Source organism: Rhizobium sp. P2_G9 (assembly GCF_056403475.1).
On sequence record NZ_JBFUFK010000001.1, the window covers coordinates 1 to 57,671 of the forward strand.

At 57.6% G+C, this 57,671-nt stretch carries 48 protein-coding genes and 1 pseudogene (1 of these 49 running past the window's edge); 13 read left to right on the forward strand and 36 right to left on the reverse strand.

Annotation, left to right across the window (positions count from 1 at the left end; all coding sequences use genetic code 11):
- Positions 1-173: pseudogene (locus AC1DYF_RS00005) on the forward strand (IS630 family transposase); the annotation flags it as partial.
- Between the two features lie 405 nt (positions 174-578).
- On the opposite strand, the gene AC1DYF_RS00010 reads toward AC1DYF_RS00005, so the two are convergent.
- Entirely contained in the window at positions 579-1,946 is a 1,368-nt protein-coding gene (locus tag AC1DYF_RS00010; RefSeq protein WP_477873929.1) for a UDP-glucose dehydrogenase family protein, read from the reverse strand.
- Positions 1,947-2,040: 94 nt separating this feature from the next.
- A complete protein-coding gene (locus tag AC1DYF_RS00015) occupies positions 2,041-4,314 on the reverse strand; it encodes a polysaccharide biosynthesis tyrosine autokinase (protein WP_477873931.1) in 2,274 nt (757 codons plus the stop codon).
- A gap of 477 nt (positions 4,315-4,791) precedes the next feature.
- On the opposite strand from AC1DYF_RS00015, the gene AC1DYF_RS00020 reads away from it, so the two are divergent.
- The gene (locus tag AC1DYF_RS00020) at positions 4,792-5,805 is read left to right on the forward strand and encodes an NAD-dependent epimerase (RefSeq protein WP_477873933.1); all 1,014 of its coding nucleotides are present in this window, start codon (positions 4,792-4,794) and stop codon (positions 5,803-5,805) included.
- 1,642 nt (positions 5,806-7,447) lie between these two features.
- On the opposite strand, the gene AC1DYF_RS00025 is transcribed toward AC1DYF_RS00020, so the two are convergent.
- From AC1DYF_RS00025 to AC1DYF_RS00040, 4 genes are all read right to left on the reverse strand, one after another.
- Positions 7,448-12,115, reverse strand: coding sequence for an RHS repeat domain-containing protein (locus AC1DYF_RS00025; protein ID WP_477873935.1), 4,668 nt, complete (start codon positions 12,113-12,115; stop codon positions 7,448-7,450).
- A 584-nt stretch (positions 12,116-12,699) separates the two neighbouring features.
- Complete coding sequence (locus tag AC1DYF_RS00030; RefSeq protein WP_477873937.1) at positions 12,700-14,019, reverse strand: lipopolysaccharide biosynthesis protein; 1,320 nt, start codon at positions 14,017-14,019, stop codon at positions 12,700-12,702.
- Between the two features lie 57 nt (positions 14,020-14,076).
- On the reverse strand, positions 14,077-15,192 hold the full coding sequence (locus AC1DYF_RS00035; protein ID WP_477873939.1) for a glycosyltransferase family 4 protein: 1,116 nt from the start codon (positions 15,190-15,192) through the stop codon (positions 14,077-14,079).
- A complete protein-coding gene (locus AC1DYF_RS00040) occupies positions 15,185-16,351 on the reverse strand; it encodes an acyltransferase family protein (protein WP_477873941.1) in 1,167 nt (388 codons plus the stop codon). The genes AC1DYF_RS00035 and AC1DYF_RS00040 overlap by 8 nt, the downstream gene beginning before the upstream one ends.
- Before the next feature lie 190 nt (positions 16,352-16,541).
- On the opposite strand from AC1DYF_RS00040, the gene AC1DYF_RS00045 reads away from it, so the two are divergent.
- Genes AC1DYF_RS00045 through AC1DYF_RS00055 form a run of 3 tightly spaced genes read left to right on the forward strand, consistent with a single transcriptional unit; the run spans position 16,542 to position 19,104 of the window.
- Entirely contained in the window at positions 16,542-17,105 is a 564-nt protein-coding gene (locus AC1DYF_RS00045) for a serine O-acetyltransferase (protein WP_477873943.1), read from the forward strand.
- Positions 17,106-17,125: 20 nt separating this feature from the next.
- Complete coding sequence (locus AC1DYF_RS00050; protein ID WP_477873945.1) at positions 17,126-18,331, forward strand: glycosyltransferase family 4 protein; 1,206 nt, start codon at positions 17,126-17,128, stop codon at positions 18,329-18,331.
- Positions 18,332-18,384: 53 nt separating this feature from the next.
- Positions 18,385-19,104 carry a class I SAM-dependent methyltransferase gene (locus AC1DYF_RS00055; RefSeq protein ID WP_477873947.1) on the forward strand — a complete coding sequence of 240 codons (720 nt, stop codon included), beginning with the start codon at positions 18,385-18,387 and terminating at the stop codon, positions 19,102-19,104.
- Positions 19,105-19,289: 185 nt separating this feature from the next.
- Here AC1DYF_RS00055 and AC1DYF_RS00060 read toward each other — a convergent pair whose 3' ends face one another.
- Positions 19,290-20,369, reverse strand: coding sequence for an acyltransferase family protein (locus AC1DYF_RS00060; RefSeq protein ID WP_477873949.1), 1,080 nt, complete (start codon positions 20,367-20,369; stop codon positions 19,290-19,292).
- Positions 20,370-20,799: 430 nt separating this feature from the next.
- On the opposite strand from AC1DYF_RS00060, the gene AC1DYF_RS00065 reads away from it, so the two are divergent.
- Positions 20,800-21,405, forward strand: a complete 606-nt coding sequence (locus tag AC1DYF_RS00065; RefSeq protein WP_477873951.1) for a serine O-acetyltransferase — start codon at positions 20,800-20,802, stop codon at positions 21,403-21,405.
- A gap of 626 nt (positions 21,406-22,031) precedes the next feature.
- Here AC1DYF_RS00065 and AC1DYF_RS00070 read toward each other — a convergent pair.
- The 10 genes from AC1DYF_RS00070 to rfbC form a co-directional block, all read right to left on the reverse strand.
- Positions 22,032-23,384: a hypothetical protein gene (locus AC1DYF_RS00070; protein WP_477873953.1), complete on the reverse strand. Its 1,353-nt coding sequence runs from the start codon at positions 23,382-23,384 to the stop codon at positions 22,032-22,034.
- A gap of 231 nt (positions 23,385-23,615) precedes the next feature.
- Complete coding sequence (locus AC1DYF_RS00075) at positions 23,616-24,707, reverse strand: glycosyltransferase (RefSeq protein WP_477873955.1); 1,092 nt, start codon at positions 24,705-24,707, stop codon at positions 23,616-23,618.
- Positions 24,708-24,948: 241 nt separating this feature from the next.
- Positions 24,949-25,914, reverse strand: a complete 966-nt coding sequence (locus tag AC1DYF_RS00080; protein ID WP_477873957.1) for a glycosyltransferase family 2 protein — start codon at positions 25,912-25,914, stop codon at positions 24,949-24,951.
- Entirely contained in the window at positions 25,911-27,071 is a 1,161-nt protein-coding gene (locus tag AC1DYF_RS00085; RefSeq protein ID WP_477873959.1) for a glycosyltransferase family 4 protein, read from the reverse strand. Before AC1DYF_RS00085 ends, AC1DYF_RS00080 begins: the two co-directional genes overlap by 4 nt.
- 8 nt (positions 27,072-27,079) lie before the next feature.
- Positions 27,080-28,453 (reverse strand): glycoside hydrolase 5 family protein, encoded by a 1,374-nt coding sequence (locus AC1DYF_RS00090; protein WP_477873961.1) that lies wholly within the window; start codon positions 28,451-28,453, stop codon positions 27,080-27,082.
- Between the two features lie 58 nt (positions 28,454-28,511).
- Positions 28,512-29,738 (reverse strand): glycosyltransferase, encoded by a 1,227-nt coding sequence (locus AC1DYF_RS00095; RefSeq protein WP_477873963.1) that lies wholly within the window; start codon positions 29,736-29,738, stop codon positions 28,512-28,514.
- A gap of 48 nt (positions 29,739-29,786) precedes the next feature.
- Positions 29,787-30,671: a glucose-1-phosphate thymidylyltransferase RfbA gene (rfbA, locus tag AC1DYF_RS00100; protein WP_477873965.1), complete on the reverse strand. Its 885-nt coding sequence runs from the start codon at positions 30,669-30,671 to the stop codon at positions 29,787-29,789.
- Positions 30,671-31,570, reverse strand: coding sequence for a dTDP-4-dehydrorhamnose reductase (gene rfbD / locus AC1DYF_RS00105; protein ID WP_477874559.1), 900 nt, complete (start codon positions 31,568-31,570; stop codon positions 30,671-30,673). The genes rfbA and rfbD overlap by 1 nt, the downstream gene beginning before the upstream one ends.
- An 8-nt stretch (positions 31,571-31,578) precedes the next feature.
- On the reverse strand, positions 31,579-32,634 hold the full coding sequence (gene rfbB, locus AC1DYF_RS00110) for a dTDP-glucose 4,6-dehydratase (protein ID WP_477873967.1): 1,056 nt from the start codon (positions 32,632-32,634) through the stop codon (positions 31,579-31,581).
- Between the two features lies 1 nt (position 32,635).
- A complete protein-coding gene (gene rfbC / locus AC1DYF_RS00115) occupies positions 32,636-33,214 on the reverse strand; it encodes a dTDP-4-dehydrorhamnose 3,5-epimerase (RefSeq protein ID WP_477873969.1) in 579 nt (192 codons plus the stop codon).
- A gap of 524 nt (positions 33,215-33,738) precedes the next feature.
- Here rfbC and AC1DYF_RS00120 point away from each other — a divergent pair.
- Positions 33,739-33,972, forward strand: a complete 234-nt coding sequence (locus AC1DYF_RS00120) for a DUF6429 family protein (protein WP_477873971.1) — start codon at positions 33,739-33,741, stop codon at positions 33,970-33,972.
- 61 nt (positions 33,973-34,033) lie between these two features.
- Here the strand turns inward: AC1DYF_RS00120 and AC1DYF_RS00125 are convergent, their stop codons facing one another.
- The gene (locus tag AC1DYF_RS00125; protein WP_477873973.1) at positions 34,034-34,387 is read right to left on the reverse strand and encodes a hypothetical protein; all 354 of its coding nucleotides are present in this window, start codon (positions 34,385-34,387) and stop codon (positions 34,034-34,036) included.
- A 305-nt stretch (positions 34,388-34,692) separates the two neighbouring features.
- Here AC1DYF_RS00125 and AC1DYF_RS00130 point away from each other — a divergent pair, with 305 nt between their 5' ends.
- Positions 34,693-34,914: a hypothetical protein gene (locus AC1DYF_RS00130; RefSeq protein ID WP_477873975.1), complete on the forward strand. Its 222-nt coding sequence runs from the start codon at positions 34,693-34,695 to the stop codon at positions 34,912-34,914.
- Between the two features lie 95 nt (positions 34,915-35,009).
- Here AC1DYF_RS00130 and AC1DYF_RS00135 read toward each other — a convergent pair whose 3' ends face one another.
- From AC1DYF_RS00135 to AC1DYF_RS00160, 6 genes are all read right to left on the reverse strand, one after another.
- Positions 35,010-35,240, reverse strand: a complete 231-nt coding sequence (locus AC1DYF_RS00135) for a hypothetical protein (RefSeq protein WP_477873977.1) — start codon at positions 35,238-35,240, stop codon at positions 35,010-35,012.
- A 244-nt stretch (positions 35,241-35,484) separates the two neighbouring features.
- The gene (locus AC1DYF_RS00140; protein ID WP_477873979.1) at positions 35,485-35,829 is read right to left on the reverse strand and encodes a hypothetical protein; all 345 of its coding nucleotides are present in this window, start codon (positions 35,827-35,829) and stop codon (positions 35,485-35,487) included.
- A gap of 230 nt (positions 35,830-36,059) precedes the next feature.
- The gene (locus AC1DYF_RS00145) at positions 36,060-36,644 is read right to left on the reverse strand and encodes a WcaF family extracellular polysaccharide biosynthesis acetyltransferase (RefSeq protein WP_477873981.1); all 585 of its coding nucleotides are present in this window, start codon (positions 36,642-36,644) and stop codon (positions 36,060-36,062) included.
- A gap of 416 nt (positions 36,645-37,060) precedes the next feature.
- Entirely contained in the window at positions 37,061-38,071 is a 1,011-nt protein-coding gene (gene galE, locus AC1DYF_RS00150; protein WP_477873982.1) for a UDP-glucose 4-epimerase GalE, read from the reverse strand.
- Positions 38,068-39,189, reverse strand: a complete 1,122-nt coding sequence (locus AC1DYF_RS00155; protein ID WP_477873984.1) for a glycosyltransferase family 2 protein — start codon at positions 39,187-39,189, stop codon at positions 38,068-38,070. Before AC1DYF_RS00155 ends, galE begins: the two co-directional genes overlap by 4 nt.
- Positions 39,190-39,271: 82 nt before the next feature.
- Positions 39,272-39,628 carry a hypothetical protein gene (locus AC1DYF_RS00160; RefSeq protein ID WP_477873986.1) on the reverse strand — a complete coding sequence of 119 codons (357 nt, stop codon included), beginning with the start codon at positions 39,626-39,628 and terminating at the stop codon, positions 39,272-39,274.
- Positions 39,629-40,205: 577 nt separating this feature from the next.
- On the opposite strand from AC1DYF_RS00160, the gene AC1DYF_RS00165 reads away from it, so the two are divergent.
- Complete coding sequence (locus AC1DYF_RS00165; RefSeq protein ID WP_477873988.1) at positions 40,206-41,813, forward strand: glycosyltransferase; 1,608 nt, start codon at positions 40,206-40,208, stop codon at positions 41,811-41,813.
- Between the two features lie 242 nt (positions 41,814-42,055).
- A complete protein-coding gene (locus AC1DYF_RS00170; protein ID WP_477873990.1) occupies positions 42,056-42,790 on the forward strand; it encodes a class I SAM-dependent methyltransferase in 735 nt (244 codons plus the stop codon).
- 88 nt (positions 42,791-42,878) lie between these two features.
- On the opposite strand, the gene AC1DYF_RS00175 is transcribed toward AC1DYF_RS00170, so the two are convergent.
- The 4 genes from AC1DYF_RS00175 to AC1DYF_RS00190 are packed head-to-tail and all read right to left on the reverse strand — an operon-like array spanning position 42,879 to position 47,831.
- Positions 42,879-44,480, reverse strand: a complete 1,602-nt coding sequence (locus tag AC1DYF_RS00175) for a glycosyltransferase (RefSeq protein WP_477873992.1) — start codon at positions 44,478-44,480, stop codon at positions 42,879-42,881.
- Positions 44,477-45,691: a glycosyltransferase family 2 protein gene (locus AC1DYF_RS00180; protein ID WP_477873994.1), complete on the reverse strand. Its 1,215-nt coding sequence runs from the start codon at positions 45,689-45,691 to the stop codon at positions 44,477-44,479. Before AC1DYF_RS00180 ends, AC1DYF_RS00175 begins: the two co-directional genes overlap by 4 nt.
- 3 nt (positions 45,692-45,694) lie before the next feature.
- Positions 45,695-46,996 carry an ABC transporter ATP-binding protein gene (locus AC1DYF_RS00185; protein ID WP_477873996.1) on the reverse strand — a complete coding sequence of 434 codons (1,302 nt, stop codon included), beginning with the start codon at positions 46,994-46,996 and terminating at the stop codon, positions 45,695-45,697.
- The gene (locus AC1DYF_RS00190; protein ID WP_477873998.1) at positions 46,986-47,831 is read right to left on the reverse strand and encodes an ABC transporter permease; all 846 of its coding nucleotides are present in this window, start codon (positions 47,829-47,831) and stop codon (positions 46,986-46,988) included. Before AC1DYF_RS00190 ends, AC1DYF_RS00185 begins: the two co-directional genes overlap by 11 nt.
- A gap of 674 nt (positions 47,832-48,505) precedes the next feature.
- Between AC1DYF_RS00190 and AC1DYF_RS00195 the strand changes: the two genes are divergently transcribed.
- Both AC1DYF_RS00195 and AC1DYF_RS00200 read left to right on the forward strand, forming a co-directional pair.
- Positions 48,506-49,450: a glycosyltransferase family 2 protein gene (locus tag AC1DYF_RS00195; RefSeq protein WP_477874000.1), complete on the forward strand. Its 945-nt coding sequence runs from the start codon at positions 48,506-48,508 to the stop codon at positions 49,448-49,450.
- 81 nt (positions 49,451-49,531) lie between these two features.
- Positions 49,532-50,449 (forward strand): polysaccharide deacetylase family protein, encoded by a 918-nt coding sequence (locus AC1DYF_RS00200; RefSeq protein ID WP_477874002.1) that lies wholly within the window; start codon positions 49,532-49,534, stop codon positions 50,447-50,449.
- 261 nt (positions 50,450-50,710) lie between these two features.
- Here the strand turns inward: AC1DYF_RS00200 and AC1DYF_RS00205 are convergent, their stop codons facing one another.
- A complete protein-coding gene (locus AC1DYF_RS00205; protein WP_477874004.1) occupies positions 50,711-51,748 on the reverse strand; it encodes an acyltransferase family protein in 1,038 nt (345 codons plus the stop codon).
- 427 nt (positions 51,749-52,175) lie between these two features.
- Positions 52,176-52,604, reverse strand: a complete 429-nt coding sequence (locus AC1DYF_RS00210; protein WP_477874006.1) for a hypothetical protein — start codon at positions 52,602-52,604, stop codon at positions 52,176-52,178.
- A gap of 194 nt (positions 52,605-52,798) precedes the next feature.
- Here AC1DYF_RS00210 and AC1DYF_RS00215 point away from each other — a divergent pair, with 194 nt between their 5' ends.
- Complete coding sequence (locus AC1DYF_RS00215; protein ID WP_477874008.1) at positions 52,799-52,948, forward strand: hypothetical protein; 150 nt, start codon at positions 52,799-52,801, stop codon at positions 52,946-52,948.
- A 382-nt stretch (positions 52,949-53,330) separates the two neighbouring features.
- On the opposite strand, the gene AC1DYF_RS00220 is transcribed toward AC1DYF_RS00215, so the two are convergent.
- From AC1DYF_RS00220 to AC1DYF_RS00245, 6 genes are all read right to left on the reverse strand, one after another.
- Positions 53,331-53,633 (reverse strand): hypothetical protein, encoded by a 303-nt coding sequence (locus AC1DYF_RS00220; RefSeq protein WP_477874010.1) that lies wholly within the window; start codon positions 53,631-53,633, stop codon positions 53,331-53,333.
- Positions 53,634-53,730: 97 nt separating this feature from the next.
- The gene (locus tag AC1DYF_RS00225; RefSeq protein WP_477874012.1) at positions 53,731-53,952 is read right to left on the reverse strand and encodes a hypothetical protein; all 222 of its coding nucleotides are present in this window, start codon (positions 53,950-53,952) and stop codon (positions 53,731-53,733) included.
- A gap of 161 nt (positions 53,953-54,113) precedes the next feature.
- Positions 54,114-54,554, reverse strand: a complete 441-nt coding sequence (locus AC1DYF_RS00230; protein WP_477874014.1) for an NUDIX domain-containing protein — start codon at positions 54,552-54,554, stop codon at positions 54,114-54,116.
- A gap of 251 nt (positions 54,555-54,805) precedes the next feature.
- A complete protein-coding gene (locus AC1DYF_RS00235; RefSeq protein ID WP_477874016.1) occupies positions 54,806-55,396 on the reverse strand; it encodes a transglutaminase-like cysteine peptidase in 591 nt (196 codons plus the stop codon).
- A 147-nt stretch (positions 55,397-55,543) separates the two neighbouring features.
- Complete coding sequence (locus AC1DYF_RS00240) at positions 55,544-56,701, reverse strand: GNAT family N-acetyltransferase (protein WP_477874018.1); 1,158 nt, start codon at positions 56,699-56,701, stop codon at positions 55,544-55,546.
- Positions 56,698-57,671 carry the 3' portion of a sterol desaturase family protein gene (locus tag AC1DYF_RS00245; RefSeq protein WP_477874020.1) on the reverse strand. 34 nt of this gene lie beyond the right edge of the window, so only the last 974 of its 1,008 coding nucleotides appear in the window; its start codon lies off the right edge, out of view; it ends in the stop codon at positions 56,698-56,700. Before AC1DYF_RS00245 ends, AC1DYF_RS00240 begins: the two co-directional genes overlap by 4 nt.

Consider the following 57,671-nt stretch of genomic DNA (forward strand, 5'->3'; position numbering starts at 1 on the left):
GCCAATGTCTTAACCGCCGCATCGAAAGCCACGATCGCCTCATCGCCGAAGTCGCCGCTTGGGAACACCGTCGCAATCAAAGTGGAGCCCGCATCAAATGGATGTTCTCAACCGAGCAAGCCCGCGCCAAACTTGCCAAAGCATACCCAAACCCAATCGCCAAAGAGTCATAATCTCTGTGCAGAGGTACTAGCATGTCGCCTGAAAGTGGGAACCGGTTTCAGGATAACGACATGCGCAAAACAAACGGTTAGCGCTTTGTCTCTTGGTTTTTTCGCATGTCGTTATCCCGAAGCCGGCGGCCACTTCCGGACGACATGTTCCAATTAAAGCCTTCCCGATTACCCGGAAACTTTCTGTTGGCTCAAACGGAGTCGAATATGATGCCGTCAGGGCGCGTCGTAGCCAATCCCACGGCCGAGCCGGCCGGGCCAGACAGGCAGACGTTTCAGCCGATCGGCTCGCAGATGTGCAAAGCAAATCTGCGAGATTCTTGAATCGCCGAGCACATTTCGCCTGAAATGGAGCGACTGCTTCAGCCGCACGTTGAAGCGGCGGTATTCCGTCCAACTGACGGATTAAGCTTTCTTCACCTGCCGATTGAGATCGACAACGTTGTCACCCGAAGACTTCGCCGCACCGCTCTTTTTGCCGAGCGGAATGTAGGTGAAGCCCTCGCGTGCGATTTCCGCGGCGCTGTAGATGTTGCGAAGGTCGATGACGATCGGATTGCGCATGATCGTCTTCAGCTTACGCATGTCCAGCGCCCGGAACTCATCCCACTCGGTCACCAGCACCACGGCGTCGGCCTCGCTGGCGATTTCATAGGCATCCTTGCCATAGGTCACTGCGCGGAGCATGTCGCGCGCGGCTTCCATTCCCTGAGGATCGAAGGCGTGCACATCGGCGCCGGCGTCCTGCAGCGCCTGGATGATCGCGATCGATGGAGCGTCACGCATATCGTCGGTATTGGGCTTGAACGTCAGACCGAGGATAGCGATCTTCTTGCCGCGTACCGAGCCGCCGCATGACGCGATCACTTTCCGCCCCATCGCCCGCTTGCGGTTGTCGTTGATCGCCACCGTCGTCTCGATCAGCCTCATTGGGCTGTCATAATCCTGTGCGGTTTTGACCAATGCCAGCGTGTCTTTCGGAAAGCATGAGCCGCCATAGCCCGGACCTGCATGCAGGAACTTGTCGCCGATGCGCTTGTCCATGCCAATGCCCTTGGCCACCTTCTGCACATCTGCGCCGATCTGCTCGCAAAGATCGGCGATCTCGTTGATAAAGGTGATTTTCATGGCGAGGAAGGCGTTGGCGGCGTATTTGATCAATTCGGACGTCCGCCGCTCGCAAAAGAACAGTGGCGCTTCATTGAGATAGAGCGGTCTGTAGACCTCGCGCATGACCTCGACGCCGCGCGGGTCCTCCGTGCCGAGCACAATGCGATCCGGCCGTTTGAAATCGGTGATCGCTGCGCCCTCGCGGAGGAATTCCGGATTGGAGACGACGACGATATCCTTGCCGGGGAATTCTTCGCGGATGATTCTCTCGACTTCATCGCCCGTGCCGACGGGTACGGTGGACTTGGTGACGACGACCGTAAATCCGGTCGCCGCTGCAGCGATCTCGCGCGCTGCGGCATAGACGAAGGAGAGGTCCGCATGACCGTCGCCGCGCCGGGACGGCGTGCCGACGGCGATGAACACGACATCGGCCTCAGCGACCGAAGGCAGCAGGTCTTCGGAGAAATCGAGTCGGCCGGCATTGCGATTGCTCTCGACGATCGCGTCCAGCCCTGGTTCGTATATCGGCATACGGCCAGCCTTCAATGCTTCGATCTTGGCGGCCGACTTGTCGACACAGGTCACGTGATGGCCAAAATCCGCCAGGCAAGCGCCCGATACCAACCCGACATAGCCCGAGCCAATCATAACGATACGCATGTCAATCTCCTAAGTTTTTTGCATGCAAGTTTGCGACGCAAACTCAAGGCCTTTCATTGGTGCCCTGGTTCGCGGATCCGCGTCGGAACGAACTCTACTCGTTGTAATAGGTGGAATAGCGAGAGTAGTAGAACTCTGACGAACCGAAGGTGTGATAGAATTTCATTTTATCGGTATCGACCTTGTTGAGGATGACGCCGGCACATTTCGCTGCGATGGCCTGGTTCCCCAACAGGGTTTTCTTGACGGCATTGCGCGCCGTTCTCCCCCACTCGACAACAAGAAGGTAAGTGTCCAGGGTCGAACTGATCGCACGTGCGTCCACGACCGGCGCCAACGGAGGCAGGTCGAAAATGATGTAGTCGAACATGTCGGAGACCTCGCGGATCATCCTTTCCATCGCATCCGACGCCAATAGTTCGGAGGAGTAGGGCACCCGGCGCTTGATCACAGCCGGAAGGAAGGCGAGCTTGGTCTCAGGATTGATCATGACGAGATCGCGGATCGGCACGCCGCTTTGCAGCGCTTCGAGCACGCCACGCTCGGCTTGACGTCCGATCTGACGCGTTGCGCCGGGATTTCTGAGGTCGGCGTCGATCAGCAGGACGCGCGCGCCCTGGCTTGCGAGAAGTTCGGCGAAATTGATCGACAGCGTCGATTTGCCTTCACCCGGCAGGACCGACACCATGCCGATAAGCTTGGGCTTCTTGGGCCCGATAAGCAGGTCCACCGCGATCTTCGCACTCCGCAGGGTCTCGGCAAAGGCGGAAAGCGGATGATCGATCACGTGGTTGGCGATGAAGTTTTCTTTGCTGATGAGGCGCGGATCATCGTTGGATACATGCGTCCGCCCGACCTCTCCAGGCGCCAGCTTGACCTGCGGAATTGTACCCAGAGGTTCGAGGCCAAGCGTTTCCCGAAGCTGCTCGCCGGTCCGGAAGAAGCGATCGCGGTACTCTCGGAACGCACCGATACAGGCGCCGCACATCAGGCCGAAGAAGACGCCGAGCGCAACGATCAGAGGTTTTTTGGGGGACGACGGGTAATCCGGCACAACGGCCGAAGAAATCACGCGTGCCTCCGTCACGGGGAAGGATTGCTGTTGCACCGATTCCTGATAGCGCTGCAGGAAGGTCTCATAGAGCTTCTTGTAGGTATCGGCTTCGCGTTCGAGCTCGCGCAATTGCACCTGGGCGTCGTTGGCTGTCGCGCTTACCCCAGTTGCACTCGCCACCTGCTCCTCGAGGTTCTTTTCACGGCTGCGCGCCACTTCGACATTGCTGCGATAGCTCTGTGCAATGCGCCCGAGTTCCTCGAACATCAATCGCTGGTATTCGCTCATTTCGGTACGCAGACGCACGGCCTGGACATGCTTTGCGCCCAATCTGCTCTCGATGTCGGCGTCCTTGCGCGATGCCTCCAGATATTTGGTCCTGAGGTCATTGATCACGGTGCTGTCGAGAGATTCGGCCACGGCGGATTGCATGTCGCCCGAATTGATGATCGTCTCTATCCGCTGGTATTTGGCCTCGGCGGCCGAACGGTCGGATTTCGCCACGACCAACTGGCTGTTGATCTGCTGGAGCTGCTGCTCGCTGATCAACTGGCCATCAGTCGTGATCAGGCCCTTGTCGGCCCGGAACTTCTGCACGGCAAGATCGGATTGCAGCGACTTATCGCGGAGTTCGCTGATGCGATTCTGCAGCCAGTCGCCGGCGCGCCGGGTCGCCTCATATTTGGAATCGAGCTGGTCGGTGAGATAGGCGTCCGCAAATGCCTGGGCGACTTTCGCAGAGAGCTGCGGGTCGACGGACGCGTAGTCCAATTCCAGTACATATGTCCCGGTGATTCGCGTCACGGTCACATCTGCCTGCAACGCCCACACGATCTCCTCTTGAATGCGCTCAGGCGTTGGAACCTGATTATCCTTGAGCCAGCTCGAAATGCTGACAGCATTGCGAATCGCTTCGAATATCGCACGGAAGAGCCCTAGCTTCTCCGTCATGAAAACGGGATTGTCCTTGAGGTCGAGGCGTTCGCTGACGGCGCGGGCAATCCGGTCCGACTTCAGCAGTTCCACCTGGCTGAGAACCCAGGTCTCATCTTGCGACACGCCGGTAATGGTCGACAACTGATCGGCGATCTGCTGATTGCCGGTATCGATCAGCAGGCTGGCCGAGGCAGTGAACCTTGGCACGGCCGTCACAAGGTAGAGAATGGCGAATGCCACGCTTAGGACAACGGCGAGAAAGACCACGCGCCACTGGCGTCGCAGGACCGCGAGCACATACTCGAAGTCGAAGAATCCTTCTTCCACTGCGAGCGGCTGCTCTACCTTTGTGTCGATCTTGTCAAATCTGTAGTTCATCGACATTCCTCGCGGGCCATCGCTGAGAGAGTAGGCCGAAGCCGGTGGTCAAACTGTGACATGGTTCAAAGAATTTCGCAATCGCGAGAAGGAGTTCGCGCAGAGATACCCATGTCTTAAGCCAGGCACCCGATTCAACTAGATTTTTTTCGCGTGCATTGCAACAGAAACAAAATGACTTTTTTGCGATGCACAATTTTACCTCTTTTTACCGTCGTCCAACCGCGCTAGAACAGCCCCACATTAGAAATCGCCTTGCGTGAGACTTCGCAATGAAGAGATTGGCAAGCCAATGCAGCGTCCGACCTCGTTCGCCGCGGTCAAAGCGCTGTGAATTTGCGCATCTCGATTTCCACAGGATCGCTTGGTGCAGCGTGACACGTTTCTTATCTTACTACGCTGTCACGTCGCATTCGAGAGGCAAATACATTTGCGGTAAACGTGGTCAGTTGCTGACCCCAAACTGGAAAGAACAAGATGCGATATCTTATCACTGGAACGGCTGGCTTCATCGGATTTCACCTCGCCAAAAGGCTGCTTGACGACGGCCATTTCGTCGTCGGCTTTGACGGGATGACGAACTATTACGATATCAGCCTGAAGGAGAAGCGCCACGCGATTCTCGCCCGTTCCAACGGTTTTCGGCCATTCATCGGGATGTTGGAGGACAAGGCAGCCCTCCAAGCGGCTGCTACTGCCGCCGAGCCGGATGTCATCGTGCACCTCGCCGCTCAGGCCGGCGTTCGCTACAGCCTCGAGAACCCCAGATCCTATGTCGATTCGAACCTTGTCGGCTCGTTCAACATCATCGAGCTCGCCAAGGAAGTGCAGCCGAAACACCTGCTTCTGGCGTCGACGTCGTCGGTTTACGGCGCCAATGAAAAGATACCATTCGCCGAGAGCGACAAGGCCGACGAGCAGATGACGATCTACGCGGCGACCAAGAAATCCATGGAGTTGATCGCGCATAGCTACGCCCATCTCTTCGGCGTGCCGACCACCGCCTTTCGTTTCTTCACCGTCTACGGTCCCTGGGGCAGGCCGGACATGGCGCTGTTCAAATTCGTTCAGGCAATACGTGCCGGCCGGCCGATCGACATTTATGGCGAAGGCAGGATGAGCCGCGACTTCACCTATATCGACGACCTGATCGACGGCATCGTCAGGCTGATGGCAGTGCCTCCCGCGCAAGCCAATCGTGTCTCGGCGGAGACGGCGGCAGACACTCTTTCCCCACATGCGCCGTTCCGCATCGTCAATATCGGCGGTGGCCAGCCAGTCGAGCTGATGCGGTTCGTCGAGACCATCGAGACGATCCTGGGCAAGCCGGCAATTCGCAACATGCTGCCCATGCAGCCCGGCGACGTTCCCCGGACCTATGCGGCGCCTGATCTTCTGGTGGCCTTGACCGGTTTCAAGCCGGAAATCGAGATCGAAGAGGGCGTGCGCCGCTTCGTGGAATGGTATGAGGAGACCTATCCGGCACAGTAAGCAGATTCCGGAAAAGTGTTCCGCGGTTTTCCGGCAATAACCTGCGACAAAATAGACAGGTTCCGGAAAAGTGCTCCACGGTTTTCCGACAAGAACCTGCGCCAAAATAAAGCACTCTAAGCGGATGAATCGTTGGCTTGCCGACGAAAGTCCGCTTAGCCTTCGCACGCCGATAGGCCTGCAAAAAAGAGGAGGCGAAGATGCGATCCGTGCTTCTGTCGACGCTGTTCTTGGCGTCGCTCACCCTGTTGACCCAATGCAGCGACAGTGCATCGTCTGCAGAAACGAAGACACTGACCTTCGATCGGCAGTCGCCTGTCGCCCGTCCGGACAGGTTGATCGTCGGCGTCGGCGTGCATTTCGGCCTCGGCGCCGACTTCGGATATGATCCCGACAAGAGCGCCGCCCGCCTGAAGGAACTTGGTGTCGATTCTTATCGCGACGACCTGCCATGGATGGCATTCGTCGAATCGGATTTCGCGCATCGTGACTATCATCCGCAACCACTTTTCCATTTCCTGGAAATGGCAGGCCTGCGGCCGCTTATCATCCTGACTGCGCCGCGCAAGTTCGAAGGGTCGCCGCCGCTCGACGATGCCTCGCGCGCGGCATTTGCCGATTTTGCCGTCCAGGCGGCGCGCGCCACGCAGCGTTTCAATCCGATGTTCGAGGTTTGGAACGAATGGATCATGAATGCCAAACCGGCCACCACCCCCAGGAACTGGCTCGTTGGGCCGGGACAGGCGAGCGACCCGCGCGCTGCCGTCAATTACACCGCGCTCGCGAAGGCGACAGTTCCCGCGCTGACGGCGGCATTGCCGCAAAGTCCGATTCTCGTGGGCGCCGTCGGCATCGACAAGGATTGGCTGTGGACGAAAGCAATCGTGCAACAGGAGGCGCTTCGAGGCGGCACAGGGCTTTCCGTCCATCTCTATAATCACTGCGAAGCCAATCTGGATGACCGCACCGCGACGCAAGCGATCGGCCAGTTGGATGCATTGCACGACGTGCTCGGCAAGCTCGGAACAGGAGCCGAAATCCCCGTCTATGTAACGGAATTCGGCTGGCCCACGCCGGTTTCTGGCTGTGTCATCAGCAAGCAGGCAGCGGCGGACAATATCGCCCAATTCCTGTTATGGTCAGCGGCTACGCCCTGGGTCAAGGGCGCCTGGATCTACCAGCTCAAGGACCAAGGGCAGAATACCACTGAGCTGGAAGACAATTTCGGTCTCTATACCTATGACTACCGTCCCAAGCCGGCTGCCTGTGCCGTCCGCAATGTCATGAGCATGATCAAGGCGTCTCGCGGCTATCGCCGGGAACGACCGTTCCCGAATGTGTTCTTCGTCCAGTTGGCGACCGAGAAGGGTGTTCGTGTCGTCGCCTGGACGCGCAGTGGGAATTTCTCGGCGACCGTGTCGTCGCCAGGCGGGCGCATCTTGCATGCCTCCCGGCTATGCTCCGGCCCGCTTGAGGCCGGCCCTACGGTCGCCATTGGACCCGAGCCGGTGATTTTCGACATGCCCGATATCGACAGCATCGGCCTATCCGTGAAGGCCCCGCCCGGCGGCGCGGCCGGTTCCCTGGTCCTTGCTGTGCCCTGTCGGCATAGGTGCGGACATGTCTGCGTCATCGGCGCTGATCATCCGAAGATGAAATCGTCCGCAGTGACGCTGGCGAGCTGCGTCGCCTTGAGCGTGATGCTGTCGCTGCTGTCGAAAGTGATCACTACGTCCGACCCCACCTGTGCCATGTGCAGGCCGGAGAACTGGGTCGCAAATGCCGGGTGAATGTCAATGTGGCCGTGTGTCGACGATGTCAGGTCGAGATTATAGACCGTGTCGATGCCGCCCTGGTAGTCGAGCGTCGCACTTTTCATGCTGCGGAAATAGAACGTGTCGTTCAGCGTGCCGCCGCTCAGGGTTTGCGCATCCGCATAGTCATAGATGGTGTGGGTGCCGCTGGCCAGGAGGGTGTCGCTTGTCAGCGCGACGCCACTGCTGTTGAGCCGATCTTCCCTTATGGTCCCGGTGCCATCCTGCAGATAGTAATCGACCGTGCGGGAGCCGTCGCTGGCGATCGCCGAGTGGTTGAGCATCGATCCGGTGCTCGTATAGTTGTCGATGACCTTGCTGCCGTCTGTACCGCGTGTCTCGCGATAATCGTAAGTGCCGTCGGTGTGGAAGCGCTCGATCAGCCTGACATTGCCGCTGGCGTCGTTGCCCTGGTGGGTCGAGGTATAGGTCTGGCCGGTGATGTTGTAGGCATAATTGTCGGTCGAGTGATCGGCGTTGACAACGTTCTGCTTGACGAGCACGCCGGCACTATAGGTTTTCATGACCGCGCTGCCATCGCTATAGGCGGTATAGTCGGTCAGCATCTTGCCGGTCGTGGTGTCATAGGTGCTCGTCTCGGTCCAGCCAAGGTGGCTTGCCTGCACATAGCTTGACTTAATGCCAGTCGTGTAGAGCGTGGTCATCACGTCGCCATCGGTTTCCTTGACGACCTGCTGAGTCGCGTAGGACGTCGTGGTGTTATAGGTCGTCGTCGTGTTGGTGCCGTCACCGGAAACCTTGACATCGGTCGTCATCTTACCGGCGCTGTTGTAGTTGGCGATATCCCGGCTGCCGTCTGTACCGCGCGTCTCGCGATAATCGTAAGTGCCGTCGCTATGAAAGCGCTCGATCAGCGTGATGCTGCCGCTGGCATTATTGGCCTGATGGGTCGACGTATAGGTCTGGCCGGTAATGTTGTAGGCGTAGTTGTCGGTCGAGTGGTCGGCGTTGACGACATTCTGTTTGACGAGCACGCCGGCACTATAGGTCTTCATGACAGCGCTGCCGTCGCTATAGGCGGTATAGTCGGTCAGCATATTGCCGGTCGACGTGTCATAGGTGGTCGTCTCAGTCCAGCCGAGATGGCTTGCCTGCACGTAGCTGGACTTGATGCCGTTGCTGTAGAGCGTGGTCAGCACGTCACCATTGGTCTGCTTGACCACCTGCTGTGTCGCATAGCCCGTCGTGGTGTTATAGGTGATGGTGGTGTTGGTGCCGTCGCTGGCGGTTTGAACGTCGGTCGTCATTTTGCCGGCGCTGTTGTAGTTGGCGATATCCCGGCTGCCGTCTGTACCGCGTGTCTCGCGATAATCGTAAGTGCCGTTGCTATGGAAGCGCTCGATCAGCGTGATACTGCCGCTGGCATTATTGGCCTGGTGGGTCGAGGTATAGGTCTGGCCGGTGATGTTGTAGGCGTAGTTGTCGGTCGAGTGGTCGGCGTTGACAACGTTCTGCTTGACGAGCACGCCGGCACTATAGGTCTTCATGACAGCACTGCCGTCGCTATAGGCGGTATAGTCGGTCAGCATCTTGCCGGACGTGTCATAGGTGCTGGTTTCTGTCCAGCCGAGATGGCTCGCCTGCACGTAGCTCGACTTGATGCCGCTCGTGTAGACCGTGGTCAGAACGTCGCCATTGGTAGCTTTGACCACCTCGCGCGTCGCATAGCCGGTCGTGGTGTCATAGGTGATGGTGGTGTTGGTGCCGTCGCTGGCGGTTTGGACGTCGGTCGTCATCTTGCCGGCGCTGTTGTAGTTGGCGATGTCCCGGCTGCCATCAGTGCCGCGCGCCTCGCGGTAATCATAGGTGCCGTCGGCATGGAAGCGTTCGATCAGCGTAATACTGCCGCTGGCATTATTGGCCTGGTGGGTCGAGGTATAGGTCTGGCCGGTGATGTTGTAGGCGTAGTTGTCGGTCGAGTGGTCGGCGTTGACGACATTCTGTTTGACGAGCACGCCGGCACTATAGGTCTTCATGACAGCACTGCCGTCGCTATAGGCGGTATAGTCGGTCAGGATCTTGCCGGTCGCGGTGTCGTAGGCGGTTGTCTCGGTCCAGCCGAGATGATTCGCCTGCACATAGCTTGATTTGATGCCATTCGTGTAGACCGTGGTCAGCACGTCGCCATTGGTTGCCTTGACCACCTGGCGCGTCGCATAGCCGGTCGTGGTGTCATAGGTGATGGTGGTGTTGGTGCCATCGCTGGCGAGCTTGACGTCGGTCGTCATCTTGCCGGCGCTGTTGTAGTTGGCGATATCCCGGCTGCCGTCGGTGCCGCGTGTCTCGCGGTAATCGTAGGTGCTGTCGGCATGGAAGCGCTCGATCAGCGTGATACTGCCGCTGGCATTATTGGTCTGGTGAGTCGATGTATAGGTCTGGCCGGTGATGTTGTAGGCGTAGTTGTCACTTGAGCCGTCGGCATTACGCACATTCTGTTTGACAAGCACGCCGGCGCTATAGGTCTTCATGACAGCGCTGCCATCGCTGTAGGCGGTATAGTCGGTCAGCATCTTGCCGGTCGAGGTGTCGTAGGTGCTCGTCTCGGTCCAGCCGAGATGGCTCGCCTGCACATAGGTCGACTTGATGCCGCTCGTGTAGACCGTGGTCAGCACATCGCCGTCGGTCTCCTTGACCACCTGGCGCGTCGGGTTGCCCGTCGTGGTGTCGTAGTAGATGGTGGTGTTGGTGCCGTCGCTGGCGATCTGGACATCGGTCACCATCTTGCCGGCGCTGTTGTAGCAGGCGACATCCCGGCTGCCGTCGGTGCTGCGCACGTCTCGGTAATCATAGGTGCCGTCGGCATGGAAGCGCTCGATCAGCGTAATGTTGCCCTTGGCGTCAGTGGTCTGGTGTGTCGACGTATAGGCTTGGCCTGTAATGTTGTAGGCATAGTTGTCGGTCGTGCCGTCGGTGTGATAGACGGCCTTGCTCATGATCACGCCGTTGTTCAGGCCGTATTCGGTGTTAAGGGTCAGATTGCCCGCAGCATCGAAATTCTGCACTTTGGTCCAGGTGCTCTGGCCATAGGTCACGGAGAAATCATAGCCGCCGGAAATCTTGCCGAGCAGACTGCCGTAGTGCGCGACGAGGTACTTCATCGTCTCCACAGAGGAAACGGCGAGGGTATGAGTGTCGGAGAGCGTGACGGACTGTAGCCCGGACGCGTCGTTCAGATCGGTCATCTGCGCAACGAATTCTGCCGATGTCATCGTCAGGTTCGACGAAACCGTTTCGGTTTCTTCCTGCACGGCGCCGGTGGCGCCGAATTCCACGACGAGCGGATGGTCGCTCAACGGGATCTTGAAGGAGCTGACATTCGTATAGACGGCGATCGGCGTCAGACTGGACAGCGGATCGTAGACATAGACAACCGGCTCGACATGGTCGAGGGTCACGGTGACGTTGACGGTCGGGTTGGTGATGTCGGTGTCGGTGACATCGTTCCAGACCTGCTTGTCGGCCCAGACGACGAGGTCTTCCACCCCGCCCGACTTTGCCAGCAGCATCGAATGCGTCTGCGAAGGAGTGCCGCTCAGCGAATAGTTGAAGGTCGCGGCTGTCGACGTGCCGCTATCCCCGGAGGACAGGATCGTGGTCAGATTGTGAAGCGCGATGGCGGCGAGTTTGGGCGTGCCATCGGCATTGAAAAGGCCGAAATGGGCTTCGCTCTCGCCACGTGTCGCGGCCGCCGAAGGCGTGTCGAACAGCTCGTAGAGATAGGTCGACACCGACCCGTCTTCATAAGCGTCCAAAAGATTTGTGAGGATGAGTTTTGCCTGCGCCGTCTCGCTGGCGCCGACACCTGCCCAGCTTTCGAGCGTCGTGGAGCCGGTTTCGGTGATGACGAGAGGATCGCCCGAAGACGCGTTCTCCGCCAGGCCGATCGTATATTCCATCTGCGGATCGGCGGAGCCGCCGGCCACCGTATAGACGTGGGCGTTGGCATAGTCGGAATAGGCTCCGAGATCGCCGACGGTCGAGTAAGCCGAAGAACTGTTGTCACCAACCGACAGGTTGATAACACCAATGTGGCTCAACACCGGATCGGCCTTGATCGCCTGATAGAGATCCTTCTGAAACTCCGCACCGGCTGCCGCACCGGTGAGGCCTTTATAGCTCAGGCTGTCATCGAGATTGACTTCGTTGAGCCCTTCGATGGAGACGACAGAGCCCGGATGCTCCGCCACGAAAGCCTTCAGGTCGGCAATATATTGCGTCAGCGCCGCCGTACCGCCTATGGCAGTGGTCGATCTGACACGAAAGTCAAATGTGATCCCCGCGTCTGCCATGGCGTCAAGGACCGGGGAGGCCTGGCCGTAGGTCGAATATGCATCTCTTACCTTGGAGATGCCGATATATTTTAGCGATTCGATAATAAGACTGGAATTGTCGTAAGCGTCGAGATAGTCACCACCGTGTGTATTGACGCCAAGCGAAGAAAGAAAATCGGACGCAGTCGAGTTACTATTTGACATATAGACGGTTCCGGTTTGTTTGACTGGTGTGAAGCTTAAATGCGAGAAAGCAAAAACCATTTACGAGAACGGTTCAAATTTTATGGACTTTCACTTTAGTCCATGCGCTTTCTAATCATGCCCGCTGCTGTCTTTGTGACGGTGCAGCGACGCCCTTATGCCAATGGCAGTTGTGTCGAACATTGACGAAGATCAAAAACCGGATTTCTAAGCCTAGGTGTAGTTAACCAAGTTTGCTGCGTGAAAAAATGACTGTCCCAACTTGCGTCAGACTGAAGCAGTTACGCTTTGTGGGTTCTGAGATGCCGGTCTAGAGCGTGCCGCATCTATTCGCAGCCATTCTGCCGGGACGACTCTCGTCAGGGCCAAGGCGATGGCCGAACGGCGGTATGAGAGATGTACCCTCGAAGCCGTCGCCGCAGGAACTGGCGGAAAGATGCCCGGCCAACTGGACGCACCGCTTCGCTATGGCGAAGCTGGGAAAGCGGCCTGAGATTCAAGAGCCTGGCAAAGTTGCCTTGCAAATTTGCGGCAGCGTTGGCTGAAGCGGACCGCCTGTTGGGCCGGCCGGCTTGGCCGTGCGTTCAGGAGAGGATGGTCGGCTCGGGCAGTGCGGTATCCGACATCGGGGACGGTGCCGCGCCTGCCTGCTTCTCGGCCTTGACCTCGTTCGCTGCCTTGTAAAGGTAGTAGCTGCGGATCGCAGCAGTCACCAGCGACGTCGTCAATGCGGCAATGCCTGTACCGGCGAAGCCGAACAGCCAGATCATGACGATGGCATTGACGATCGAAAACACCACGCTTGTCAGATTGATCATGGCATAGTGGTTGTCGCGCCTCAGACTCGTCAGTCCGATGTTGAGCAAGTCGGAACAGCTGCGGGCGACAGCCGCCAGCAGCATGAGGATGAAGAGTCCCCGATGCTCCCGAAGCTGCGACATCGACATGAAATGGATCAGGATCTCGGCTGAGATATAGACGCCGACAGACATGACGGTGGCGATGATGGTGGTCTTGACGAACTGGGCGCGCAGAACGTGCCGCCAGTCGGCATAGGTGCCGTTCAGATAGGCTTTGACCAGCACCGGCAGCGCCAGTTGCACCACGGCGGTCTGTGTCAGCGTCTGGAGTGCGTTGGTGAGCGACCAGAAGAATGTGTAGATGCCGGTCAGTGTCAGGCCGAGCATGAAATTGACGATATAGCGGTCGGCATACATGAGCCCGACAATGCTGAGATCGCTGATATAGATCAGCCACGACTTGCTGAGCTTTTCTTTGAGCCAATCGTACTGGACCGGCTCCCTGGCCGTTTGCGCCAGCGGCCAGCCGCGGAGGAAATAGAAAAGCGCAGCTATGGCGACGACATAGCTGGAAATCCAGGCGAGGAAGATGGCGTCGATCGTTCGAAAGGCGGGGAAGACCAGGCCGAGCACGATGACGAACGGAACCCAGAGAGCGGAGCGGATGAAAACCAGGACATTGGCTTGAAACGCCATTTCCTGGCTGACCAGGGGCAGGTGGATGTCGAGCGCATAGGTTTCGAGCCAGACGATGGCGAGCACGAGCAACAGGATTCCGGTGATCGTATGGCCGGTTGCCAGCGCGCCGGCACCCAAGACCAGACTGGCGAGAAACAGCGAGATCGTGGTGACGAAAAGGCGGCTCTTGACGCGCGCGGCGGCAAAGGCGTGATCCTTGCCAACGATCTCGCGGGAGGTGAAGTAGTTCAGTCCCCAGCCGACCAGTGCAGGCACGATGCCAACCACGCCCAGAGCCAGTCCGTAAAGGCCGGTGGCGTCCAAACCGATATATTTGATGATGTAGAAGGACAGGACGAAGCGGAAGCCCAGCGTTGCTGCTCTCAGCATGAGATTGGTCAGGCTGGCGAGGCTTTTTTTCAGCATGCGAATTTCCTTCATATCGTCCTTAGACTGGCGGTGCGCCATGCCTATCTGACAGTGTCAGCGGGTGGCAAGAGCTTCCGCCTCGCGTGGTTCGGTCAAATGCCGCACCAGTTCAACGATCGCCAAGGCGCTTTGCCGCCAGGAAAACGCCTTGATTCGATCATGCGCCCGGCTGCGCAGGGTTTCGAAATCCGCACTCCGGTCGATCACCTTGCGCATCGCCTCCGTGATCGTCGCCGGCACCAGGGGATCAAAATAGAGCACGGCATCTCGGCAGACCTCACGCACGGAAGGTATGTCCGAAGCGATGACCGGCGCTCCGGCATTCATTGCCTCGAGCGGCGGAATTCCGAATCCCTCATACAGACTCGGAAAAACAAGGGCAGCGGTACTACGGAAAAGCGCCTGGTTTTCGGCATCCGACAGCCGTCCTGCGAAAATGACGCTCTCCGGCAGCGCCCCGAACTGTGTCGCCGCAAACGATCGCGCCAGGCCGCCGACAATGACAAAGGCGATATCCGTTCGGCCAAGCGCGAGAAAAGCCTCGATGGCGCGGCCCAGATTCTTGTTTGGCGCCGGCGAACCGATGAACAGAAGGAAAGGGCGCCCGACAAGCGACAGCCGATTGAGGACGGAAATGTCGGCCTCCGGCGCAGTCTCGGCAGCCACTGCATTCGGCACGATCGCAATATCGCCGGCAGGTACGTGGAGGACTTCTGAGAGTTCGCTGCGCGAGAATTCCGATACAGTCGCCAGCCGCGATCGCCTTGCCAGGGCGCGTCCCAGTGTCTGGTGAAGCGCGCGATAGGTCATCGAGAAATATTCTGGATGGCGATAAACGAGCGCGTCATGGATGACGGTCACCTGGCGCGGCTGCAGAACCGGGCCGGAATTGCAGAAATTGATCAAGACGCCATCGCGGCTGGCGCGCCAAAGGTCCCATTGCTCCCAAAGATGACCACCCGTCGAGCCGGTATTCGCAAACGGCAGGTGACGTAGAAAAGAGGGACACTCCACACTCTTGGGTGCCAGGACCTTCCACTGGAGAAGAGGATCGATTTTCGCCAGAGCATCGATCTCGCGCAGAATCATTCCCCCAAAGCGTTCGACGCCGGTAACGGGTCGTCCGAGAAAACGCCCGTTGACGTAGATTGGCGGTGCCGCTCTAGTCATGAAGTTCCACACTGCGTTCGATCGCCAAGGCCGGCGGTTGAATGCGGTTCGAAAGCCTGTTGAAGAAGGCGCGTCCCGGCTTTTCTATCCATTCATAGGTTACGGAAGCGATCGCAACGACCGTCGCCAGATAAGCGAGGGCGAGCAGATCGGTGGCGCCCGGAAATCCGAAATGGATCAATGGTTCAATGTCTCCTTGGATGGTCAGCGGAATGCCAAGTTTCGCTTGCAGCAGCCTGATCATCAGGAAAAGCGGGGCGAAGATAAGGAAATGCAGAAGATAGATGGAGTAGGAAAGACGCCCTAGAAAAACAAGCGGTCTCGTCTTGAGCCATCCGGAAACATTTCCGGTCTGGAAAGCGAAGACGATGACAACAACCGAGAAGGCGACGATGGAAATCGCTGTCTGGCTGGGATGGATATGAAAGGTGATCACCATCAACGCCGCCACTGCGATTTCCACCACCGTCGGTATGCGGACATCCTTCGCCCGCAGCCATCGGAACAATCGATAGGTCAGAACGCCCGCAGAAAAACCGACAAGGCATTGAACGAGGCCAAGACCGGACGTCTTTGTGATCCCGAACGGGAAACTCTCGAGGCATATGAGGGTCAGGCCGGACGCGAAAAGCACGATGGTCGCCGCATGCAAGCGATATTTGCCAAGCATGAACACGACTGCGAAGACGACATATGTATAATATTCGACGCTGATCGACCAGCTCGGCGCGTTCCAGGTCGGGTCGACGAACGGCACGACCGCCTGAAGCAACAGAATGTTGGCGACGAGAGACCCAATGTCATTGGTACCGGAGAACGCCGCCTCACTGCTTTGGAAGCCGTGGTGAACTGCTATTGCCTTCAGGCATTCGAGAGCGACGAAAAGCGAAAGAACGAAAATATGCAGCGGATAGAGGCGGCCGAAGCGACGCAGGAGAAACCGGCCGGCGCCCACAGCATCCGGCACTCTGTCGTAATAAGCGTGGGTGATAACGAAGCCGCTTAGAACAAAGAAGAAGGGAACTGCGAGATCCGCATTGCGAATCACCGAGATGCTGTACAGAAGCCCCGTCGCTTTGAAGTGGTACAGAGCGACGGCGATTGCTGCGAGCCCGCGCCAGGAGTCCAGCGCTTCGAACCGTTCTGCCTTTTTATCCATCAACAATCTCCGGGGCCGGGATTATCCACATATGGCGATAATCCCATTGACGAAAGCCGGATAATTCAGTTTGTTGCGTTGCACAATAATCATATTGTTAACAATTGGATCAGAGGAAAGCAATATAGCGATTGACGATCATTGCCGCGGTGAGCCACACCATGCGTCGAATCCGAATACGAGAAAGTCGATGAGCGCGGAAACCACATTTGAGAAGATAAGGGCTGATCTTCAGCGTCACGCCGACAGAGAGCGGCGGTCGGTGACGGTCCCTTTTGCATTGAGGATGTTCCTGCTAACCCCGGGCTTCCAGTTCGTATTTTCCTTCAGGGTGATGCAGGCCGTCAGGAAGGTTCCGATCGTCGGACGGCTCTTGCGCCGCGTCGTATGGTGGGCGAACGGTCGGATGTTCAGTTCCGAAATAGCGATCGTCACCGAAATTGCCGGTGGCCTCTACGTGCCGCATCCCTACGGCATCGTTGTCGGTAGCGCGACGATCGGCCACGGCGTGACCATTCTTCAGAATGTCACGATCGGCAAGCGCGGCGACGAGGAGAGCGATCCGCTGATCGAGGATGGTGTCGAACTGTTTGCCGGGGCGGTGGTGGTCGGCCCTGTCAGGCTTGGACGAAACGCCAAGATCGGCGCCAATTCGGTCGTCATCAGCGATGTACCGGAAGGCGCGACGGCAGTCGGTATCCCCGCTCGTATCGTCATGCCGAAGGAAAAGCCCCATGCCGTCAAAACGGCCTGATTTCCTGACATGAGGACGTAATGCGGATAGCGCTCTGCAACGCCATCTACGCGACGCCCGCTTACCCCAGAATCGTTGGCGGGGCGGAGATCTTCGTGCGGCAGTTCGCAGAAGCGCTCGCCGAGCAGGGCAATGAGGTGATCGCCATCCGTTTTTCGCCGAGCGGCGTCTACGAAACGGAGACCGTCAACGGCGTCACGGTGCATTTCGTGCCGGTCAGAAATCTCTTCCCGCCCTTCGAGGACAAGCGCAATGCGCTGCAGCGTACAGCCTGGCATGCGATCGACGATCGAGCTCCTGCCCATCCGCTTGTCGCCCGCATCTTGTCCGAATTCCGGCCGGACGTCCTGCATTCCAATACCTTGAACGGCTTGACGACGGGGGTCTGGAGCGCTGCCCGACATCTCGGGATCCCGATTCTCCACACGCTGCACGATTATTACCTCATCTGTCCGCGATGCTCCCGCTACAAGGGGGGGCATTCCTGCGAGACGACCTGCCGCTCTTGCAGCCTGCTGACGCCTGCCCGCCGTCGCCGCGCCGCCCTGGTTGATGGTGTCGTCGGTGTCAGTCGTCGCACGCTGGAGCTTCATACCGAGCACGGCGTATTCTCGGACGCGCGGTTCAAGCACGTGATCAGCAATGTCGCCAATCCGGCAATTACATTTTCGCCACAGCCGCTGCGCGAGGGACCGCTGACCATCGGCTATCTCGGGCGATTCTCGGAGGAGAAAGGGGTGCGGCTTCTGGCGCAGGCGGCCAGCCTCCTGGCGCCGGGCACGGTGCGTTTGCGATTGGCCGGCAATGTCTCCGCTGAGGAGAGGGCTCATATCCTGTCGCTGGCGCCTGATGTCGACATCGAATTCGTCGGCTTCGTCAGCCCCAATGCGTTCTATCCGACAGTCGAGGTCGTCGCCGTGCCTTCGCTCTGGGAGGAACCGAGCCCGCTTGCCCTCATCGATGCGCTGGCGGCCGGGCGACCGGTCATTGCCACGCCCTATGGCGGCTTGCCGGAAGTGGTCTCGGATGGGCTCACGGGCTGGATTGTCGCCGCCAATGCCGAGAAACTGGCCGGGGCGATGCAGGCGCTGCTCGACCATCCCGAAAAAATAGATCAAGCCCATCACGCACTCGTGCAAAGTTTTCACAGACGGACGCTGTCGGACATCATTGACGACTACCGGTCGGTTTATTTATCATTGCTTAACCAAAAGAATGGTGGCTGATTGCTGCTGTTGTCATAATCGCGACCTATCTTTTCGAGCAACGGAGTAGGACTGTGGCGATAATCGAAGGCAATGCGGACCGATATCTGAATGGCCAGTATTTCGAGGAGAACCCGGACTGGCACGAGGACGACGCCGAGTGGAAGGCCGGACATATCGAAGCGATGTTGAGGAAAGCCGGTATCCGAATCCGCAGCGTCTGCGAAGTGGGGTGCGGTACGGGCAAAATCGACGAACTGCTGGCTGCGACGCATCCGGATTGGCAGGTCTCAGGCTACGAAATTGCTCCTCAGGCCTACCAACGCTGCCTTTCACGTGTCGGCGAAAATCTGCAATTCGAGAATGGCAGTCCGTTCGACGGCGCGCGCCGCTTCGACCTCACCATGGCAATCGACGTGATAGAGCATGTCGAAAATCCGTTCGCCTTCATCCGCAGCATGGCGAACATCTCCGAATGGCAGCTGTTTCACATTCCTCTGGATATGAACGCGCTGGCCACCACGCGCGGCTGGGTGATCATGGATGCGCGCCGTAAGATCGGCCATCTGCATTACTTCACCCGCGATACCGCGCTGGCGCTGCTGGAAGAATGCGGATTGACCATCGTCGACAGCTTCTACACGCCCTGGGCGATCGACCAGTCGCACAAGAGCTGGAAGAAACGACTTGCCGCCATGCCGCGGCGCGTCGCCTTCGGCCTTGCACCTGATATCACGGTGCGCGCCGTGGGAGGCTGGTCGCTGATGGTGCTGGCGCGCTCTGCGGTGAATTGAACACGCAGCGCCAAGCAGACCTTCGTCGGCACGCCGGTGATTCATCCGCTTAGCGTTCGCTGTTTTGTCGCTGGTTCTTTCCGGAAACCCATGGAATACTTTTCCGGAACCTGCTTGGACCTTGCTACGCGCATAACCGAGATGCTTTCACCATCGCGCGTCGACCATTCGCGACGCGTAGCGCTTCATTCCGCAGGCGAGCGCGCCGATACCGGCTCCCCGATGCGCGACAGCCAGGCGCCGATAGGCTTTTCGACCACATAGTGGGTGGCGACCGCGCCGGCGATCGAGGCGATAATTGAAAGGCCGTAAACCAGTGGCAGGGGCAGACCTGCCTTTACGCCGACAACGGCGACGATCTTGGTTGCGAATGGATGAGTCAGATAGAGTGCATAAGAGGCGTTGCCGCCGATGGCGAGCAGCCGCATCACGCGATTCCTGATATTGGCGGCTGGAGTGAGCGTGACCGCGCCGGCGATCAATATCGCCGGTAGGCCGCCGGTGATCAGCCGCGGCAGGTAGTCGTAAGCATTGGTCTGAAAAAAGACGACCGCCAGCAGCAGGCCGGCGACAACCGAGGCTGAGGTCAGCGGCAGAGACATGCGCCGGCCGCTGAGGTGAACCGCAGCAAGCGCTATGCCAAGCAGGAACTCGCCGATCATCGAGCCGCCCCAGAACTTCAGCAGCCAGATCCTGTCCGGTGCCAGACCGGCGATGATCATCAGCACCACGAAAGAGCCCGTGAGCGCCGCGATCCCGATGCGTTTGGGCGCCAGGAGCGCCAGCGCGAAAGCGACGTAGAAGAACATCTCGTAGTTCAACGTCCAGCCGAGCGAGAGCAGGGGAAATGGAAATAGTTCCGGATCGTGAACGCGCAGCCATGGAATGAAGGCGTAGGATGCGGCAATATGTCCAACATCGAGAGCATTGTTTTTGACGAGGTTACCGGCAAACACGATCGAGACCAGGGTCAACGTCGTGCAGATCCAGTAGAGCGGCACGATGCGGATCAACCGCCGTCTGAGAAATCCGAGCGCAGCCCCTGGCTCGCCGAAGCGGTCATGCATCATATAATACATGATGAAACCACTGATGATGAAGAAGATATCGACGCCGAGGCCCCAATCGAAAGGCGAAGGAACCTCGAAGGTCCGTCCGATTCGCGCTGCAACCTCGCTGACCGCTACTCCGGCGTGGATGACGACGACGAGAGTGGCTGCAAAGAAGCGAAGTATCTGGACGTTGATCAGATATTTTCCGTGCATGTCGTTCCAAGAGTAGGTTGCAAACGCTCGCCGTTGAGCTGTTTTGCAGTGCGGTAGATTCGCAGGTTAGCCGCTTGCGGCGACATTGTCATCCCCATGTGACAGCAAGATGATTGCGTCATCCACACCGCCGTGCGTCCGCGACATCGTCTCTGACGGTCTTCTCACGAAAGCAATTTGACGATGATTATCTTTTGTCCATGGCTCGGTATTCGAACCAGCCCGACGATATCGACGACCGGTTGACGAAGCCTGTGCCGCGCCACAAGGGCGCGAATGGCGGCTGTTCAGATTTGCTTTTCCGGTGGAAGCCCGCCCGCCGACGCAAAATGCGGGCCGGGCATGCGGAGAAGACGTTGCCGTGACATGCGGGTTGAAATTCCGTGCGGAAAGGTTAGGGTCGCCATTGTGCACTGCAGGAGAAATGCCAATGAATGCTGTGGAGCAACAAAAAGCACTGGACGTTGGACGACTCGACTGCGAGGCCGAAACGATGGAAATAGGAAACCAAATGACGTTCTGGGACCTCGTGAAGACGGATTTACAGGCAAGCACGGGGTTTTCGAGCCGAGTGAGGGCGTTTTCAGCTTTCATCTTCAATCCTGGCTTTTCCACTGTTTTCCTGCATCGGTTGGCCGTAAAGCTGAAAACCGGCCCTTTCAGAAGGCTTGGGATCGTTATCTGGAGATGGAATGTCAGCCGCAGCGGTTGCCACATTCATCTCGACAGCAAGCTGGGGCCTGGCCTGATGCTTCCACACCCCGTCGGCATTGTGATCGGCGCCGGAGCCGAAATAGGAGCCAATGCGACGATCTTCCAGACAGTCACTGTGGGCAAAACCGGCAAATCGGAAACCTATCCCGTGATCGGCGACGATGTCACAATCTATCCGAATGCCGTGATCATTGGACCGATCCGTGTTGGAAACAGGGCTGTCATCGGTGCTGCTTCGGTCGTCGTGAAAGACGTTCCTGATGATGCGATCGTCGCCGGCAATCCGGCGCGTGTCCTGCGCATCGCGGCAGACGCCCAGTAGGGCTTAAACGCTTGATTTCAAGGCGGGTAACAAGCAGACATGCCCGCCAATAGGCGCACCGCGATGACAATGAATACTTTGGAGCGGCAAAGACGCGCGCCTGATCTGGGCTACCTCCAATTCGATCGCAGAGGCTTTGCCGACCCTACCCAAAAGTTTCCTTGCACAAACTCGATCGCTGAAGCGACGCAAATCACGATCGCGACGAGGACGATCGACCTTAGAGAGACGTTGTAGTCATAAGCGGTTTCTGGGCCAACCATTGGGTGACAATCCTGTTGGAAAATTCGTTAGCCGAAGTCTGTTGCGAGTATTGCATGCCGGGACTAACCGGCACTTGAACACGCCGTTCATTTCGCATTCACGAGCAGGCCACATGACCGCAGTGTTGCGTCACCGTGCCTGTCGACGGCTACAGAGACACAGCGAAACTGGTCGCATGGATCAGAAGTAGCCATGCACCGGTGGAGAATGTGAAGGCGGTGAGCCAGCCTTTTGCGCGTTCGGACATGATGAACCCCTCGTGGAACAGGGGCTATATTGGCACGCGCCGCTAAACATCACGTTCGGAAATAGGTTAAAATTTTAGCAGTCGTATCGTCTAATTACTTCGGCGGAGCAGCGCCTCACTCCGCCGGGCTCGGCGAGCCCCCGGAGCCGGAACCAAGTCCATCCGGGCGCCAAATCCTCTGCGGAGCCGCTGCCCTGCGGCGTTTTACGGTCCTGAAGACCTCGCTGACTGCATAGCCATAGACCAGCGTCGCATAGGACGGCCCATAGCACTGCACCGTTATCGAATAGATGTTCCACAGAAAAATCAGGAGCAGCTTGGTCTTGTCCTCAGTCCAGCTCAATGACTTGAACTGAAGCAGGAAGAATATAAGAACCGGGTACCCCATCATGACTGCGGTCGACAAATAGAAATTGTCGAGCGGTATATAATATTGTGCCAATGGCCCGTAAAACGCCATCGGATACGCGTAACATCCAATGCCGCACCCAACGAACAACCCGATTGGAAAATGATCGTTCAAGAAAATGAACGGTCCCTGCCAGGTGTTGTTGATGCGGTCCGCGAGACTCATCAAGTTTTGACTATAAGATGCTAAATCCACACCGCCCAGCAAGAGCATCAGCAAGGGTGGAACGGCGAGCGCCAGATAAGACAGCTTGGCAAGCGTTTTGATCAGCCGAGTCTCGGATCGGACTGGGAAGAAGGTTGTGTAGGAATAGTAAGCAAAATATACGAAAGCGAGCCCGATAGCCGTTTTGCTGGTTGTTGCATTCAAGGCGAAATAGACAAGTGGCCAGCACATGATATTGAAAATCTTGCCGTAATAAGGCGAGACCAGGACAAAGGTAAATAGCGTCATAAACCCGGCCATGGTACTGTCGCCGGCAAAGCCGCCATAGCGGATAGCGCCCCCCGTCCACCAAATCTTGGTCGTCGTACGTACGGAGTCGCCGATAGACAGGAACGATTGGCCATACCAGGGATATTGGACATAGGGATTAATTGCCGTCCCGATCGCCGAGAACAAAAATACCAGCAAAAGTATCGTCCGCACCCAGCGCTGCTCGGTAATGCTCCGCCCGTAGAAGCACATGCCGACAAACATCGGAATAAACATCTTCATGGACGAAAAGAATGCCAATAGATTATCGTTCATGAAGAAAACGCTGACAATCATTGACCATACGAACGCCAGCGTGAAGAAGATTCCGTTGAAGTTCTTGTCTTTGAAAAACTGCATGTAGATGAATATTCCAAGCGACACAAACGCCATCATGTCCGGAATAAACCAGATAAAGTCTGCATGCATGAGATGAAACACATAGCGGGCACTGCCTGTGAAACCATCCCGCAAGCAAAACAAAATAAACGTTATTACAGAGTACTTATAAAGGAGATCGCGGTCGTCCGCTCGCTTGTCCACCGTGAAGGACCGGGCTCCCATTTCGTCGACGGCTTGGTGCATTTCATGCTCTCATATGGCTGGACGATCGACGCCGCGATGGACAATTAACGATAGCAGCCAGCGGGCGTTATTCGAAGACGCCGGGACATTCTGCTGCTGTCGAACGCACGGTCCCTTACTTTTCTCGATGCTGGAGAAGGAGCCGATGGGACGGTTCCGATCGCGACGCGCATGTGCAGCTTCCCTTCAACATCCTGGGAATGAAAGCCTCTCCAAGGCGCATGGAGCTGCTCACGCTTCCTTGACGCGGTCCATGTCTGGCACGAATGCAGGACCCATCATGATTTCCGTGTAGATATCATCAATCTGCTGCACCATGCGATCCGAGGTGAAGGTTGATATGAATCGATGATAACCTTCGACGCCGACCTTGCGTAGCTCTTCCCTATTAAGCTCTTTCAACTTATTTTGCAATGCAGCAGGGTCATCGGCTGGCACGACATAGCCGTACTGTCCATCCGCGAGAATTTCCTTGAGACCTCCGACCGACGACGCGAGAACGGGTATGGAGAGCCGCATTGCCTCGACCGCGACGAGCCCGAAACCTTCCCACCGCGACGGCACGACGAGAATGTCACAGCTCCGCATCTGTGCCGCGACGCCGTCGCGATCCAGCCAGCCGAGCCTCTCCACGCAACTGGGAAGCGGGTTGGGCATGGCAAGTTCACCCAGGGCGAAATCGCCGACCAGCCTTACGGAGACTTTGTCCTCGATGCCCGTTACCGCTTTGAGGAGGACGTCGACACCCTTCTGATGGTCGAAGCGGCCGGCGAACAGGACACGGATTCGGTCGTCTTCCCAGACTGCGGGCTTTACGCTGGGCACGTTTCTGTCGATGCCATTCGGGATGAGCCGGAGCTTTGTCGGCGGAAGCCCGAGCTCGATCGCGCGCGCATAGTCATGATTGGAGATTACGACGATCCGATCCGGAAACCGGGCGAGCCAACGCTCGATCCTTGCCGCCATCGACCGGATATAGGGCGTGTGGGTCATGTCGACCGACCAGCCATGCGGGCAAAAAACGATGCTGGATCGGTTAGGGTTGCGCAGTATCCGCACCAATGCGCCGGCGATGGAGGAATGCGCATGCACGATATCGGGTTTGTAACTGGCTAGCTCGCGCAGATATCGCTGCGCCAGGAAAAACGAACCGGCAATCCGCGATGGGCGAGAGAAGGTGACAATGCGAGGTCCTGCGGCGAAAATATTCTTTTCGACGAAACCGAGCTGATTTTTCGGTACAAGAAGTGTGACATTTTCACGGCCGTATTTCTCGACCTGATGCGGAATGAGTTCGGAAAGATACGATCCAGTCCCGCCCACCACACTTTCGCATACGTGAAGTATCTTCACATGGACCAACCGCTTACGGACCTCCGACTTGACAATTTATAGTTTTCCGCTTGGGCTTTACGCCGGTTCCCCTATCACCAGTTCTATATGCGGCCAAGAAAAATATCTTAACGTTGCATAACATGTGCGTGTTGCTTTTTCGTGGGCATGTCGGCTTCGGTTCGTATACGAAAAAGCATCCATCACAGATGTCTCCTCTCTGCTTTGCCCATCACGACCTGCAATTCACAATCTTTTGGATTCCTGGCGATTTCATGAGCGGCAGAGTATAGCGCTTTCTAAACAGCAGGAGGCTTCTTATGTGTGTTCGGCCGGCGAACGTCAACGGACCTGCCGAGCTGGAACGCTGGTGGTCGTGAACGAGCTGTGCCCCAGGATAGCAGATCACGCGCTTGCCTGCACGCCAGACGCGAGCGCAAAGATCGACATCTTCCATGTAGAGGAAATAGCTTTCGTCCATGCCGTCGAGTTTTTCATAGAGGTCGCGGCGTATGACGAAGCCGGTTCCCATGACCCAGTCGGCATCGAAGGGATGTTCGCCGATCCAGGCGTCACGCATCAGGTGGCGGTCGATTCGGCGCTGCATCATTTGCCCGGCCTGCTTCACCCGGCGTGCGAACACATCCATGAGCGAATAGAAGCGCCGTGCGGAATACTGCCTGCTACCATCAGGGTTTATCAGATCGAGGCCGACAATCCCCACATCCTCATTGGCCTCCATGTGGTTCAGTACGGTCGAAACGCTGTCGAATTCGAAATAGGTGTCGGGATTAAGGACGAGGAGGTAGCGGCCCGTGGCGTTGCGGAAGCCGACGTTCACACCGGCGCCGAAACCGCCATTGTGGGAGGCCGCGACAAAGACGACCTCCGGCGGAACCCCTTTTTGGATCCGCTCGAGCGAGCCGTCCTGAGAGTAATTGTCTACAACCAGGATTTGGTCGGGCCGGGCGACACCCGCGGCGACGATTGAATTGACGCAACGTATCGTGAGGTCAGAGGTTCGATAGTTGACCACAATCACATTCAAATTTGAAGTGTCACCCATGCTTCGCCTCAGTTTCCTTGGCTTACCAAACTTATAACGTCTTTTGAGCTGTCTGATCAACTCAACACTACGAAAGGAATAGTTTTTTGAATCTAAAGTAAATTCGTCGCCGTTGCTGTTGTGCGGTGTCATCGGTCCAGTCCCCTGAGCAATGCTCCAGCCACCTGCTTCGGGTCGAAGGCGTGGCGAATGTTGTTGGCGGTCTCCGGGGCAAGCCGCGCCCCGGAACGTATGACCTCGCGCAGCTGCTCGGCCCATATATCGGCGTCAAGCGGCTGGTCGACATAGACAGCCTCGCCCAAGGTCACTTCCGGCAAAGACGTAACGGCGCTGACAACGGTCGGCACACCGAGCCCCATCGCTTCCGCCGCAGGCATGCCGAAGCCCTCGTAGATGGACGGGAGCGCGAATACCCGCGCGTTGCGGTAAAGCGCGCCCAGCTCAGCGTCGGAGACGATCCCGGTCAGCTTGATACGGGATGCCGATCGGGCACTGGCGTTTTCGGCGATCATCCGGTGCTTCTCATCGGATTCCTTGCCGGCAAGATAGAGATGCAGGTCCGGCTCGCTCTCGGCAATCCGGTCGAAGGCCTTGATCAGCGTCGACAGGTTCTTCTGCGGGAAGGGGTGGCTGACGGTGAGAATATACGGCTTTTTTACCAGTTCCGTCACCGCATCGCCGGCCGGAGTCCCATCCTCAAATCTGCCCCACTCGATCGCGTTGTAAATAACCTTGCATTTCGCCGCCGCTTCCTTGCCAAAATACTGCTCGACGAAATTCTTCTCGGATGTCGAGATCAGGAAAACGACATCGGCGCTCCGGAACATGCGCGGCAGATAGAAGTCCAGCCAGGCACGCCGTTTCTGGGTGTGGAAATGCGGCAATACCTTGTATTGGACGTCATGCAGGAGCACGGCGCAACGCGTTTTCCTCAAGCGTGGCGGCAGGAAATAGTTCGGATAAAGCGCCCAACCCTGCTTGTGGGCGCGCCATTCATACATCGTCTCTTCAAAGAAGCGGCTGTTCTTCGGTCCAGGCAGCGGCGGCATTCTGAGCTGCCGGACATGCTGCGCCGATGCCATCCAGCTCTGGAATTCTGGGGAGAAGCGGTCGGCATCCGCATAGGCCAGGGTCAGCTTGGCAGGCGTTTTCGCCAGACCATGCACCAGATTGTATATTGACGATTCCGTCCCGCCGATCTTGTGGTGGCGCACGGAAAACAGGGGAACCGTCAGGTCGACAGCGGGGACTTCGACATTGGCCGAAGCCGTTTCAAAGGGGGATCGCACGGCATAATTCATCGTTGTTGTACCACCTTGATCCTGACCGTTGCCGAACTGTCGGCCGTGTAGATGACTGGAACATGCCCCAGTTCTCCGGGAGCAGTGCCCGGGCTGAGCACTTGATCACACATCGTCTTGCCACCGGTCGCGCCACTCAGAGAGAAGCGAGTTGCTTTATTCGAAGAGGTCCACAGCGCGATCGTCTGCCGTCCCTCACGCGTTGCCCTCATGAGGAAGACCGTAGGAAACGGGCGCTCGACCTGGACGAAATCCGCGTTTCGCACAATGGCGGCCGCCTCGCGCACGAAGCATTCCCCCGGCTTGGGCTTGTTGTCATAGGTGAACAGGCCAAAATTGTTTTCCGGGTCCGTGGGATCCGGGCCGATGTTCTTGAGTTCATGCTGCCAGATGCCTTTGATCCAAGGCAGGGAGGAGGCCTGCAGGATAAATTGTGAGAAATTTACCGCCGCATCGTTGGGGTCGACAGCACATTTGCCTTTGTGCGTCGGCCAACCAAACTCGGTGACGTAGATCGGAGTCGTTCGGCCGCCGCGGATATCTTTCAGCGCAGACTGCAGCAGCTTGGCGCGCTCGATCAACTCGTTGGCCGTGCGTTTCGGAGCCTTCAGGCAATGATTGTAAAGATGAATTGACAATCCATCCGCGCTGTCAAGGGCGCCCTCGCGGACGATTGCCCGTGCCCAGGCCCAATCGACATCATCGCCGACCGCGCCGACCAGGATCGTCGCTTCGGGAGACTGGCGGCGGATTTCCCGCACCGCCGCCTTGGCGACGCGCACATAATGGACGGCCGCGCGTGGATCGGACGCTGGTCCTTCCCCGGTCAGGCGCGGCATGTCCACACCGGTGCCGATGCCGATATTCCACTCGTTCCAGATTTCGTAGATGGGCTTGTAGGGCGCCATCGCCTCGGTGGCCTTGTCGAGATAGCTTTGGAAGGAGCGCAAGGCATCATCGGAAATCGGCGGCACGCCGCCGGGCACGAAGCTGTTTGTCAAGCCGACATTGATCAGCGGCCTGAGACCCGCAGCCTGCGGCAGAAAGTTCATCAGCCGTTGTGATTTCGTCAGCACCGGCCCGTTCTTTGCCGTGAAGTCGAAGGACTGCCAGGGCAGATAGTCGCGGAACGAATTGGCCCCGATAGCATGCAACTGCTCCAACCCGACCTTGGCCGACGTATAGCCATACTCGTGGACGGTACCAAAATGCGTGTTGGCGCCGATCAGAAGCGGCGTTTCACGCTTGGCCGGGTGTATATCGGGGGAGAAAATCACGGTCTTCGTCTGACCGGGACTCGCGGAAGGCATGGCAAGCAGCAGCGCGAAGCTGGCAAGCAGGCATGACATTCGCCTCGTGATTTTCACCATTGGAAATTGCATCTCGTCTCTCGTTCGTGTGGCTATCGCGCCGCCTCGTGCACTCTGCTCAGGCCGTCTTCACTCCCTTGAAGTTCTTGATTTCCTCGATGAACTGCAGATAGCGCTGGCCCAGATAATCCTGATCGAATTCGCCGGCACGGCGGGCGGCGTTGTCCTGGAACCGGGCCAGCAGGCCGGGTTCGGACAGGATTCGTTCCAGCGCGCGCCGCCAGGCCTCCGTGTCGCCTGCCGGGATGATGAAGCCATTGTCGTCGTGCTTGACCAGTTCGGGGATGCCTCCGGAATCGCTGCCCAGCACCGGCACGCTGAGGCCGAGCGCCTGAATCACCACGCCCGGCGAATTCTCGAACCAGATCGACGGGATGCAAAGCATGTCTGCCGCTGCTATGTGGTTGATCGCGTCCTGCAGCGGCAGGTGTCCGGTGAATTTCACCCAGTCGTGGCGTCCGTAGCGTTCGCGTAGTGCCGGCTCATAGCCGCCGCCGCCGACAATATCGAAGGTGAAATTATATTTCGCCCGAAGCGGCTCGGCGGCGTCGAGCAGCACGTCGATGCCTTTCGATTCGTGCAGGCGACCGGCATAGACGAAACGAACGCCGTCGGCCGGCTCCCGCTTCACTGTCGGCGCCGGATATTTATTGGCGTTGAGGATGTGAGCGTGCGGGTAGTCCTTGAGCGGCTGGTACTTTGCGTTTTCTTCCAGGTTGGCGAGCGACGGGGAACTGAAGCCGATGCGTGGCATCGAGCGGATGCCCCGGCGCTTGACTGCCACTGAAAGCTTGCAGGGGAAGCACTGCCCTTCACAATTCTTGTTGTTGGCAAAGCGGTTCATGCGGAAGCAGGAGAGCGCCATGTCCGGCATGACATAGAGCGCCGGAATGTTGCGCTTGCCGAGTTCCTGCAGCACGTTGTGGCCTATGCCGGTCAGATAGTGGATGTTGCAGAAGTCCGGCTTGAAAGCATCGAGCACCCGCCCGACGATCGTCGGGTTGCGAGGATCGAGATGATCCTGCAGATGCCAGAGCGGCTTCAGATATTTCTGTTCGACGCGGCCTTGCTTGAAGATCGGATAGGGGCGCGGCATATAGATGCTCCACACCCGCATGCCGTCGACCATTTCGCCGTCCTTGACTTCCTCGGGCGTTTTCGCGGCCATCAGCACGCCGATCTCATGGCCTTGCTTCAGGAGCCAGCTCGAAAGATTGAATGCCGATATCTCTGCACCGCCCAGCACATTGGGAGGGAACATGGCAGATATAACCAGAATTCGCATCACTATTCCTTCTTCCTGTCCGGTCTCGTCCTGTGGCCGTCGGGTCGATCAGACGCCTAGGCCGTATCGGTCTGTCCCAATCTGCTTGAGATATTGACCATAGGTGCTCTTGCCGAGTTCTGCGGCCAGCTTCTGCAATTGGTCTTCGCTGATATAGCCGAGACGATAGGCGATCTCCTCCGGGCAGGCGATCTTGAAGCCCTGGCGTTTTTCGAGGCTCGAGACGAAATTCGACGCGTCGATCAGGCTGTCGGGGGTGCCGGTGTCGAGCCAGGCATAGCCGCGGCCCATGAGTTCGACCGAAAGTTGGCCGCGCTCCAGATAGATACGGTTGACATCGGTGATCTCGAGCTCGCCGCGCGCCGAGGGCTTGAGATTGGCAGCGATGTCGACGACCTGCTCATCGTAGAAATAAAGCCCGGTCACGGCCCAGTTGGATTTCGGCTTGGCCGGCTTTTCCTCGATCGAAATCGCGCGCATGTCGGAATCGAATTCGACCACGCCGTAGCGCTCCGGATCGGTGACATGATAGGCGAAGACGCGTGCGCCTTGCTTTTTGGCTGAACCGAGGCGAAGCAGTTGCGGCAGACCGTGGCCGTAATAGATGTTGTCCCCGAGGATCAGTGCCGAAGGGCCACCGGCGACGAAATCGGCGCCGATGATGAAGGCCTGGGCCAGGCCGTCCGGGCTCGGCTGAACCGCATAGCTGATCGAAATACCCCACCGATTGCCGTCACCGAGCAGGGCTTCGAAGGCCGCGCGGTCGTGAGGCGTGGTGATGATCAGGATGTCGCGAATGCCGGCGAGCATCAGCGTCGTCAGCGGATAGTAGATCATCGGCTTGTCGTAGACAGGCATCAACTGCTTGGAGACCGCCTTGGTGATCGGATAAAGGCGCGTTCCAGAGCCGCCTGCGAGGATAATTCCCTTCATTATGGATTCCCTTTACTTCTGGCGACAAGCCGGTCAAGCACGGCCTCGGTCGATTGCCGCCAGTCCGGAAGGGTAATGCCATAGGCATGCCCCAGGCGGGCGGTCGAAAGCCTCGAATTGGCCGGGCGGCGCGCCGGCGTTGGATAATCGGCCGTGGTGATCCTCTCGACGGTGACGGTCTTGCCCGTCCGGGCCTCGAGGCCAGCGAAGATCGCCTCGGCGAAATCGGCCCATGTGCCGCTGCCGCTGCCGGCGAGATGGAAGATGCCGCGCAGCGACGGATCGGCGTCGGCCGTCATCCGCCGCGCCACCGCGATCACCGCATCTGCGATGTCGAGGGCGCTGGTCGGCTGGCCTTGCTGGTCGGCCACCACGCGCAACGTGTCGCGCGTTTCAGCGAGCCGAAGCATCGTCTTGACGAAATTGGCGCCGAACGGCGAATAGACCCAGGCGGTGCGCAGGATGGCGTGATTGCCGGTCGCGCCGAGCACGCGCCGTTCGCCTTCGAGTTTCGAGCGCCCGTAGGCCGAGGTCGGCCCGGTCGGGTCGGTTTCGACATAGGGGGCGTGCTTGTCGCCGGCGAACACATAGTCGGTTGACAGGTGGATGATGGGAATGCTGAGCCGGGCCGCGGCCTCCGCCACGGCGCCTGCGCCATCGGCATTGACGGCGAAGGCAAGCTCGGGTTCGCTCTCGGCCTTGTCGACGGCGGTATAGGCTGCCGCCGAGACGATGACATCGGCCTTGGCGCTGTCCAGCGCCTTCGCCACCGATTCGGCATCGGCGAGATCAAGCTCCGGACGGCCGACGGCGATCACATCGACGTCGTCCAATGCCGTTGCCCTTTCGACGAGTGCGCTGACCACTTGGCCCGTTTTGCCTGTTACGACGATCCGCATGCGCAAGATTAACCCCGTTTGATCAGGCCGAGACGCTCGCCACTATAGACGCCGTCCCTGAGTGGCCGCCACCACCATTCGTTTTCCAGGTACCATTGTACCGTATTGCGAATGCCGGTGTCGAAGGTTTCTCGCGCCTTCCAGCCGAGCTCGGCCTCCAGTTTGCTTGCGTCGATCGCATAGCGCGCATCATGACCGGGCCGGTCCGTGACGAAATTGATCAGGCTGCGATGCTTGGCGTCCTTGGGCGCAAGTTCATCGAGCAGGTCGCAGATGCATTCGACGACGTCGATGTTTCGCCGCTCGTTACGGCCCCCGACATTATATTTCTCGCCGATGCGGCCGCGGCTCGCGATCAGGTGCAGCGCCCGGGCATGATCCTCGACATAGAGCCAGTCGCGGATATTGGCGCCCGCGCCGTAGACGGGGAGGGGCTGGCCGGCCAGCGCATTGAGGATGGTCAGCGGGATCAGCTTTTCCGGAAAGTGGAACGGCCCGTAATTGTTGGAGCAGTTCGACACAACGACCGGCAGGCCATAAGTCCGCTGCCAGGCGATCGCCAGATGGTCGCTGGCCGCCTTCGAAGCGGAGTAGGGCGAGGACGGATCATAAGGCGTGAGTTCGTGGAAGAGGCCGTCTTCGCCAAGCGAGCCATAGACTTCGTCCGTCGAGACATGCAGGAACCGAAAGGCTTCTTTTTCCGCTTCCGGCAACCCATTCCAATAATGCCGGGCGGCCTCCAGCAAGCTGAAAGTGCCCATCACATTGGTCTCGACGAAGGCGCCCGCGCCGCTGATCGAGCGGTCGACATGGCTTTCCGCCGCCAGATGCATGATTCGATCCGGGCGGAAGCTCTCGATGGCGCTGGCCATCTTGGCCTGATCGCAGATGTCCGCCTTCAGGAAGCGGTAATTCGGTGCGTTCTGGATCGATGTCAGCGAGGCGAGATTGCCGGCATAGGTCAGCTTGTCGACGTTGAGCACTTCGGCGCCGATGTCGCGCACCAGATGCCGCACGAGCGCAGAGCCGATAAAACCTGCCCCACCAGTTACAAGTATACGCATGTCACGACTCCTTGGAAGAGGGGCGGTAGGTGAAGGATGGCGGCAAGTCCGCGAGCTTGGGCTGCACCGCGTCCTTGCCGGAGAGCACGACGTTATCCAGATCGATGGGCCATGCAATGCCGATGTCGGGATCTTCCCAAAAAAGGCCGCGGTCATCCTTGGCGCTATAGGGGGCGGTCACCTTGTAATGGATGATTGTGTCCGGTTCGAGTGTTGCAAAACCATGGGCGAAGCCGGCTGGAATCCACAATTGTTCGCCATTGTCGGCCGAAAGCGTCGCGCCGACCCATTTGCCATAGGTGGGCGAGCCTTGCCGGATATCGACGGCGACATCGAAAATCGCTCCCGCAATGCAACGTACGAGCTTGCCCTGCGCAAACGGCTCAAGCTGAAAGTGCAGGCCGCGCACGGTACCAGGCTGCGCCGACAAAGATTGATTGTCTTGCACGAATTGCACATCCGCGACATTCTCGCGGAACCAACCGTCCTTGAAAACCTCGGAGAAATAACCTCTTGCGTCGCCGAACCGGGCGGGAGTGATCTTGCACACATCGTCGATGGCAAGGCGTTCGATCTGCATCATCATCCTTCCAATTTTTGACATTGGTTAAAACCGTTCATGACGCATTTCAAGCAAAAAATGTTGCGTTGCACAATGTGTCTCGGCTTAAAAATATCCAAATTGGCTGATTCTGCCCGCTGTCGTTGAGGCATCGGGAGCAATTTTCACCGGGATTTTCAGATGGTTAATCAAACCTTACGGATACTCGTGTACTTTTTCCGGATCGACTTGCAATAGGCAAATCATCCCTCACGGTGATCAGTCCGAGATCAAAAAGTACAACTTCCATCGCAGATGGCAATGTTCAAGCCGAGGCCGGCTCTTGGGAAAGCCGCGGTTGCGGGCGCAAATGTCAGGCCTCGATAGCTGGTCGCCTTCGCAATATCTTGCCTCGGCTTGAAAAGCGAACGGTGGCCAGGCCGACGCCGGCCAATAAGACGGATATCGATCGCAACGCGCCGGGATTTTTTCCTTGGGGAGTTGCGACTTAAACACTCCGAATGCCGTAGGATATCGGATGGCGGGTATGTTATCATCGCGGCATGGAGATCGACGAGGACAAGATCGACGAGGCCGTCCTGGCGCTACTATGGCTGACGCTGCATGACGGGCGTCGCGTGTGGAAAGGTTTTGATTGGGACACGCTGGATCGATTGTTCAAGAAGGGCCTGATAGGCGATCCGGCGAACAAGACGAAATCATTGGTCTTGACCGATGAAGGCCTCCAGCGCTCGGAGGAACTCTTTCAAGCATCGTTTGCGCGGCCGCCGCGATAGCAGCCTTTTCACTTTCTGACCTGATGTGCGTCCGTGGATGACGCGTCAAAAAACGCTGTCGCTATGGCATGTATTTGATTTCAATCGGACTGCCGTCGCGTTGGCATATATTGGTCGCGTAAACGGTCATGTCCTTCTTGATATAAAATTTCCTGCGTAAGTCCTGTGGATTGTTCCAGTCCATCATGAAGGTGAATTGGCAGTCTGACCAATCGTTGTCGATCCTCACCGTTTCGATGTCGTTGGCACCGATAGGAAAAACGATCAGGTTCTCCGTGCTGGGCGTGAGATCGCTTGCCCAGGCGAACAGCCGATAGATTGGTTTGTCACTCGCATTGCGGATGCGAATTTCCTCGGCAGAGGCCGGAGATGCAATCAGACAAGATAAGAAGAGGGAGCACACTGTTCGTCGCACGCTTGCTCCTTTCTGCGTTCGATGACGTCCGAGCCCTTATTGGATAGGGCTGGCTGTGAAAATCTCGCTCCGAGGGACCTTTGTCAATGCCAAAGACGATTCGTAATGGCAATTTCACAAACCGCGTCGGATCAGATGCCCTCCAAGAATGCCGGAAACCAAGGTCGGAACATGCAGATTCCCGGAATTTTCACACGTCGTTTGCTCGTCTGGCGCGGGGTAGAGGCTTCCTTTTTTCGTTCTGCGTTTCCGGCCGGTGAAAATATTGGGGTTGTAACGGGCGGGTGGATCTCTATGTGAGGGGGATGAGTATGCCTGCAAATGTCGCCGAATGGTTCCGTCGCGCCGATCAACTCGGGCCGAGCGGTCGCGTCTGGTTGATCGACGTGTTGGTCGACGATGCCCAGGCACGACAGCTTGTTCATCTTATCAAGCGTGGCGAAATTTCTGTCAGGCGGGTCGCGCACGGCGGGACCGCGATGCTTGAGGTCACGCGCCAGGACGAACGTGCCGAGGCGCTCGATTGAACCTGCGCCATCAGCTCCGGTCCGCGCTTTCGGTTCCGCTGTCTCGCATTATCGGGCGTCTGTGCCGTCTGCGTCGGCCTTGAGCTGTGACGGGTTCAATCCCTCAGCACGGGAGTTTGATGCACTTGCCGGGACAAGGCAGCCAAGCGCCGTTTGAGGAAGAGCCGCTCGAGAACTTCGACAGCGGTGATGCAGCAAATCATGGCCGCGATGACGATAATCGATCCGATGGAGATGCCGTGGTCGTAAGCATTATTGCTGTCCACCGTGGCGCGATCTTTGCCATCGCCGACATTGCCGTTATTCGCGTCGGTATTGTTTGCCATCACACAATCCTCCTGCCGCCACAACGCGCAGAAAATGTGAAAGTTCAAGCTAGCAGATGCGGCATAAGATCGCTATCGCCTTTTTGTGAGTAGCAGACGATATGCTTTTATCAATTTGGAAGACGTTAGGCGAACAAAAGGCTGCGCACGACTGCTTAAGAGTTTCGTCCACCCTCTGTTCCCCGGCCACTTTATAAGACCCTGTTGGGCTGAGCGTGTGGCGAATGTGAGCGAAGAAGATGCTCTAAGCGGGAATTGCGAGCGCCAACACATTGTTGCCGATGTCGCCGCCGACAGCAATCTCGATCTCTCTGGGAATGGCACCCTGATCATCTTCGGAGGGGTCCGTGCGAGACATGAAAACTATTTCGATCAAGCCTTGAGCTGTCAGCGCCACATCGAACAGGTTATGCGTATCTTCCCGCGTCCCGCGTTTTACGGTGATATAACCCAGCCGTTGCGCTTGCGCCAGAAACTGGATTTCGGTCGGCTTGATGATTGCAGGGTCGAGGCGATAGGAGCCGGCGAAACCTTGAGAATAAATCTTTTCATCGAGAAAAATCAGCAATTCCCTGATCGATGCGAACATGATTCTCTCCTGACGCGCCCTCAAGATAGCAAAAACGGGTGCTCATGAAACCTGAATATCAAAATAATCTTAAGAATATTATTAGAACGCACTAAGACTGACCGTCTGACCGGGCGGCTAAGGTCAGGCAAGCTCCGCCGCGGCGCTGTGTGTTTGCACCATGCAACCCTCAAAGCCGAAGAACGAGCTCTCAAGCCGGTATTCCTGCTTTGCCGGGAGGTGCAGCCTCGCTATTCACCTTCCGGCGGCTGGTTCTGATTGCGCATTCCCTTGGAGATCGCGGGCTGTCCGGCAACGATGGTGAGTTCCGGCACGTCTTTGAGCACCAGGCTGCAGGCCAAGACGACTGCACCCTTCCTGATCGTTACGCCCGGCGCGATAAAGCAATTTGCCGCAACCCAAGCCTGATCTTCGATCACAATCGGCTTGGTCACCATGTCGAATGTGGGCTTGTGGAAATCGTGTGTGCCGGTCACGAGCTTCGTATATTGCGACACGACGGCATCACTTCCAATTTTGATTGTATCGAGTGTGTAGACATCGACGAAATCGCCAATCCATGCCCGGTCCCCGATCTCCAGCCGCCACGGATAAGTGACGCGGACACTCGGCCGTATAATGACGCCTTCTCCAATGCGTGCACCAAACAGCCTGAGCAGGAAACGACGCCAACCATACATGAACTGAGGCGAGGTGTGCATCAGCAGCGCCTGGACGATCCACCAAAGCTGCACTTTGAACGGAGAAGCGCCGCGCAGATTATCCGGGTTGCGATACCGGCTTAGATCCTGCGTTTTCGAATTCTGAGCAACCACCAACCAAACCTCCGAATCATGACCGTACGCTCTAGAGGCCAAAAGCGGCCTTTCGGCAAGAGAAGGCTTCCTAAAATGGCGGAAGGGTGGCCGAATGGCGTGCCAGCGTAAGAAATGCGATGCCGAGTCACAAACGAACCGGATAAAGTCAGGCGCCCGACATATCCGCCGGTCTGTAGGCGCCGATCACGCCGCCTCGCCAACTGGTGATGCTGCCGTGAGGAGATTGCCGGTCAGTCAAAAACGCTCGACCCGCAATAGATCTATTTCCGGGGCCATCCTTTGTCCGGAGGACCAAACGCGCTTCGACCGGCGGCCAATCCGCTTCAGTTCGATCGACGCAAGCGCGATATGGACGATAGAAATGGGAAAATTGCGTCGATGCGTTGGCAATCAAACATTGGCCCGAACGGTTATCAGGCCTGCTCCAACATTTTTTTCTTGTTGAGTCGAGAATTCGTGGTGTTATGCCATTGCCAAGCGGTTTCGACGATCGTCTTCAACTTGGACAGCTTCGGTTTGAAATTCAGTACTTTTTTCGCCCGGCTGGGATCTGCAACCAATATGGCGGGATCGCCTGGCCTGCGCGCGCCCGTCACCTGTGGCATACGCTTGCCGCTCACTTTTTCCACCACGCGCAAGACATCAAGGATGGAGCTTCCTTTTCCTGTTCCCAGATTGAATGCATCCGTCTGGTGACCGTCCAGCAGCAATTCCAGGGCGGAGACATGTGCGTCGGCAAGATCGCTCACATGCGTATAGTCCCTGATGGCCGTGCCATCCGGTGTATCGAAATCCGAGCCGAAGATCTGGAAATCCGGAAGCAGGCCCTGGACATGCATGATCGCCCGCGGAATGATGTGCGGTTCCGGATCGCGCTTTTCGCCGATGCAGCCGTCTGGGGATGCGCCGGCAGCGTTGAAATAGCGCAAGGAAATCGATCGCAGTCCATAGGCGTGATCGAAATCGCCAAGCATCTGTTCGCAGATCAGCTTGGTCCTGCCGTAGGGGTTGATTGGCTGCTTTTCCGAAACCTCGACGATCGGCATAATCCGCGGTTCGCCATAAATGGCGCAGCTCGACGAAAAGACCAACGGCACGGAACCCGCCTGCCGCACTGCGTTGAGCACCGAAAGCGTTCCGCTGACATTGTCTTCGAAATATTCCGCCGGGTGAATGACGGATTCACCGACATAGGCACGCGCGGCGAAATGCATCACCCCGACGACACTATGCTTGCGGATCGCCTCCACTATGTGAGCAGTGTCCGCTATCTCGCCATGAACCAGCGGACCCCAGCGAACGAAATCGCGATGGCCAAGGGAGAGATTGTCGTAGGTGACCGGTCGAAAGCCGGCTTTGGCAAGCGCGAAACAGGTATGGCTGCCGACATAGCCGGCACCACCGATGACCAAGACATGCTTCATCCTGCTCTCCCCAGCTTTGCGATGGCGCTGCTGGCCTGTGATGATTTTTTCGTCGCGCTCACGCCCGGAGGATTGAATGCGGACAGTTTTTCGTAGAGCGCGCGCTTCGCTTCCCACCAGGCATCAAGGCTCAATTCCGTTGGATCAAGCGACAAGAAAAATGGCCCTGTATGCTGGACGGGCGCATAGCCAAGGCGCCGGCGTATTGTGCCGGTGAGCCGACGAGCCACGGCGTGAGGCCACCGGTCTAGCGCGAATTTGCGTAGCGCAGATGGATTTGTAAGAAGCAGTTTGTAGGCATATTTTAAGCAAGCCCTGAATTGCAATCGGCTTGCCAGATTGTCGAGCGAAAATTCGTAGACCTTGGCCATCGCCAGTTTCTTGCAAAACGCCGGCAGCTGCGGATTGCGCGCCAAATGGCGTTCGATGACCATGTTGAAGGCCCGCACCATCCGCTTTCGATCACTGGACATATTGCCTTCGTAAACACGATATCCGACGTGATGCTGGGGGACACACCTGATTTTGTATTTGGCGGCGATCTTGAGCTCGAAATCCAGGTCCTCACAGCCCCCCGCCTTGAGACGGACGTATTCCTCCTCATAGCCGCCGACTTCTATCGCGACTGCGCGGGTGACGAGAATGCTGCTGCCATTGCCGACCGGGTGGATGACGATGTGCGGCGCGAGTGAAAAATCGACCGCTGGCCAGAACCAGCTGCCGCGCGGGACCCGATCATCGGTGTCGATGATGCGATAAAGCGAGAAACACGCAACGACGTTTTCGCCGCCTTGCTCCAAAGCAGAAACCTGGCTTGCGATTTTCGACGGATGCCAAAGATCGTCGGCATCCAGAAAAGCTACATAGAATCCTTTGGAGATTTCGATACCGTAATTACGCGCGGACGCGACGCCTCCATTTTCCTTATAGTAATACTTAACATTGCTGAATTTTTCGGCGCAACGTCGTGCAATAGCTGCCGTACCGTCCGTCGATCCATCATCGACAATGATAATTTCAAGATTGTCGTAAGTTTGATTTGCAGCGCACTCCACCGTGCGCTGCAAAAAGGCTGCAGCGTTATAGGCCGGAATTATTACACTGACGCGCTTGCTCATATCGATTTTGGATCTCCTCCCTCCATCTCCACTTAAGATAAGTTTTATATCGATAATAATCAATCCCCATTGTTTTACTTAGTTAATCGCAGGATGCTTTGGGTTTATCCTGAAATTGTGGCGGGAAGGAAACCGGGTGCGGAAGTTTATCGTGTGAAATTTCAATTTTTAACTGTCTCATAATGAAAATGATCACCGCAAGCACCAATGATACAGCCACCGCAAGATAATCGTAATGATTGTATCTTGCGCATCGCCTTCTCATAGTGGAGAAGCTCGTCGAGGAGGGGCTAGCAGTTACTTTCCCATCTTCTACAACAACGCCGTAATCACAAGCAATTAGAGCTTTACGACGATGAATGACGACTATAGCAGTACCGAAGTAATCCCGAATGCCGAGAACCTTGACGATCTTATCCTCCGAGAGACCGTAGATCAAGTTTGTGGCTTCATCCAGACCGAGAAGCCACGCGACAAATATCGAATTGGCCGTCCTGGGCCAGGGCCTTGACCGCGATCAGCGCAGAGCCCCGCCGTGATGGCATGCGGAGCGAAGCCGTACATGATATGCACCAAAGGTTCCGCAGAGTAATTTCTCCCTCTGCTACCGAACCCTGCGCGTGGTCAGAAGCTGTATGATCAGGCCGATGCCGAGGCTGCAACGGCGCCTGCGGTATTGCCGGAGAGGATAACGACTGGAAATAGCCAGCGGCAGAGGCGCGGGATCGGGTAAAGGCGCTTTCCGCGCCTAATCCTAAACAGCGGTACTATGCGATGTTCCGTATCAAAATTGCTTCGATTTGATGAGCCGTCAGATAGGATATGACGGTAATGTTAAACATAGAAAAATATGATTTCCGTTGCATATATATGTTTTCTTTATCTGCATGCTTTATGAAGTGGTCGGTTGATATGTTGCTGCGCTCACGTCACTACTGGACTGGATGGATAGTGTTTTCCCTATACACTGGGCAGACTTTCACCGCGGATTGTTCTTACGAAGGATATGCCCAGGCATGAGTTCTGCAGACACCGAATGGCCGGTCTCGGTCGTCATAACGATCTGTAATCACGCGCATTACCTGGCGGATTCGATCGGGTCGATCTTGTCGCAGACCATGCCGGCCGCCGAGATCATCGTCGTTGACGACGGCTCCAGCGACAATGCTGCCGAGCTTGTATCCCGACATAGCAGTGTCAGATACATCCGCCAGGTCGACCAAGGCCTGTCGGCGGCGCGTAATACCGGCCTGCATGCGGCCAGTGCGAAATTGATCCTGTTTCTCGATGCCGATGACCGCCTGCTGCCGGAGGCGCTCGAGACCGGCGTGGCATGCTTTGCCCATGCTCCAGCCGCGGCCTATGTGTATGGCGGGTATCGGACGATATCCGAGGACGGCCGGCCGATCGGTGGCGATCGTTACACTGCCATTGGCGCCCGTCCTTATGAGGACCTGCTACGGGGAAATGTCATCGGCATGCATGCCGCCGTTCTTTACAACAGTAAGGTCCTGGCCGACGAGGGTGGCTTCGATACCGGCCTGAGACGCTGCGAGGACTATGACGTCTATCTGCGTCTTGCGGCCAGCTATCCGGTCGCCTCTCATCCCGCCATCATCGCCGAAGATCGCTGGCACAGGTCCAACCTGTCGGCCGATCATTCGGCCATGCTGGAGACGGTTCTCCGGATTCATAGTCGGCACGAACGTCAGGCGGACCCGGAACTGCAGCAGGCCTGGAACGACGGGCGGATCATCTGGTCGGAATATTATACAATGGAAATGCTGAAATCTGCCTGGGCCTCGATCAGGCAAGCGCCGTCGCCGCGGCTCGCGTGGAAGAACATCAGGTCATCGCTGCGTTCAAATCCATCTTTCGTTCGGCGCGAAGTCGCTCAGAGGATTTCCGCCAAGCTGCCGCGCAGCGTGGATGTCGCGATCCGGCGCCTGCTCGGAAAGAACTTGCCCGTGGGGGCGGTCAGATTGGGTGATCTCGACCGCATCACGCCGGTCAGTTTGAACTTCGGCTGGGATCGTGGCACGCCTGTCGACCGTGTCTATGTAGAACAGTATCTCGAAGCCAACAGGGACTGCATTCAGGGCCGGGTGCTCGAAATCGGCGACGACAGCTATAGCCGGCAGTTCGGCGGTGACAAAATCACATATCAGGATATCCTGCATGTGCATTCGGGAAACCCGATTGCCACAATCATAGGCGATATCTCCGTGGCGGGCACGTTGCCTGAAGGCGCATTCGATTGCCTGGTCCTAACCCAGACCCTGCATTTGATTTACGACATGAAGTCCGCGCTTGCCGAATTGCACAGGGCGCTGCGGCCCGGTGGAACGTTGTTGCTCACTGTTCCCGGGATTACACCGATCGATCGAGGCGAATGGGGCGACACCTGGTTCTGGTCGCTGACCGCTGCCTCCGCACCGCGTCTGGTCGGCGACGTCTTCGGCCGGGAAAATGTCACCTTCGATGTCTATGGCAACGCCTATTCGGCAACCGTGTTCCTGCAGGGGCTTGTGTCCGAGGAAGTGGATTTGGCCAAGCTCGAGGCAAAGGATAAGGCCTTTCCCGTCATCATCGGTCTTCGGGCGACGCGTTCTCATGATGCGTAGAATCGGAAGCACTGTTCACCGGTTTTACAGGGCGCTTGAGAGCCCGGATAGGCAGGAATCCGCTTGCCTGGGTGGTGATAATCGCTCAATCTTCGTTCTCTTTACAACACTATACCGCCGCCGCATTGGCGAGTTTCGCGGATATACGCACGTGATGACGAGAACTGTTCGAGTGTTCGATGAGGAGGGCTGGTCCGGTATGATCGAGGAAAATGGGTCCAGCCGACGGATGGGAGACTGAGATGGGGGAGGATTGGGCCAGCCGTCTGGGAGACATGGAGCAGTGGTATCGGGACCTGCTGCAGAAGAGCGAAGGCGAGCTTGACGAATATTTCGACCACGAGCTCCTGCGCCACAGGCCGTTTCTCGAATCGTTGCGCGGCAAGGTGATCGATATCGGCGGCGGGGCAGGGCTCCCGGCCCGCTTCCTCCATCCGAGCTGTGACTATTGGGTTATCGATCCGTCTGATGTGTGGACGGATCCCGAATGGCTGAAGTTCGGATCACGGTTTCGCCCACCTGAGTTACAGATCCATTTCATTCGCGCTACGGGGGAGGACCTGCCGTTCGAGGATCGCTCCTTTGACGCCGCCATGGCTTTCTGGAGCTTCAACCATATGGAAGACGCGGCCTCCTGCCTTGTGGAGATCGCCCGTGTGCTCAAACCCGGCGGGTCGGCCTATGTCGTGCTCGAAGATATGGAACCGACCTGGGGAGACATCGGCGGCTACAGCGCCAGGCGATTGGCCGCTCGCTTCGGAATGGATGGTGGAGCGAGCCGGGACTGGCACCGGGGGGACATCGTGGGCCTGAAGGCAAATGTGCGACAGAAGCTTTCGGGAAACCCCTGGCCGCTTCAGGACGACCATTTTCTCATCACCGAAGAAGCTTTTCGCGCCTGGTACGGGCCTCTGTTCCGCTTGCAGTCGCGGCAATGGCGTGGCGGCTTCCTGACCTACGAACTCGTTTCGCGATAGCGCGAAAAATACGGGTATGCTCTTGTGTCGCCGTCGGCAAGGTAGGCCAGCCAGTCATCTGGGCGGCCACTTTTCTGTTGTCGCCGACTTACTTTGTCCGTTCGATGGCGGCGAACAGCATGACCGTCCCCTCCTCGCCATGAGATCTGAGCAGGCCCTCCTCGAGGTCCCTCGTCCCCATCCCGTGCAGGGCGGCGATGGCGCTTGCGACGTTTCCATACGGGTGAACTTCGATGCAGTCGCCAGGGAAATTCTGCTGCAGCAGTTTGCATACGCCGGCATAAGTGAAGCGCCACAGATCCTCAGTTCCTGCCAAGGGTGGTAGAAGCGCGGGAAAGGAAATCAGAGCGGTGCCGCCTTCCTTCAGCCGATTGCGTATCGTGGCTAGGAAAGACGCGATGTCGGGCACGTATTGGACGATGTCGATCGCTATGATGCAGTCGAAGCGCAGGTCGGCCGGAGGAACATTTCCCGGTCTGCCGACGATGACGGTTTCTATAGCGTGGCCGAAGTTCCGGCTGCGTGAATCGTCGCCATATTCGAGGATTGCGCCAGTGATCCGATCCCTGAAACGAAGACAGAATTGGCGGGCGAATTCACGATCGACTGCCGTTCCACGGGTGCTTTCGCCAGCAAAAAGCGGGCTCGGCGTCTTCAAAGTTCCCCAGCTTACCGACTTCAAGCGCCGTTTGTCGTTCCGAAGAGCCCGGACGACAGCGTGGGCGCGATTGCGCAGTGCCGACGAGATCGTGATTCTCAGGCGCCAGATCGCGTTGTCGAGACGATATAGCCAGGGATGGCTGTATCGCGCGAGCGCGAGCCGAGCTGTAAACCTGAGCCTCCAGCCGGCTCGCGGCTCGCCGTCGATATAGGAACGCACTCTTTCGAAGTAGGATTTCTCGATCGGGTTCGGTTGGTCTCCCGACCATTCGCCGCTCGCGTCGGCAATCTGATAGCTCAGCGAATACTCGTCGTCGGGGCTGTTGCGGTATTTTGTCCAGATCCCGCCATGCAGATAGACATTGGTTTTCAGAAACACCTTCGTGAAGAACACCATGTCGTCATAGAGTCTGGGAAAGTCGTCGTCGAAACCTCCCGCGACATCCAGCAAATCGTGCCTGAACATGCTGGCCGAGGGATAAGGCGAAATGTCCTGAGCACCGCGCGCGGTTGCCAGCAGCAGGCGTCGAAGCACCTGTTTTCCGTCATAGATTCGATCGGCGCGCAGGCCGAGCACCGACGTCCAGTTCTTGAGCCTGTCGCGAGGACGGCCTGTCCAGTCATACCAGAATGAGACCTTGCTATAGAGGATGCCGATATCGGGAAACCGATCGAGCAGCGCCACCTGTTGCGAAAGTTTTTCCGACAGCCAAAAGTCGTCGGCATCCAGCATGGCGATGTATCTGCCGCGGGCATGACGGAAGCCGAGGTTGCGCGAGGCGCTCTTTCCTCGGTTCGCGCCACCTTCGTGTTCCAAGACCCGGATTCTTTGCGGATAGTCGCGGGCATAAGCATCGACAATGCTTCGCGCGCCGTCCCTGGAGCCATCGTCGACGATCAGAAGCTCCCAGGATTCGTAGTCCTGAGCGATGACGCTTTTGATCGCATCGCCGATGAAGCGTTCGGCGTTATAGAAAATAATCACGCACGAGACGACCGGCGAGCCCTCGTCATGACCGTGACCGTTCATTTCGACGGCTCTGACTGCGCCGCGATCCTGGCGGCAAGCAACTTGGCGCGGTCGTAGGTTCCGGTAAGCGCAACGCATGCGCCGACGAATTGCTGCAGCAGCAGCGCTTTCGGCATGGTTGGCGCCTTGGGTCGGGGCGAGGCCAGTTCACGAAGCATGGCGCGGATCCACCAGCGGATGAATGTGTTGGCCTTAGCCCGCATCTCGGGATCGAAATCCCGGATCTTGGTGAGGAACGCCATGCAACCCATGCCCCAGCTTCGCCTGATCTGGCGCCTCAGTCCTTTCATGTCACGCCGGTGCTCGTGCATGACCAGCATCTGGGGCTCGTAGACAAGGTCGTGGCCATGCCGGACCACTTGGTAGAGCGCATCGAGATCGCCGCCGCCCGGCAGGGCCGCGCCCATATCCAGGCCAATGTCGAAGCCTTTGAGCCCGCGCATCACCTCCACCTTGAACGCCATGTTGCAGCCGTTGCCGAAGGCCGTCGAACACGGATAAAGCGGATCGGAAGGATATTCGCGTCCGAAGACGATCGGCAGGAAGCCCTTTCTGAAGCCGCCGATGCGCTCGACGACGATCTGTGCTTCGGTTTCCAGCGCGAAGGGCAGCGTCTGGCCCGTATAGGCGCCGGCCGATGGGGACATGGCCCAGGCACGGTAGAGGCCTCTCATCCAGGCGGGGTCGACCACGGCGTCATCGTCGATAAAGGCGAGGATTTCCCCCTTTGCCTCGAGAAGCGCCCGGTTTCGGGCAAAGTTCAATCCGGTCTTCGGTTCGAGCACGTAGCGCACACCGGGAAAGCGCGCCGCCACGTCCCGCGTTTGCGTGGTGACCGATGCATTGTCGATGACCAATATTTCCGGCTGTATGACGCTTTCCGGCAGGTCAAGGGCGTGGATGGCAGTCAGGCAGCGGCTCAGCAGGTCCGGATGATCCTTGGTGCAAATGACGATGGTGACCTGCGGCATCGGCCCATCAGCTATCGTCTCGGTCTCCTGCTGGTTCAGGCATTCCGGCGCAATCTCCTTCTCGATCCAGGCCGTCAGATCGGCTGCCCGGAGCGTGGACCCAGGCTGTCGATCCGCCATCAGAAAGCCCAAGGGCCGCTGGCCTCGCCTGACGTCGAGCGCGATCCCGCTGCAATCGGAAGGGATGGTTATATCCTGAGCCTGTCCGGCGATATCGACCCGCTCGATAAGGTATCGCATGGTTCAGAGATCCCTTGCTTCGGAAGCAGAATTGTCGAGCCGGTCAATCGTCCAGGGCAGTCTCGGGCGGAAAGCGCCCGGCCAATGGCCAAACCAGCCATCCCTGCCATTGGGGCTGTCGAGAAGTTCGCACGAAATCAGCCGCGGCATCTGATAGGTGAGTTCATGCTCCCGAACCACCTGCAGGCTGAAATAAAGCGCGCCCTCGTTCAGGAGGTCGGCGGGGAAGAGGCATGTTTCGCGATAGTGTCCCCGAGCCCGTGCCGGTCTGGGGTTCCATGAGCCAAGTTCGCAGAGCAGGATGCCTTCGGCATTGTGCACAAGCCAGACCAGGTTGATATCCGCATTCTCGAAGGCGTTCACATAGTCCACCGCGAGGCAGAAGGGCGAGCCGATATCTATGGGATCGCCGGGCCTGCCATCCACCGGATAGATCGCGACGCGTTCCAGCCGGAAATCATCGTCTCCAGGAGCGTTTGAAGGATCCCAGGTCTTGAGTGGAATGCCCTCGACGCCGGAAGAAAGCTTCAGATACTCATTGAGAACGTCGGCTGTCTGGCCATCCCCCCGCAATTGCCCGGCTTCGAACCACAATGCGCGTTGACAGAGGGATTGAATGGCCGTCAAGTTGTGGCTGACCAAAAGGATGGTCCGTCCGCTCTTTGCCACATCCGACATCCGGTCCATGCATTTTCGCTGGAAATTGGTATCACCCACCGCCAGGACTTCATCGACCAGGAGGATTTCGCTTTCCAGGTGCGCAGCGACGGAGAAGGCGAGCCGCATATACATGCCGCTGGAATAGTGCTTGACGGGCATGTCAAGGAAGGCTTCGACGCCGGAAAAGTCGATGATCGCGTCCAACTGCCCGGCAATCTCACGTTTCGACATTCCCAGGATCGCACCGTTGAGGAATATGTTTTCACGTCCGCTCAGCTCGGGATGGAAGCCTGCACCGACTTCGAGCAGCGAACCGACGCGGCCGGAAAATCTGACGCTGCCCTGCGACGGCGGGGTGATACGAGACAGGATTTTCAACAGCGTGCTTTTTCCAGCGCCGTTATTGCCGACAATGCCCACGATCTCGCCGCGGTTGATGGTGAAAGATATGTCCTTGAGCGCCCAGAATACGCCGTTGTCGCGTTGCTCCGTGGGCGTCCTGCCGGCAACTCTTCTGCCCAGGGCGCGGCCGAATTCCGTGAGGGTTTCCGACAGGGTGGTGCGCTTTTGCCTGCTGTAGCGCTTCCAGATGTTGTTTACGGTGACGGCAGTCTCGGAACTATGGGCAGGGACACTATACGACATCGGCGAACCGGCCCTCCAGACGATTGAAGACAAGGATGCCAATGGCAAACATTGCCGTCGAGACCAAGGCTGAGACGCCGATCATCAGCCAGGGGTCGCTTGACGTGCCAAGGCTCCAGCGCATGCCCTCGATGACGCCAGCCATCGGGTTGAGCGCCATCGCCATCCTGTATTCGGGCGGCAGAAGCTTTGTCGAATAGATCACGGGAGAGGCGAAGAACCATGCCTGAGCCAGAAAAGGCACGATGTGCTTGACGTCCCTGTAGATGACGTTGACGGCGGCAAGGAAAAAACCCACGCCACAGGCTGCGAGAAAGGCAAGGCCGACGAGTGGGATGACGATCAGCATCTTCAGGGAAAGCGGAGTGTGAAAATACTGCAGGACGATGACTGCGAAGACGAGCGCGATCAGGAAATCGACAAGGGAAGACAGGATGGCGGAAAGAGGAATGGCCAGTCGCGCAAAGTAGCTCTTGCTGATCAGGCCGTCATTGTTGACCAGGCTCGACGCGGCGTTGATCATGCCGTTGGCGAAGAAATTCCAGAGCACCAGACCGGAGATAACGAAGACTGGATAAGGCAGGCCATCGGAAGGAATTCCGATGAATCTGCCGAAGATGCCGCTGAACAGGATCAGCGAGACGAGCGGCTGGATGAGAATCCAGGCGAGGCCCACATAGGTCTGGCTATAGCGAACCTTGAGGTCACGCCAGACGAGGAACTGGACGAGTTCGCGCCAGAGATAGATCTCGCGTAGTGTTTCGGCGAGAGATTTTCTTTCTGCCGAAATGAAGACATTCTGCCGTGAATGATGCTGTTCCGCGAATTGAGCCATCTGAAGGCGGCAACCCTTTTAAATAGTTTCGTGCGCGCCGGACTTTAGCAACGTGCCATTAGTTTTATCTTAAGGTCGGCTGTGTGCCGACAAGGATTGGATTGCGTCTGCCGGATGACGAAACATATGTTTCGGTGACCGGGCTTTTAACATAAGCCGCATCAAATCGTTAGAAAATTTACTGTAGTCATTCTGCTGTGTGGTAAATGCTGTCAACGGAGCGGAGCTTGGTCGGTCCTGCATGAATGAAGTGTCGTCTGAGCGCCAAAGTTACCTCGCAGCCGCAGCCTGTTCTGCCGGTCTGTCCTTCTTCTTGGCGTGCGAAGCTCGCATTAAGAGGACGTCCTGTGTCGGCGAATCTCTGCTCCGGTACGCCGATACGATCGAGGTTCGCGTGCCTGAAGTCGGCGACGACCATTGCAAACAGTTCGGCAAGGGCAAGATCGACAAACCGGATGTACTGATCTATGGTGCATCTATACCTGGATGCAATGATCGCGGGCGACCTTTGGCAGCAGGATTGCCTGCCGGAGGAGGAATTAGACTGCAATATTCTGACCCGGGCTCTTCATCTGACACTAGTCGCGCTGTTGACTCGCTGCACCGGTGGTTGCATCCAGGTGGCACTGCGCTTGTGACCGTGCCGGTCGCCTCCCGGAAGACTGGATATATCCATGGCTGACGCTCGGTCCGGCATTTGCGTGGCGATTGCCTGCTACAATCACGGCCATTTTCTGGCCGAGGCCATAGAAAGCTGCCTTGCGCAGACCCTGCTCCCAACGGAGATCATCGTGGTGGACGACGGGTCCTCCGACAATACGGCTGAAGTGGTGCGCAGTTTTCCCGGGATTCGCTATGTCTGGAAGAAGAACGGCGGGCTGTCCTCGGCGCGCAATGCCGGGCTGCAACAATCAAAGCAGGATTTCATCCTGTTCCTGGACGCGGATGACCGGCTGCTGCCGACAGCGCTCGAAAGTGCGCACGCGGCATTGATGGGCTCCCCCTCAGCAGCGTTCGCGTTTGGCGGATACCGGGAGATCGATGTCGCCGGAAACATGCTCTTCGAAATGCATCCAGATGGCGCGCGCGCCAATCATCCGGGGCTCCTGCGCGGCAATCATATCGCCATGCACGGCACCGTCCTTTATCGTCGCGATATGCTGGCCGCCAGCGGCGGTTTTGATGAAAGCCTGCGTGCCTGTGAGGATTTCGACATCTATCTCCGCCTGTCACGCAGCCATCCGATCCGTCATTACGATGCATCTGGTGCCGAGTACCGGCGTCACGAGGCGAACATGACGCGGAATTTTGCCAATATGCTCAGGCTTGCCAAGCGCGTGCTCGACAAGAACAAGCCTGGTCCGGAAGACGAAAACTTGTTGCTGGCATGGAGGGAAGGCCGGTCTTTTTTCGAAGAATATTACGGGAGCCTGATCGTCGAGCAGATCCTTCGAAACATCTTCCAAAGGCGGAACCTGGGTGCTGCCTGGCGCGACCTGCGGGCAGGTTTCGAAGTCGACGATCACTTTTCACGCCGGCTCGCCGTCACGACCTGGAATTTTTTCTCGGCCCGTATTTCCGCAAGGCTGCGGATGAACGGGGGGGGAGGGGCAAGTTAGATGCCGGCAAATCTCTTTCGACGCGCTCTGAGGCGGCTTAGGAGGCAGATCGCAGCGCTCAGGCCCGGACCGGTGATTCTCATGTATCATCGGATTGCCGAGGTCGAGGGCGATCCCTGGGACATCTGCGTCAGCCCTGCCAATTTCGCGTCTCAGCTGAAGGTGTTGAAATCTAGTCGGCAAGTTCTGAGCCTGACGGACTTCTGTCGGCGTCATGCCGAGGGAAGCCTGCCGCCCAATGCCGCGGCCATCACGTTCGATGACGGTTATGCCTGCAATGCGGCTGTTGCCGCGCCGCTGCTCATCGAGAACGGCCTGCCGGCGACCATATTTCTCTGTTCCGGCATGATCGGTTCGACGCGCTGGTTCTGGTGGGACGCGCTTGAAGAAATCGTCATGCAGCATCGCGATGTTGCGATCCGCATCACCTCGCCGGAACGGCGGGAATGGGCCCTGGGAGCACGGGACTCCGACCTTCAACGAAGAAGCTGGCGCGCATCCGGCGGAGAATGGACGGCGCGGCAGCGTGCCTATATCGGAATCTGGACATATCTGAAGTCGCTCGACAATACCGACCGCGAAAGCGCGATGGCCGAACTTCATGCGCAATCAGGGGTGCCGGAACAGGCTCCGGCGAGCGGTGCCGCCTTGAGCTTGCAGCAGCTGAACTGGCTCGCTGGCCAGCCCCTGATTGAACTCGGCGCACACACCGTCACCCACCCTGCACTGGCGGGCTGTGCTCCGGCAGTGCAAGGGCAGGAAATCGGCGGAAGCGTCGAGGAATGCGCGCGGTTGATCGGCCGGAACATAAGATCTTTCGCCTATCCCTATGGAAGCTATGGGCCGGAAACCCCGGCGATTGCCGCCGAAGCCGGCTTGGAATTCGCCTGCACGACGCGGGGGGATCGAGTGAAGCCGGGCGACCCTCTGTTAGAATTGCCCCGTTACCAGGTCTTCAATCTGGCAGGGAAGGAAATGCTAAAAACGTTTCCGGGTTAGGGATATCGGCGAATTTCTAATGGGCAGGGCTTGTGCGAGACGCCGAAGCTACTCACGTTTGACAACACGACGGCCGGCGAAAAAAATGGGGTAGCGGTCATCACAGTCGCTCCGGAAATTGGAGGTCGTGCTCAACCAATCGCCAAACCGCTCCCGACCCACTGGCGATCCATGCCGCGATGCATTCGGTCAGTCCGAATAACCAAATAGCAGCACCGTTCGAAGAAGCCCCGATCGCTACTTCGCTGGCATAATCGATAATCAGCTGCTGCTTGCACCAGCCGAACGCCGTGATCTGTCAAGCAACCTCGTCAGTCCGAGTCTGGCGCTGCGAGTCAGCGGCACTTCGAGCCATCTATGTGCAACCAATCCAAAAACAATGGCGATGATACACGCCAATCCATAGAATTTGCCACCCTCGCCGAGCCCAAGATGAGGCGCCGCCGAGGCCACTGCGAGATATGCGAACTCCTGAACCAGATAGATGGAGTAGGATGCGTCGCCAAGAGCCTTCAGAGGCAACAGACGAGGAATAAGATTGCCGCGATCGAGCAGCAAGAAAGCACTGACTAAAAAGCAGGCGGCGGCGCCTGGCCCCAATTCGGGAAAAGCGGCGCCAAAAACGAGAAGACTTCCGGACACAAGTGCGCTGTAGAGAGTGGCCTCCCGAAAGCGCCTGTTTTTCAGGTCGAAGCCAAAAATCCTTCCAAGAAACGCACCGGAAAGAAACTCCATCAATCGCGGGCCTGAATACGTTGCCAGCGCCGGATTTTGAGGCTCATACAAGAACCCGATCGAGACCAGAGCGATGAAAGTGAGGGTTAGGACGGTTAATCTGTAAGAAATCGGCAGCAACAGCATGCTGGCAAAAGCCGCATAGAAAAACATCTCGTAGTTTAGGGTCCATCCGAGATAATATAAAGGCCAGATGTTCTGGCTCGAATAGGGAGCCTCTGCCGGTATGAAAAAGAGAGACTTCAATATGTATCCAGCTGAAAGCGAATTTTCCATGGGCGTGGTATAGACGCCGTACCAACCGAGAAAAATCACCATGGCGGTGGCTGCCCAATAGAGCGGGACGATCCTCGTCAGGCGGTCCAGAAAGAACCGGCGCGGGGTCACAGAGCGCCCGTCTGTAATCGCGACGACAATGAACCCGCTGATGACGAAAAAAATATCGACGCCATATTTGCCAAAATCAAATAGCCAATGTCCCTGCAGCATGTGGAAGGCGACCACAGATACCGCAGCGATTGCGCGCAGGTACTGGATCGACCAAATCTCTGCTTTGCTCTGCATGTTGAACTGACACCCTGACCACCGCTCGCACATATATACGATATAGTTGATTTTGGCGTCGATCTATTAATTTTACATACGCCCCCCGGCGTCTGCCGTCTCCATGCTGGCAACCCGCCGGATGCTAAGAATTCGCGACGTAGTTTCCGGAGAACTCCGTTTTAAGGACTTCATCGCCTCGGCTGATGAAGGAACGGCAAGACTGGGCCGATAAAACTGAAGTACGGAGCGAAATCTCACGTCATACGGGGGCGTTGTCCCAGGCGACGAAAACCCTGAGGTTTTCCCGCCAGCCGCAAGATCCATAACAAGTGCGGTGCGGCGATCAATAAATCTAGCTCCCTCAACTTGCTGAGATAATCAAGATAGCGAGCCCCGTCGGCACGAACACGTATCCAAGCGCCCGAGTTATGCCAAATTGCTTACGTCAATCGCACTCGCCTCGATGAGGTGACTTTCGCGTGTCCTTTCCGGTCGTTTTGGCGGCAGTAGGGCGCAGTGCATCCTTTGACCCCCTACGCCACTGCCCCGTCAGCCAGGAAGGCAAAAGCATTTCATATGCCTCGGAAGTGAGGAGAGGCGTTTTGGCGCGTATGCTCGCAATCGTCGCCAAAGCCTCCTTGCGTGCAAGGTCGATACGGATCGAATTGCCAAATCTCAGCGAAAGGTCAAGCTCCTTGAGCCGCTGGAGCAGGGTGTCCAACGGGGTCGGGTCGATACCGCGGAAACTGGCAAATTCGCGCCCATTTTCAACGAACTCGTCACCGAGTTCCTTTATTCGGTCCACGCCACTCCGGCTTCCGTGATGGACTGCGAGCTCCAGCAGAGACAATGACGTATCGAGCGACCGCACCATGCGAATTCTCCGAGCAGCCTATTCAACAGACTTTAGGCGATTTTTTGTGCGGTGCAACAAAAATGTGAGAGGAGCGTGGAAACGCCGTAAGCTGACGTGGCGTGACCAGCCGATGGTAGAATTGAGGGAGCTCCAGCCAGCTTCAGACGCTGCGCCACTTATGCCGCGGGTCGGATGGCGCCGAAAAATGCTCGATGATCGAACGCGATGGCAACACCGCTGAAGAGACGATCGGCCCCGCTCAATCGAAGCCAAGGACCGACAAAATCGGCATTCCATCAGATATCGGCGAGAAACTGAAGCAATTGCCCCATATCAATGCAGTTGTCCGCTTGCGCCGGTAGTGTCTTCGGCGTAAACCGGGATAGTATCTCGGGGGAGGAGATGCCATGAATCGCTTGCAAGCGTTGTTGCTGAGCTTCGAGCTGTCAGTTTTTATATGGATAGGTATTTTCCTGGGCGTCTATTGGCTGCTCGGATAGCCGTCGCGTCCTCATGCGCTTCGCGTCTATCGCATCGACAGCATCAGATGAAGCGCGCCCCAGGCTAGAAAAACGAGCCAAGAAAGCTGCGCCAGAAGCGCGAAAATAAACCAAGCCTTGACCATGATCGGATCTCCGTTCCGGGCGAACGGAGATATCGCGGGCAACCGGCCGAATTCAAGGCGGACCAAAAGTTAACCTTACCGGACGCTCACACGCCTTCCGATCTCTTTCAGAGCATGCTCTAGTTCAGCCACTGCCGATTGCCGCGGTTGTCGATCATCTGCAAACGCCTCCCGTTTGACAGGATTTTGACGCACTCGATACGCCCGCCTGGATAGCGAAGGCACATATGCCCATCACCGATCTGGTATCCAATTCGGCTCTTCGAGCCGTAGAGATAGCCATCACGACGTTCGGTGAGATGTCGCGCACCCGGCAGATAAGTCTGGATCTCTGCTATGGTGGCGGCTTTGAGCTTCAAAGGCTCTGCCGCGTCGCTCATTCCTGCCCACGCAAGCAGTATGAGAAATAATGTGAGGCGCATCCCAATCTCCTTTTGTACCCCCCGGATTTATTGGGCGGCCTGATATCCCGGTCAATAGCCAGTCGAAATGTTCTCTATCGCTGTGTCGGCAATGATACTATCGACAGGTATATCGACCCTTAGCGACCTTGTAGCACCCGGGTCGATTGGTCTGGTATTGCTGCTGCCGCTGGCGTGGCTGAACGGTGTCGCCGGAGATGGCCCCGCTGATATCGCCGCTAATCCCGTGACGTTTCTTGGTCGTCGTCGAATAGGTTTGGCTGTCGGCGATGCCTGCGAAAAGGCTGGCCAAAGCCAGTGCGAGAATGAGAGTGCGCATTGTAGCGATCCTGGTGTTAAGCGTCTCCCTATATCAGGGCGAAAATGATTCCGAAACTCGCTCTGCCGCCGCGCTCGCTTTCGCTGCCCGGCACAGAGACGATCGGCTTCTGTGCGATGTCTGACGCTTACTGTATCAGAATTCGGTGCATGCCACAAATTTCAGGTATCAAGGAGATCGATGATCCGACGGCAAATGGCAGAACAATCCGAGGGAAGGTGCTGAAGGGGAAACCATTTCGTCTCGGCGATTTCCCAGCTCGTTTTTAAATTCGGCATTTCGGTGAACCCTGCCGCACGGAACGCCATGATATAGTCGCCCCTGGCCTGCGCCGTTGGGTTAGGGAACACGCCGACAAATGTCGGCGGGGAGGTTAGAGTGATCGCGACCTCTTCTCTCAGTTCCCTCGCCACCGCATTTTCCGGCGTTTCGGGCGGGTCGATGCCGCCGCCCGGGAGGTGCCAGCCCGGCTTGTATGAATGGCGCACGAGAAGCACGTTGCCTTCATGCACCAAGGCCACCTGTGCGCCAATTGTGGCTCTCTGTTTCACCCAGAGAGCTATGTAAAAGGCACGGACGACAAGTTTCGTGAGGAAGCGCATGCTCCTCACCGCTCACGATGCAGGCATGTGACTGACAAAAGCTGCCAGTGCCATTGTGATTATGAGTGCGAGCGACAAAGTCCAATGGCCGGTGCTGTTTCTGTTTTGCATGGGGAGTGCCGTAATTGATGATTTCGGGTGGGTAGCCCGCGGGACCGGCACCATGCAATGCCGTTCATCCGGTAACCTTACCCGCTAACCATTGCGCACCCGTACCAATCGAGGCTTGGCCTCAACGTCATCGGATAGGATTATAACTTGTGCCAAATCCGCGGATCGTTCGAGGCCTGTATCATGTCCCACTGCAGGCCGGTTTTTCGCCAGTTGCGCACAGCCCCGGTGAGATTGTCGAGCACGAGGTCGCCTTTGTTGGTCCGCACGACGAGCACGAGGTGACCCTCTCCCCAGGCCGTGTGGGCGACGGCCAGGCGCAGCGCGGATGCGGGCCAGCCGTGGGCAATCAGAGCGTGGCGCTTGGTGATTGCAAAGTCCTCGCAGTCGCCTTCACGCGGCGCCAGAGACCATGTGTCATTGCCGCTATCGTTGACGGGGAGAATGTCGTGATTGATCTCACTGTTTACCGAGACGAGCTCACGCCTTTTGTCGGACGTAAGATCGATAGCATCCGGGCCATTGGACGCCGAACAATCGGCGGGTTGATGCACGCAAAACACGACGTGAGCGAAGGGCGCGGTAACCCGTCCACCTTCCTTCAGATAAAGTGCATTGAGCTCCGGTTTGGGCACGCGGGTCACGCCGCCAAGACCGAACGCAAATGCCGAATCCGGGATGAAAGATATCGCAAGGACAGCCGTCGCCACAATTTTGAGTAGAGTTGTCATCTAAAACTCCCACGCCATGTTTGCGGGAGAAGATAGCTTTGAAAGGTGGAACTCTGCTCAAGTCGAACGTTCAATATTTAACGATCGCTGTTTCACAAACGGCCTCAGGCAGACCCGGCGTGGTTGATATTGTTGACGCGCACCGTCTCAATCAACATCGGGGTCGCGGTCTGCAGCCGGCACGTCGGCCGGATTCCTGGCCCGCCTTGCCTGGATGTTGCGCCGGACGCGGTCGGCGATAAGCGCCAGCGAGCCGCGGAGGCTGCGCGCGCCCATTACCGATTCCAATACCACGGACTGTGTCGCGAACCGTTCCTTAAAGGCCTCACCGCCGCAGAGGAAATCGACCGTGCCAAGGCCTTGGTCGAACGACCATTTGATATATTCCATCATCAGGATGAGGCCGGGCGAGGAAGAGGCGAAGTCCGGATCGAAGGTTGTCACCCAGGCCATCATCATGCCGCGCTGGATGAAGTTGATCGAGATGGCGATGACCGTTTCGTTGCTTTCCAGCACGAAGATATGCAGCACGCCGGCACGCAGAAGTACCGAGACGAGCGCCGTCAGCGTCTCGGCGTCGTCCTCGAACAGAGCGGACTGGTGGCCGCGTTCGGCGAGCCATTTGCCCTTGAGCACGGAAAGCCGCGTCAGAAGGGGAGCGAGCGGCTCGTCCGGCGGCACCAGGCGAAATCTGAGATCGCCGGATTTCTCGATCGTGTTGCGTCCGTGGCGGTAGTTTTTGCGGGTCTTTTTCGAAAGACCGTTGAACCATGCGGCGCCGTCCTTCCAAGATCCCGTGACCCGGTGGCTGACTTCGCTGCGTGGATGCAGTCCGAGCCTGATACTGCCTGCCGTGGTCGGCGTGAAAAATGCCTTGGCCGGCGTGTCCGGCAGCAGGCGATAGAGAAAGGCCAGATCGAAGCCGCCAGGCCTCGACAGCTCGTTCCACAGCCGCGTCAGGGCCTCCGAGGGGCATTCCGGCGCCATCAGGATATTGCCGTAATCGGAATAGCTGCCGGCGGCCCATTCGAGGAAGCGTAGTCCCTTGCGCCGGGCGATCGCCAGCGGCATGACCGCCAACAGCCTGTCGTCCCGCCAGACGAGACCGATCCGCAGCGCCCTGCGGTCGCGATCAACAGCGGTTCGCCACCAGGCGGAAATCCAGTCATGGCTCTGGAAGATCAATCCATCGGTCTGTTGCCAGAGCTCCATCCAGGCGGGACCTACGGCGTCCAGCCGGTCTGCGGAACGGACAATTTCCAACCTGTCGAGGCCGGCCTCGCTTTGCGATGCGAGCACGCTCATGATTTAGGCCCGTCCTGCGTCCGCACCAGTTCGTCCTGGCCACGCCCGGAGAGTCTGCGCCAGGGTTTCTGCGCCTGCCACCACATCTTCTTCAGCGGCAGGATCCAGAGGCCGAACAGCGACTGGTAGTCGCGCACGTCGCGGTCGATCAGTCCGAACTGAAAATCTTCCTGTGGTGCCGGCACGACCAAAGTTCCGAACAGCCGGTCCCAGAAGGAGAACAGGAGACCGAAATTCTTGTCGTAGTGCCGCGGGTCGATGCTGTGGTGCAATTGGTGCCAATGCGGGCAGAGAACGAGATTGTTGATCGGGCCGAAGGAAATCTTGAGATGCGTGTGGCGGACGAAATCCATCATCAGGATATTGCGCACGACATAGACATTGATGCCGAAAATCGTCACCTCGACCGGATCGAGCGCGATCAGCGTCCACATGCCGAAGCAGATGCCGGGAATGACGCCATCCCACATGCGGTTCATCAGATCATCGAGCGGATGCACCCGATCCTTGGTGATGCCCACCATGACCTGGGCGGAGTGATGCACCTTGTGCAGTTCCCAGAGGAAGGGAAAACGATGCTGGGCGTAGTGATAGACATAATAGGAAATGTCGTAGGCGAGCAGCATGCTGATCGTGAACAGGACGATGGTCACCGGTCCTGCTGGCCCGCCGATCAGTGGCGTGTCGATATGAAAGAGCCCGCCCAGCAATCGATTGGTTCCATAACCCACGGCGGTCACGAAAGTCACGCCGGCGGGGATGAACAGGAACGGTCCGACCAGCTTCTTCGTGACCCAGAAAAGCGCATCGGCCCTGGCCGATGGGTGGAAAAGGATTTCCGTCGGGAACATGAAATCGAAGAAATCCCGGATCGACCTCTCCTTGACCACGCGAAAATAGGCGATTACTGCGCAGATCAGCGCGGTCAGCAGAATGAGGCCGGGCGTTACCAGGTCGATCCCGACCAGCT

What these genes read in the sequence shown, in the direction of transcription:
- AC1DYF_RS00010 (WP_477873929.1), bottom strand. Translation starts at nt 1,946, where the DNA reads ATGCGTATCGTTATGATTGGCTCGGGCTATGTCGGGTTGGTATCGGGC.
- AC1DYF_RS00015 (WP_477873931.1), bottom strand. Translation starts at nt 4,314, where the DNA reads ATGAACTACAGATTTGACAAGATCGACACAAAGGTAGAGCAGCCGCTC.
- AC1DYF_RS00020 (WP_477873933.1), top strand. Translation starts at nt 4,792, where the DNA reads ATGCGATATCTTATCACTGGAACGGCTGGCTTCATCGGATTTCACCTC.
- AC1DYF_RS00025 (WP_477873935.1), bottom strand. Translation starts at nt 12,115, where the DNA reads ATGTCAAATAGTAACTCGACTGCGTCCGATTTTCTTTCTTCGCTTGGC.
- AC1DYF_RS00030 (WP_477873937.1), bottom strand. Translation starts at nt 14,019, where the DNA reads ATGCTGAAAAAAAGCCTCGCCAGCCTGACCAATCTCATGCTGAGAGCA.
- AC1DYF_RS00035 (WP_477873939.1), bottom strand. Translation starts at nt 15,192, where the DNA reads ATGACTAGAGCGGCACCGCCAATCTACGTCAACGGGCGTTTTCTCGGA.
- AC1DYF_RS00040 (WP_477873941.1), bottom strand. Translation starts at nt 16,351, where the DNA reads ATGGATAAAAAGGCAGAACGGTTCGAAGCGCTGGACTCCTGGCGCGGG.
- AC1DYF_RS00045 (WP_477873943.1), top strand. Translation starts at nt 16,542, where the DNA reads ATGAGCGCGGAAACCACATTTGAGAAGATAAGGGCTGATCTTCAGCGT.
- AC1DYF_RS00050 (WP_477873945.1), top strand. Translation starts at nt 17,126, where the DNA reads ATGCGGATAGCGCTCTGCAACGCCATCTACGCGACGCCCGCTTACCCC.
- AC1DYF_RS00060 (WP_477873949.1), bottom strand. Translation starts at nt 20,369, where the DNA reads ATGCACGGAAAATATCTGATCAACGTCCAGATACTTCGCTTCTTTGCA.
- AC1DYF_RS00065 (WP_477873951.1), top strand. Translation starts at nt 20,800, where the DNA reads ATGAATGCTGTGGAGCAACAAAAAGCACTGGACGTTGGACGACTCGAC.
- AC1DYF_RS00070 (WP_477873953.1), bottom strand. Translation starts at nt 23,384, where the DNA reads ATGCACCAAGCCGTCGACGAAATGGGAGCCCGGTCCTTCACGGTGGAC.
- AC1DYF_RS00080 (WP_477873957.1), bottom strand. Translation starts at nt 25,914, where the DNA reads ATGACACCGCACAACAGCAACGGCGACGAATTTACTTTAGATTCAAAA.
- AC1DYF_RS00090 (WP_477873961.1), bottom strand. Translation starts at nt 28,453, where the DNA reads ATGGTGAAAATCACGAGGCGAATGTCATGCCTGCTTGCCAGCTTCGCG.
- AC1DYF_RS00095 (WP_477873963.1), bottom strand. Translation starts at nt 29,738, where the DNA reads ATGCGAATTCTGGTTATATCTGCCATGTTCCCTCCCAATGTGCTGGGC.
- rfbA (WP_477873965.1), bottom strand. Translation starts at nt 30,671, where the DNA reads ATGAAGGGAATTATCCTCGCAGGCGGCTCTGGAACGCGCCTTTATCCG.
- rfbD (WP_477874559.1), bottom strand. Translation starts at nt 31,570, where the DNA reads ATGCGGATCGTCGTAACAGGCAAAACGGGCCAAGTGGTCAGCGCACTC.
- rfbB (WP_477873967.1), bottom strand. Translation starts at nt 32,634, where the DNA reads ATGCGTATACTTGTAACTGGTGGGGCAGGTTTTATCGGCTCTGCGCTC.
- rfbC (WP_477873969.1), bottom strand. Translation starts at nt 33,214, where the DNA reads ATGCAGATCGAACGCCTTGCCATCGACGATGTGTGCAAGATCACTCCC.
- AC1DYF_RS00120 (WP_477873971.1), top strand. Translation starts at nt 33,739, where the DNA reads ATGGAGATCGACGAGGACAAGATCGACGAGGCCGTCCTGGCGCTACTA.
- AC1DYF_RS00130 (WP_477873975.1), top strand. Translation starts at nt 34,693, where the DNA reads ATGAGTATGCCTGCAAATGTCGCCGAATGGTTCCGTCGCGCCGATCAA.
- AC1DYF_RS00135 (WP_477873977.1), bottom strand. Translation starts at nt 35,240, where the DNA reads ATGGCAAACAATACCGACGCGAATAACGGCAATGTCGGCGATGGCAAA.
- AC1DYF_RS00140 (WP_477873979.1), bottom strand. Translation starts at nt 35,829, where the DNA reads ATGTTCGCATCGATCAGGGAATTGCTGATTTTTCTCGATGAAAAGATT.
- galE (WP_477873982.1), bottom strand. Translation starts at nt 38,071, where the DNA reads ATGAAGCATGTCTTGGTCATCGGTGGTGCCGGCTATGTCGGCAGCCAT.
- AC1DYF_RS00155 (WP_477873984.1), bottom strand. Translation starts at nt 39,189, where the DNA reads ATGAGCAAGCGCGTCAGTGTAATAATTCCGGCCTATAACGCTGCAGCC.
- AC1DYF_RS00165 (WP_477873988.1), top strand. Translation starts at nt 40,206, where the DNA reads ATGAGTTCTGCAGACACCGAATGGCCGGTCTCGGTCGTCATAACGATC.
- AC1DYF_RS00170 (WP_477873990.1), top strand. Translation starts at nt 42,056, where the DNA reads ATGGGGGAGGATTGGGCCAGCCGTCTGGGAGACATGGAGCAGTGGTAT.
- AC1DYF_RS00175 (WP_477873992.1), bottom strand. Translation starts at nt 44,480, where the DNA reads ATGAACGGTCACGGTCATGACGAGGGCTCGCCGGTCGTCTCGTGCGTG.
- AC1DYF_RS00180 (WP_477873994.1), bottom strand. Translation starts at nt 45,691, where the DNA reads ATGCGATACCTTATCGAGCGGGTCGATATCGCCGGACAGGCTCAGGAT.
- AC1DYF_RS00185 (WP_477873996.1), bottom strand. Translation starts at nt 46,996, where the DNA reads ATGTCGTATAGTGTCCCTGCCCATAGTTCCGAGACTGCCGTCACCGTA.
- AC1DYF_RS00190 (WP_477873998.1), bottom strand. Translation starts at nt 47,831, where the DNA reads ATGGCTCAATTCGCGGAACAGCATCATTCACGGCAGAATGTCTTCATT.
- AC1DYF_RS00195 (WP_477874000.1), top strand. Translation starts at nt 48,506, where the DNA reads ATGGCTGACGCTCGGTCCGGCATTTGCGTGGCGATTGCCTGCTACAAT.
- AC1DYF_RS00200 (WP_477874002.1), top strand. Translation starts at nt 49,532, where the DNA reads ATGTATCATCGGATTGCCGAGGTCGAGGGCGATCCCTGGGACATCTGC.
- AC1DYF_RS00205 (WP_477874004.1), bottom strand. Translation starts at nt 51,748, where the DNA reads ATGCAGAGCAAAGCAGAGATTTGGTCGATCCAGTACCTGCGCGCAATC.
- AC1DYF_RS00210 (WP_477874006.1), bottom strand. Translation starts at nt 52,604, where the DNA reads ATGGTGCGGTCGCTCGATACGTCATTGTCTCTGCTGGAGCTCGCAGTC.
- AC1DYF_RS00215 (WP_477874008.1), top strand. Translation starts at nt 52,799, where the DNA reads ATGATCGAACGCGATGGCAACACCGCTGAAGAGACGATCGGCCCCGCT.
- AC1DYF_RS00220 (WP_477874010.1), bottom strand. Translation starts at nt 53,633, where the DNA reads ATGCGCCTCACATTATTTCTCATACTGCTTGCGTGGGCAGGAATGAGC.
- AC1DYF_RS00225 (WP_477874012.1), bottom strand. Translation starts at nt 53,952, where the DNA reads ATGCGCACTCTCATTCTCGCACTGGCTTTGGCCAGCCTTTTCGCAGGC.
- AC1DYF_RS00230 (WP_477874014.1), bottom strand. Translation starts at nt 54,554, where the DNA reads ATGCGCTTCCTCACGAAACTTGTCGTCCGTGCCTTTTACATAGCTCTC.
- AC1DYF_RS00235 (WP_477874016.1), bottom strand. Translation starts at nt 55,396, where the DNA reads ATGACAACTCTACTCAAAATTGTGGCGACGGCTGTCCTTGCGATATCT.
- AC1DYF_RS00240 (WP_477874018.1), bottom strand. Translation starts at nt 56,701, where the DNA reads ATGAGCGTGCTCGCATCGCAAAGCGAGGCCGGCCTCGACAGGTTGGAA.